The organism is Kaistella palustris DSM 21579, assembly GCF_000422265.1.
Taxonomy (GTDB): Bacteria; Bacteroidota; Bacteroidia; order Flavobacteriales; family Weeksellaceae; genus Kaistella; species Kaistella palustris.
In genome coordinates this window covers 1-57,671 of sequence record NZ_AULL01000016.1, presented here as the reverse complement: position 1 = coordinate 57,671, position 57,671 = coordinate 1, and the positions used below count along the sequence as shown (strand labels likewise).

Here is a 57,671-nt window from a genome sequence, read left to right as displayed (position 1 = left end):
CGCTTATCTCCTTGCTGCGTATCTGGTATTTTTTAAACTTTTTAGTCTGGGTGTGGTCCTCAACTCGCTCGACTCATGGTCTGTGACGGCGATTCTGATCCTGCTCAGCTTACCGGTCCACATTTACACCCTGTTTTGCGAAAGTGTAATGGAAGGCCAGACTTTTGGAAAAAGAATGTTGAAAATTAAAGTGGTAAAGATTGACGGTTTCCAGGCTAATTTTGGCGACTATCTGATGCGTTGGTTCTTTCGCCTCGTTGATATTTTTTCGAACTCCGGTATCGTTGGTTTGCTCAGTATGATCATTTCGAAGAACAACCAGCGTTTGGGCGGCATTGCATCGGGAACCGCAGTGATATCGCTTAAGAATGACATTTCACTTTCTCATACAATACTTGAAAATTTAAAAGTGGATTATATGCCGGCTTTTCCACAGGTCATTGCTCTTTCCGACGATGATGTGCGGATCATTAAAGAAAATTATCGGAAAGCCCTGAAAAGTGACGACCGGCTGATAATCTCGAAATTATCTGATAAAATAAAGGAAATCCTGAAACTGGAGATCGACCCAAGATCCTACACAGAACGGCAGTTCATCAATGTTATTCTGAAAGATTATAATTTTTACACAGGATCCGAAAACTAGTATATTTCCTTTCTACGGACTTTGTTCTTTTTTTCCTATATTTAATAATCAAAAAAAAGTAGAATATGAAGTACGAAAATAACAGATCCGGCAATGGCGGCGTTCTTACGCTCAGCAATGAAGATGAGGAAATTGGGCGCCTGACTTACACGATCTTTCCCGAAGATCATAAACTGATTATTTCATTTGTTCTGGTGCATTCGAAATTTGAAGGACGGGGCATGGGAAAATACCTTGTCGACGAGGCGATTCGCTTTGCACGCGACAATAACTGGAAAATCTACCCGCACTGTTCTTATGCACGCTCGGTTATGAACAGAATGAATGATGTAGAGGACATTTTACTGCAACGCTAAAAAACAAAACTCAAAGAATTTCTTTGAGTTTTGTTTGTTTAAATTGTTGACAGCAGGTCTTCGGTAATTTCCATATTGTGGTACACGTTCTGCACATCGTCATCTTCCTCAAATCGGTCCAGCATTTTCATATTTATCTTGAACTGGTCTTCTGAAACTTCTTTTGTCGTGTTTGGAATTCTTTCCAGTTCAGCGCTTTTCGGTTCAATGTTCAGTTCGTGAAGCTTATGCGAAAGTGTACCGAAATCTTCGAAAGCTGTGGTGATGAAAACCTCTTCATCGTCACTTTCAATATCCTGTGCGCCACCGTCGATCATCTCCATTTCAAAATCGTCCCACTCCATTTTTATTGATGCTTTATCTACTGAGAAAATACCTTTTCGGTCGAAGATAAAGGCGAGTTCACCATTTTTCCCAAGATTGCCATCAAATTTATTGAAAACAGCGCGTACGTTTGCTACAGTGCGTGTGGGATTATTTGTGGTACACTCTACAAAAAAAGCAACACCACCCTGGCCATAACCTTCATAAGTGATTTCCTCATAATTTTCAGCATCTGCGCCACTGGCTTTTTTAATTGCCCGTTCCACATTATCCTTGGGCATATTGGCTCCCTTGGCATTCTGAATACATCGGCGCAGCGCCGGGTTGGCATCGGGATCGGGTCCACCCGCTTTCACCGCCAGGGCAATATCTTTACCGATTTTAGAGAAGGTTTTTGCCATCTTGTCCCAACGGGCCATTTTTGATGCTTTTCTGTATTCGAACGCGCGTCCCATATTGTTTAATTTTAAAGTGCAAAAATACAATTTTGTTTACAAAAAAACACCTCCGTTGCGGGAGGTGCTTATTATTTAGAAAAATAATTTAATTATTTTCTCTTTTTTGCCGGAGCTTTTTTAGGAGCAACTACATCATTCTTTTTGTAAGTAGCCCATTCAGTAGCATCTTCGATTGCTCTAACAACAACTTTTCTGTCTTGTTGTCTTTCTTCGTTAGAAGCTGTTTCCGGAACTACTGCTTTTTCTTCACCTACACCAATTGATTTAAGTGAGTTTACATCTACACCTCTTGCATCAAGAGCAGAAACTACAGCTGCAGCTCTTCTTCTTGAAAGGTCAAGGTTGTAAGCGGCAGCACCTTTTTTATCAGTTTGTCCTTCCAGTAGATAGTTACCACCGTCAGTTTTGATAAGTGTAGCAGCAGCATCTAATCTTGGTCCTGATTCAGCTTTGATAGTCGCTTTATCGAAATCGAAATAAATATTTTTCAATTCACCTTCTACTTCTGAAGCAGTAACAGATTTAGGTTTTGGACAACCGTTGTATTGTGCCAAACCGAATACTGTAGGACAAGCGTCGTCTTTATCTAAAACACCGTCACCATCTGTATCTGGCCAAGGACAACCGTTGTTTTCAGCTGGACCTGCAACATCCGGACAAGCATCGTCTTTATCAACAACACCATCACCGTCTGTATCTGGCCAAGGACAACCGTTATTTTCTACTGGTCCTGCAACATCTGGACATTGATCATCAATATCTGGAACTCCGTCGCCATCAGTATCAGGACATCCCTGGAACTCAGCTAAACCTGGAGTGTCAGGACATCTGTCATCTTTATCTAAGATACCATCTTTATCTCTATCCATGTTTCCGAATCTGAACAACAGGGAAGCAGATGCTTGCCAGAAATTCGCGATATCAGATTTATCTGTAGGAGTAGATACATAATCACCCTGGATACCAAGACCGAAGTTTTTGGTTACCCAGAAATTAGATCCAATACCTGTAGCTACAGTGAAGTGATCTTTTCTTCTTTGAGTGAAAGGCTCACCAGAGAAACCTGAGTAATAAGTACCGTTGGTATCTGTTAATGGGAAAGCTACACCTGAATAATCATGTCTCAAGTAGTTAGCACCAACTCTTAAATACGGATCGAACCAAGAATCTTCATTCCAAAGTCCGTTGAATTTAAACTGAAGACCTAAACCAGTCATCAGGAAAAATTCTTTTCCCATTCCAATTCTGTCGTTCGGTACGTTTCCTACAGAAGTCTGCCAGTCAAGAACCAAATACTTATTTAAGTTTCTGGCAACTGTTAACTTCGAAAGTGGTGGTGTGATAGTAAAATTGTTGATATTATACAATTCACCTCCGTCTCCGCCACCGAATGCTGTAGAGAATACATTCCCTACATTTCCGCCAGCAGCAGCATGGTTTACTCCGTGAGCACCAACACCGATAAGCCACGGATTGCTGGTAGTCTGAGCGAAAACAGTAGAGGCAACAGTAAGTGCCAATGCTGAAATTCCTAATTTTAGATTTTTCATAGAATTAAATGATTAAATAATTGATAATGCAAAATAAATATAAATTTTCTTTAAAAGCAAAGTTTTAAGATCTTATTTTAACTTTTCTTTAATATTCTGTCAAGATTTCTCTTGTTTTCTCTTTCTTTTATTCCTTCTCTTTTGTCGTACAGTTTTTTACCGCGGCCGAGTGCTATAAGAATTTTAGCTTTTCCCCTATCATTAATATACAATTTTAAAGGGATTATCGTATTTCCAACGTCTTTCAGTTTTTTTTCAAACTTTTGCAATTCTCTTTTGTGCAACAGCAACTTCCGTTCCCTTTTTATTTTGTGATTGTAAAACGTACCGAGTTTATACTCATCAATTGTCATGTTAATGATATAAAGTTCACCATCGATTATCTGGCAAAAAGCCTCCGTAATACTTGCTTTGGAGGAGCGCAAAGCTTTGATCTCAGTCCCTGTCAGCACCATCCCAGCCTCGGTTTCCTCGGAAAGCTCATACTCATACCGGGCGCGTTTATTAAAAATATTGACGGATTTTTCGATCTTCATTTTTTATGTTTTTTACCAACTGATAACGACTGTTAAAATTTTCGCGTTTTAACTAAATTTTATCTTAATTTTTTTTCAGAAACTCAGGTCTGTTTCGGGTTTCACTTTAAATGAAAAATTAATGCCGAAATCTTTTCGTAATTTTGCGGCAAATTTACAAAACTATATGTTAACAGTATCTAATTTATCCCTCCAGTTCGGGAAACGAGTACTTTTCGATGACGTAAATATCATGTTTACAAAGGGAAACTGCTACGGTATCATCGGCGCCAATGGGGCCGGGAAATCCACTTTCCTAAAAATTCTTACGGGCGAGCAGGATCCTACCACCGGTAGCGTCTCTTTGGAACCCGGCAAAAGAATGTCGGTTCTGGAGCAGGACCACTTTAAATATGACAATTTTACAGTCCTGGAAACTGTATTGAGAGGAAATAAAAAACTTTTCGAGATAAAAGAAGAAATGGATGCGCTGTACGCTAAGGAAGATTTTTCCGATGCTGACGGAATTAAAGCAGGTGAACTGGGCGTGATCTACGATGAAATGGGCGGCTGGAATTCTGAGTCCGACGCCATGACCATGTTATCTAACGTGGGAATTTCCGATGACAAGCATTACCAAATGATGAGTGAACTTGAAAACCAGAACAAAGTAAAGGTTCTTCTGGCGCAGGCGCTGTTCGGTAATCCTGATGTGCTGATCCTCGATGAGCCTACCAATGACCTGGACATTGAAACGATCGCCTGGCTCGAAGATTTTCTGTCAACTTATGAAAACACCGTTATTGTGGTCTCGCACGACCGTCACTTCCTGGACACCGTGTGTACCAATATTGCCGATCTGGATTATTCCAAATTAAACCTGTATACCGGAAATTATTCATTCTGGTATCAGGCTTCACAGCTGGCTACAAGACAGCGGCAGCAGGCTAACAAAAAAGCAGAAGAAAAGAAAAAGGAACTTCAGGACTTTATCGCAAGATTCTCATCCAACGTAGCAAAAGCAAAACAGGCTACAGCACGGAAGAAAATGATCGATAAACTGAACATTGAAGACATAAAACCAACATCCAGAAGATATCCCGCTATTATTTTCGATACCGAAAGGGAAGCCGGGGACCAGATCCTGGAAATTAAAGGTCTTGAAAAATCCAAGGACGGCGAACTGTTGTTTTCCAACATCGACCTTAATCTAAAGAAAGGTGATAAAGTAGCTGTACTCTCAAAAAACACTCTTGCGATCACCGAGTTTTTCGAAATTTTAGGCGGTAATTCTAAGGCTGACAAAGGAACGTACAATTGGGGAATTACCACCACGCAATCTTATATGCCACTGGACAACACTCCTTTCTTTCAGGAAGATATCAACTTGGTCGACTGGTTGCGCCAGTTTACAAAAAATGATGATGAACGCCATGAAGAATATATGCGTGGTTTCCTCGGGAAAATGCTTTTCTCGGGTGACGAAGCTTTAAAATCCTGCAAGGTACTTTCCGGAGGAGAGAAAATGCGCTGCATGTTTTCACGTATGATGCTTCAGCGCGCCAACGTTTTACTTTTAGATGAGCCGACCAATCACCTGGATCTGGAAAGTATTACGACCTTGAATAACTCCCTGGTAAATTTTAAAGGTACACTTCTACTCGCTTCCCATGACCACGAAATGCTCGAAACTGTATGTAACAGAGTAATTGAATTGACACCATCTGGTATTATCGACAGACAGATGACTTACGATGAGTATTTGGCCGATAAGAAAGTGAAAGAGCTGCAGCTTCAGATGTACTCTTAAATCACTTCCTCTCATATATAAAAAAAACCGTTCTTCAATGAGCGGTTTTTTTTGTGAAATAAAAGTTGGAGATCCCGAAAGAAACTGACCACCATTAATAGCAATCAGGCAATGAAAAGGCTTGCAATAGCCGTGGCCTGATCACCGGTAAGAATTTCGTCGAAAGAAGCTGATCCCGCGGCTGCTCCAAATAAAGTTGAGGTATTATAACCTGCCTGTGTCACATTCTGTTCACCTGCATAAACCGGGTCAGTTGCAGGCGGCATATTCCCGCCATTGGCAAGCTCGATCCAACCTTTATTTGCGCGCATTCTCCTCACTTTTGAAGCATGCCTGGCTTCCACCGAGTGAATCTGCAGTGCAGCCTGTAAAACTCCTTTATCCGAGGCCACATTTCCTGCCTGCCCTTTATATGCACGAACCCCGGTATCTTCAAAAGCCTGGGCCAAAGTCATAAACTGCTGATAATCGCTGAAAGGCTGAAAATTTCCGCCGGCGGTAAAATCAAAATTCGGCTGTGCACCCGGCATTTCACCCAGCGATGTAAGCGCAGCTTTCAAAAACGCGACATGCGCGGTTTCGTGTTTGCTGATCTGTTGAAAAACTACCCGGTCGGCACCTGGGATTAAACCGGACTGCGCCAGCCCTCTTCTGTAATATTCATCTTCCAGATATTCTAATGTTAATGCGAGCTTTAACGCCTCAACCAATGCAGATGCCGCGGCAAAACCGGATACAGCAGTGGTTTCTGCTTTTGCTGATGTAGCCATAAAGGAACCAAGGCCTACAGGAATCGCAGCAAGCGCTGCTTTTTTCCCAAAGTTTGTAAGTTGCGACAGACTCCCTGCGCGAGACGTTTCGGTGGTGAAAAATTTATCATCCGAAAGCTGATCTAATATTTTTAGTAAGTTCATAATATCTATTTTAAAATTAGTAATTAACCGATCCCCTGTTCTTTCCAGGTAAATGGAGTTTTGAAGAAGGAGCCGGCAGCTGCAACAATATCTTTCGGATCTTTGACCACATCGAGTCCATTGGAATTTACCACGTCGTCGCCCGAGAAATCTCCCGACCCTGGATTGATGATATCACGGATCGCTGAAGCATGTCGCGCTTCCACACTTACAATCTTACCGGCAATTACCAGATAATCCAGATTCGTAATGAATTTACCCGCTCCGTTGTACGCGGCGACACCGGTATCCTCCAGCGCTTTTGCAGTTGCAAGTATGGAATCACGGCTTTTGAAGTCGATATTGTCATATTTAAATTCCAGAGTAGGCAAAACATGCGGTGTGGCAGCAGTTAAGGCAGCTTTGAAAAAATCGCGGTGAATTACTTCATGATTATAGATATCCGTAAACAGCTGCTTTTCCACACTTGAAATACCCGAGTAAAAGCTGTTGACCACCTTAGTGTAAAAATCGGCTTCCAATTGTTCCAGCGCGTACGCATAATTTAAAATACCTACATCGCCCATCCCCAGATCAAAAACCGGATCTTCAATATACTGGTAATCGTCTTCTCTACAGCCGGCCAGAGTAAGACCTGCTACCACAAGTCCTACGCCGCCCAGTTTCAAAAAATTTCTTCTGCTGGTATCCAGGGTTGCTCCTCTGTTCGATACCTGAATCTGTTTTTCCATAATAATTTTATTTATTGGTTGATAATTATAATTACGACAGAAGATTTTGTTTGGATTTATTTTTTTATTAAAAATTTATACTTTACTATAAAACTTTGTTTTTGTGAACTGAAAATCAGTTTATATTTATTAAAAGTTAAACCAAGTTCATCCTTAATTTTATAAATGACATTCAGCATTTCAAATGGATTGAAAGAATTAAGAAAGTGCTCTATTTTGCCACTTTCCGACCGTTCAAAAAAAAACTCATTAAAAATTTCTATTTTTGTGAGATTATGAACCAAAAATGGATTTACAGCCCGGAGCCTGATGAAGAAACTGTAGACGCGCTGAGTACCTCACTTGGTTTTGGCACCTTCGAATCCAAGATCCTGGTTCTGCGTGGCATCGACAATTATCAGAAAGCACGCGAATTCTTTAAACCCAACCTCAACGATATTCACAATCCGTTCTTAATGAAGGATATGCAGCTTGCTGTAGACCGGATTGCCACCGCGATTGAGAATGGTGAGAAAATTCTGGTTTATGGCGATTACGATGTGGATGGTACCACCGCCGTAGCATTAATGTATCTCTACCTCAGCAAGATTGTTGATAAAAAATACCTCGATTATTATATTCCCGACCGAAATATCGAAGGTTACGGAATTTCTGTAGAAGGAATTAATTTCGCCAAAGAAAACGGATTTTCGGTCATTATAGCGCTGGATTGCGGCATTAAAGCCATCGACAAAGTTGAGTATGCCACGGCTTTAGGAATAGATTTTATTATCTGCGACCATCACCTTCCGGGTGAGGAAATTCCTGCTGCCGTTGCAGTTCTGGATCCAAAACGCAAGGACTGCAGATATCCTTTCAAGGAACTTTCAGGTTGCGGCGTGGGTTTTAAACTGTGTCAGGGCTTAAACACGATCTATAAAATTCCTGAAGCCGAACTTTTTGAACTTACAGACCTGCTGGCCATTTCTATTGCGGCGGATATTGTTTCTATGACAGGTGAAAACCGTGTGTTGGCAAAACAGGGTTTAAAGATTCTGCGCAAATCCCGCAACTTAGGCCTTCGGCTGCTGATCCCTGCCGACAAACTTGCCACCTTCGAAATTTCCAATATTGTTTTCGAGATCGCACCCAAAATAAATGCTGCCGGCCGGATTTCCCACGGCAAAGCGGCTGTTGAACTCATGGTTTCCGACAATCTGAAACAGGCGCACCAGATCGTAAACGACATCATCAGTCTTAATGATTCCCGCCGGGAAATGGATATGAGCAGCACTACCGAAGCTTTGCTACAGGTTGAGGAAAGCGGCCAGCTCCAAAATTTCTCAACCATTGTATATGGCGCAAACTGGAACAAGGGAGTAATTGGGATCGTGGCGTCCAGACTGATAGAAACCTATTATAAGCCTACCCTGGTTTTTACCGATGGAAACAATGGTGAATTGGTGGCTTCTGCCCGGTCGGTTGCCGATTTCGATGTGCATCACGCTTTAGAGATCTGCTCAGACTGTTTTCTGAAATTTGGTGGTCACCCCGCAGCGGCAGGACTTTCTATGGAAAGGCACATGTTCGAAACCTTCCGCGAGAAATTTGAGAAAACTGTGGCTGAAAAAATCCAGGAACACCAGAAACAGCCAAGTATAAAAATCGATTCAGATGTAGATATTGATGTTCTTAATAAAGATTTCTTCAATTTCCACCGCAAACTGGCGCCATTTGGCCCGCACAATATGAAACCTGTTTTTGTCCTTAAAAACCAAAAGGTTGCAGGTTATGTGAAAACGATGGGCAAAGATGAGGCGCATCTTAAATTTTACATACGGCAGGAATCGACAGGTAAAAACCTGGAATGCGTAGGTTTTAAACTCGGAAAATATGCCGATGATTTCCGCCACAGATCTTTTGATATGGCTTTTACCGTAGAGGAAAATCACTGGAAGGGCAACGTAACTTACAACCTGAATATTCGCGACGTGAGATTTCACGACTGATCTGTTCCTTTTATTAAAGGCTTCGGTGTCGCTTAAATTCTTTGGTACGGTCAAAAAGGTAGCGGTAAGTTGCTAATTTTCTCGTGATCTCCGTATTTAAATTTTCCGCTATATTGATCATCTTGGGATTAAAGTCGCCAATCCACTGCATTTCATAATCTTCAAAATCCGTTTTTTCGCGGAAGTGTTTTGTCCCTTCCCAAATCATGAATCCATCAATGCCTTTCCGCTGCCATTCCGGCACAATGCCAAAAACCAAACCGACCATTTTTTTATTCTTTTTAAAATATTTCAGCAGTAAAAACCTGAGTTTTTCCAAAATACCAAACTTTCCGTTCAGATATTTAAACCATTGATTCAGGTCCGGGATATTCATCCAGACTGCGATCGGCGTTTCTTTTTCATACACAAACCAGGAAATATGGTCGTTGATCACCGGCTTCAGCGTGCTGAAAAGCCTCAGTGTCTGCGCTTCCGAAAGTTGCTTACCTTCCGCATGCGACGCCCAGGCTTTGTTATAAACGGCAGTAAAGTCTTTGGCAAACTTTTCAATTTGGCCGGCTTTCATTCTTTTCGCTGAAATATCGCTGTTGCGGGAAATCCGTGCATGCATTTCCATAAAACTCTCCGGTACGGCATCGTGGATTTTTCTGCCAAAACACAACTGATTAAAGTAAACTTGAAAACCATAATTCTGAAAAAGATCACGATAATAAGGTGGATTATAATTCATACCAAACAGCGGCTCGAAAAAACCATCCGTTAGCAAACCCCAGAATTTATCGCGCTCACCAAAATTTATCGGCCCATCCATCGCTTCCATTCCCTTTTTCTGAAGATAATCCTTAGCAAAATCAAAAATAAAATCTGCAGTCTGCTGATCATTAACACAGTCGAAAAAACCAAAGCCACCTGTCGGCTGCTGCTGTTTATATTTTTTATTGATGAAAACCGCGATCTTTCCTACAGTTTCGTTTTTCTCATTTTTAAAGAGGAACCTTTCGCATTCGCCAAAGCGGAAAAACTTATTTTTTTGGGGATCAAATACTTCTTCAATATCTTTATCGAGCGGACGGATATAATTTTTGTCCTTGCGAAAGAGGCGTACGGGGAACTCCAGAAATTCATTTTTATCCGCAGGGGAATCGACTTTTATTACCTTCATATTTCAAAAATACCGATTTAATTTTTTTTCTGATTACAGGAAGAATTTAATTTTTTTCATTATTTTTATGGAAACTTCAAAATCTTGAAAAAAACCCTCGTTCTTTTTGCCCATCCTTATTATGAATATTCAACCGCCAATATCGAATTGATAAAGGTTTACGGAGACATGGCCGAGCTGGATTTCAAGGATTTATATGAGGAATTTCCGGATTTTCATATACCCACGTTTCGCGAGCGCAAGCGGATCCGGCAGTACGAACGGTTGATTTTTCATTTTCCGCTGATCTGGTTTTCATTGCCGCCGCTTTTAAAACTTTGGATCGACGAAGTTTTTGATATGACCTGGAATGCAGAAGTAAATCATCCGCTACAGAACAAAGACGCCTTTATCGTAGTAACGGTCGGCGGCAAAGAGGAAAACTATCTGGAAGGCGGCATGTACGGAACTACGGTTTCCGATCTGCTGAAATCACTGACACTCTCACTAAAAGTAAATAATATCGAAGTAAAAAATATTATAGAAGTATATAAAGCAGATGATCTTGATAAGACCGAACTGCTGGAATTTTCCGAAAAAATCAAGAAAAACCTGAAAGATTCATGATGGAGAATTCACTTGCAATGACCGCACTTATTTTTCTGGGTGCTGCGATTATTATGGTTCCGCTCGTTCGCCAACTTGGTTTAAGCTCGGTGATCGGTTTTATTTTGGGTGGAATCATCATTGGTCCTTTTGTTTTAAAACTTACCGGCAATGATTCCAATGACATCATGCACACCACCGAATTTGGAGTGATCATGCTGCTTTTTCTGATCGGTCTGGAGATTGAACCCCAAAAATTCTGGAAGATCCGGAAGAAGATCCTTGGCATGGGTCTCAGCCAGATGCTGCTTACGGTTGGCATACTTTTCCTCATCTTCTACATTGCTAAATGGCGGTCCGATCAGGCGCTGGTTGCTGCGCTGTGTTTCGCACTTTCCTCCACAGCGATCGTTCTGCAGACACTGAAGGAAAAGAATATTTTCCGCACGCAGGCTGGTGAAGCTTCGTTTTCAATTTTACTCTTCCAGGATATTTCGGTGATCCCGATTTTAGCCTTATTACCTGTCTTGGCCCGCAGACCGGATGATAAAGAACAGCAGATCCTGTTACAATATTTGCCCGACTGGCTGCAACCGTTCTCGATCTTTCTGGGTGTTTTTCTGCTGATTATTCTGGGGCGGTACGTATTTGTTCCGTTTCTGAGGTATGTGTCCCGCTCAGGCATGAATGAACTTCTGACTGCTTCATCGCTCTTTCTGGTTATCGGAGTATCGGAACTTATGGATGCTGTGGGACTCAGCCCCGCGCTTGGCGCCTTCATCGCAGGGGTAATGTTGGCCACCAGCGAATTCCGCCACGAACTCGAAAGTCAGATCGACCCATTCAAAGGTTTGCTGCTGGCGGTTTTCTTCGTGAGCGTGGGCGCCACGATCAATTTCTTCATCATCATGGAGGATCCCATGTTTATCTTCACCACTACAGTAGTGGTTCTGACGGTGAAGTTTGCGGTGCTTTTCGGTATATCCAAGTTTTTTAAACTTAAAATAGATCAGGCCTTCCTTACTGCCTTTGCGCTTTCGCAGATCGGGGAATTTGCCTTTGTGCTGATTAATTACTCAACTAATCTGTATCTGCTTGATCCAAAAATGAATGCGCAGCTACTCGCCATCACCGCGATCACTATGTGCATAACGCCTATCCTTTTAATTATAAACGAAAAATTTATAGCGCCGCGCTGGCCGCAACCAAATATTCATGATGACGAAATTAATGAACCTGTGAAACAGAAAAGCATCATCATCGTTGGATTCGGGCATTTTGGAAGCACCGTAGGACGGCTCCTGCGCGTAAACGGCATTAAAGCAACTGTTTTGGATATTGATCCGGACCGCGTAAATCTCTTGAGATCAAACGGCTTTAAAGTATATTTTGGCGATGCTTCCAAACCGGGAATTCTACGGTCGGCCGGCGCAGAAAATGCAGATCTCCTCATACTCTGTCTGGACAGCCCTGAGAAGAACAAGTTTGTGCTGGAATACGCGCGGCAAAAATTTCCGCAGCTCAAAATATTTGTAAGGGCAAAAAACCGGCTCGATGCCTACGATTTTTACAACAGCGGTGTAGAAAACATCTACCGTGAAACATTCGGGACCGCTGTAAATATGGCAGTTGACATTCTGAAAGCTACCGGTATGCGGGCGTATGCCGCGCGCCGCCTCGGGAAGAGATTTACACTTATCGACAAAGCAATGACACGCAAACTTGCAAAAGAACTGACCACAGACAGCGTCACCTTTTCAATGAAAGAGTATCTTGAAAGAGAGGCTGAACTTTTAGCCGAAGACAGTCATTCCTTCGATGAATCGCAGTGGAACGAAAATGAAGAGTTTTAAATACTTTTTAAATATAAAAAGGATGAATTTCGACAAACGGTATTAAAAACTTTTAATTGAAGGAATTACCAAAAACTTACTGCTTTACCAAAACCAAATAGTCCCACGGAGCCAGCGTAAAGGTTGTTTTCTCCTTAATATCAAAAATTTTGTCCGTAAAAAGCTCCCTATATTTGCCCTGAAAGTATTTAGTATTCAGATTCACCACCACGGCTTTATCTGAAAAATTAAAAACCGGAAAAACCGCATCGCTGTTTTGCTCGCGGTAAAAAGAAATGATCTTATCCTGCCGGTCATTAACCACACGGATCATTTCACCGCCGTATTTCCCATTCCAAAGCGCCTGGTTTTCATGTTTCAGATGAAACAGTTTCGAGAAGATCTGTTCGTTTTCGTGCTGTTTCCACTCGATCGGGTCCTTATCAAAAAATTTCAGGCTGCGGTCTAAACCCGCTTCCTGCCCGCTGTAGCAAAGCGGCATTCCATTTACAACACCGGTAAATACCATCGCGGTTTTTAAGCCCGGGCCGAAATTTTTCTGTGGCGTTCCATTCCAGGAATTCATATCATGGTTATCGGTAAATGTCATCCTGTAAGCATTCCGCGGAAAAGTGTTTACATCGTGTGCCATATATTCGGTCAGGCCGCCCAGACCTTTCTTTCTTGTAGTAGCGTCCATCATTTTTTCAAATAAAGTCCAGGAGTATTCCATATCGAAAGCGTTTTTCAATAAGTCCCGTGATTCCCATTCGGCAAGCATAAAAACAGGTTTTATTTCATCGAGCTGTCTACGGGCTTCATTCCAGAAATCCATTGGAATAAATCCGGCCGTATCCGCACGGTAACCGTCGATATTGCTTTCTTTAACCCAAAACTTAAGAGCGCCGGTCATATATTCCCGGAAATCCGGCCGGTCATAATCAAAGTCAATTATATCATCCCAGTCATACCACGGTGTAGGCTGAAAATTACCTTCACGCGTTTTTGTGTACCATTCGGGATGATCTTTTGTCAAAGGATTGTCCCAGGCGGAGTGATTCCCCACCCAATCAATGATGACGTACATTCCCATGGAATGAATCTTATCGACAAGATTTTTAAAATCAGCCATCGTTCCGAATTCCGGATTCACCGCTTTGAAATCTTTTACTGCATAATAACTTCCGAGCGTACCTTTTCGGATTTTCTCACCGATCGGATGAATCGGCATTAACCAGATGATATCCACACCCATTTTTTTCAGGCGGGGCAAATGTTTTTCAAATGCTTTAAAAGTTCCTTCCGGCGTATACTGGCGAAGGTTCACTTCGTAAATCGTCGCATTTTTGCTCCATTCCGGATGCGTCAGTTCCACGTATTCCTGCGGTTGGTAACGTGCATCAGTAGTTTGTGCGAAAACGGCACATACATTTATTAGTATAAAAAGGGCAAAGAAAAATTTTTTCATGAGGCAGATTTTTAAATTATTTCAAAAGACTGAGGATTGCAAGGCGGTAACCCTGCAGGCCAAAACCGCTTAAAACACCGTAGGTGTGCGCGGCGGTCACCGATTTTTGCCGGAATTCTTCGCGCTTATAAATATTGCTGATATGAACTTCAATTTTTGGAAGATTTATATTCTTCAGGCAGTCTGCAATTGCATAAGAATAATGGGTAAAAGCGCCGGGATTGATGATCACCGCATCATAATCGGTTTGCTGCAGTCTGTTGATGATTTCACCTTCGATATTGGATTGAAAATACAGAATACTGTGTTCCGTAAATTCGTCTTTTAAGCTGCCGAGAAAATCATCCATGGAAACATTTCCGTAGATATCGGGTTCGCGCGTGCCGAGAAGATTCAAATTAGGGCCGTTTAAAAGTAAAATTGTCATCGCTAAGTTTTTACAAATATAAGTGGTTTCGCACAACTCTTAGCTTAATAAGAAAATTAAGAAAGTTGAATTATGAGCGGTTAAAAAGCTCGGGAATTGAAGACCGCTATCAAAAATAATTATTTTTGATACAGGTTTTGGTGGAAAAATGCATTTTTTTAATACCTTCGGAATTGGTAATTTCGTGCGATGAAAATTTTCAAAAAAATTTTAAAATATACGGGCATCGTCCTCGCCTCGCTGATTCTTTTGCTTGCCATTTTGGTACTGAGTCTTCGGTTGCCGGCGGTGCAGAATTTTGCAAAGGGCAAACTCGTGAATTATCTGCAGGAAAAGATTCATACCGAAGTGCGGCTGGAACGTGTTTATGTAGATTTTCCCAACAGCCTGGTGATGGAAAATCTTTACTTAAAAGGCCAGCGCGTGGACACTTTGCTTTTCGCCCGGAAACTAGATGTCGGTCTAAATATTCCTAAACTTTTAAAAAACACCGCCGATCTTACATCGATCGACTTGCAGGGCGTGACGGCAAATGTAGTCCGCAAAGAAGACGGCACCTTTAATTTCGATTACATTACCAATGCTTTTGCCACTAAGGATTCGGAAGAAAGCAGTTCAAAACCTTTTATTATTTCTCTGGATAAGATTAAACTCAGAGATATCCGCGTGTCTTTTATCGATAAACAGTCCCGAAATGATATTGCGCTGTATTTTAAATCTTTCGATACGCGCGTAAAGACTTTCGATCTGCAGCAGAATTCGTATGCTGCGAACGACATTAATATGGACGGGCTAAAACTGAAACTCAAACAGGATTTCCTGGAAGAGGTTACCGACAAAGTTGCCGAAAAAGTGGATTCCCTGAACCAGCAGAAACCGATGAAGCTGGGGCTGAATAAAATAAAACTCACCAACTTCAACATTGATTACGGTGATGATAACACCAAAACATTCGCAAAGGTTATTTTTAAAGAACTCAGCACCAAAATCACTCAGCTCGATCTGCAGAAAAGTAATTATGGCATCGACAATCTTTATTTAAAGGGTGCCAACATCAACGCAAAACTATTTATGCCTGCTGCTAACGCTTCGTCAAAGAAAAAATCCGATACCAATAACAGTTCTTCCACCCAGAACTCCCTGGCTCTCGTACTGAAAAAACTTATTTTAGATGATGTAAAAGTTGCTTACGACAATACAGCGGTCGCACCTACAAGAAGCGGCATGGATTTCAACCACCTCAATTTCTCAAAAATGAATGTAGAGGTAAGGGATTTCAAAATGCAAAACGGCACTTTTGCCGGAACGGTAAACTCAGCAGAAATCCGGGAAGGTCGCGGACTGAATATTCAAAAACTGAAAACCGATTTTGTATACACCGATACGCAGGCTTACCTGAAAGACCTTTATCTTCAAACTCCAAAAACGACACTGCGCGACGAGCTCGTTCTGAATTACAATTCCTTTCAGCAACTCAGTGCAAATCCAGGTGCCGTGAAAATCCTGGCAAATATCCGTGATTCACGCGTGGGATTTTCAGATATTTTAATGCTCGTGCCATCATTGCGCAATACTGTTCCTTTTAACAAATATCCGAACGCGATTTTAAATGTAAATACAAGACTTCGCGGTACACTCAACGATCTACTTATTCAAAATCTGGAACTGTCCGGTTTGGATCAGTTAAGGGTAAGTGCTGCAGGAACCGTGAAAAATGCGATGGATCCGAACAACCTGTATTACGATCTGAATGTGCGTGAATTTTCGTCTTCTGCAAAAACAATTTACAACCTCGTTCCAAAAAATACGATTCCGCAAAACATCACGCTGCCTTCTTACTTCAAGATTGCCGGCACAGCGAAAGGCAGCACACAGATCGTGAATGCCAATTTACGGGTCTCATCAACTTTGGGAAATGCGGCGATCCGCGCGTCTGTGAATATGAAACAGAAAAATGCGGAAAAATATAATGTCCTTGCCAACCTTCAGAATTTACAACTCGGAAAAATCATTCAGAATAAAGATCTGGGTGCCATTACCGGACAGATTAAGGTAAACGGTCAAAGTTTCGATTATAAAAAAGCGGTAGCGGATCTTGCCGGTGATATTTCCTCGGTCTATTACAATGGTTACACCTACCGAAACATGAACCTGAATGGTAAAGTTAACCGTGGTGCGTACGTGATCAACCTGGATTCGAAAGACCCGAACGCCAACCTGAAACTGCTCGCCTCCGGAGTTTTTACCGATAAAAGTCCTTCTATAAAAGTTAACGGAACCATCCGCAGACTCGACCTTCACAAACTCGGTTTTTACAGCGACGAAATGATACTTGCCGGCGATCTCGACGGGAATTTCACGAGTTTGGATCCCGACGCACCCAACGGTTTTCTTCATTTGGAAAACTTTGCGGTCTCTGATACCAAAGATGTTTTCCCATTGCAGGAAGTTTCACTAACGGCGAAATCTACCGCAGACAGCAACCGGATCGTGCTGAAATCACAGATCGCCGATGTAGACCTTTCCGGCAAATATAAACTCACGCAGATCTTTGGATCGCTGCAGCAAACAGTAAATCAGTATTATCAATTTGAAAAGCCCGGAACCAAAACGGGAAAAGTGGATCCGAACCAGTTTTTCACTTTTAATGCAAAAATTAAAGACGATAATCTGCTGCGGAGATTTGTGCCCGAACTCACGGAATTTGAACCTGTCACCCTGACAGGAAATTACGACGCCGATTCCCGGAAACTCGAAGTGAATGGCCAGATCCCGCATATAACTTACGGTAAAAATAATATTGATGGCGGTGTATTGACCCTTAATAATTTTAATGATGCTTTGGTTTATGATATCAGCCTGGCTGAATTTAAAAATGAAAGTATCGCGCTGAATAAAGTGAATTTAAACGGCGACGTACAGAATAATCTCATCACGTACAATGCCACGACGAAGGACCAAAAAGATGTGACCAAATTTTTGATTGCAGGAAACGTGCAGAAGATGGGCGACCTAACCAAAATTAGTTTAAATCCCGAAGGTTTGAAACTGAATTATACAGACTGGCAGGTTGCGCCCGATAATTATCTGGAGCTGAGCAGTCGCGGAATTGTGGCTAATAATTTCGCGATCTCCAACGCCGGAAGCGAGATCCGCCTTCAGTCGGAAACACAGGTGCCCAACTCGCCACTCAATGTTTTTATTAAAGATTTCCAGATTGAAACACTTACGGAAATGGTAAAAAAAGACTCGCTCCTGGCTAAAGGTACCATCAACGGAACCGCACAGTTGCGCGATCTGAAGAATAATATGACTTTCACCTCTAATCTGGATGTTACCGATCTTTACGTGTACGGTAGCCCGGTTGGAAAATTAGACATCAAAGCAAATACGCAGAGTGCAGACGTTATCTTGGCAGATATTGCGCTATCCGGCTTTAACAATGATGTAAAACTCGGCGGAACTTACAATATGAAATCAAGTGCGCTGGATATGAATCTGAATATGAACCAGCTGCAGATGAAAACAGTTCAGGGCTTTTCCTTAAATGCCATCGAAGATACCAAAGGTTACCTTTCCGGAAATCTGAGGATCGGCGGGAATACAGGCGCTCCCACCGTTTTAGGCGCAGTGAAGTTTAATGATGTAGGTCTCGGAATTACGCAGCTTGGCAGTAAATTTAAAAATATTGATGACGAGATAAAATTCACGTCCCGCGGAATCGAGTTTAATGACTTTAAAATTAAAGACGAAACCGGAAACGCGGTAGCGATCGATGGCGCGGTGCTTACCACCACTTACAAGGATTTTGCTTTCAATTTAAATGTTGATGCAAAAGGTTTCAAAGTCGTGGATTCTGAAAAGGACAGTGATAAGATCATGTACGGAATTCTGGCGATCGATGCGGAACTGAAGATCCGCGGAAACCTTGACCTGCCCAAGGTCGACGGAAATTTAGCCGTTACCGACAAGACCGATTTTACCTTTGTTCTGCCCGATTCCTCGCCGGCACTTAAAGACCGTGAAGGAATTGTGGAATTCATCGATCAGGATCAGATCGCGCTGAAGGAAACCATCAAATCAGATTCGCTCACCAACCAAAGCGACATCAAAGGTATGGACGTGAATGTGAATATTGAGGTGAATAAAGAAGCGAAGATCTCTTTAATAATAGACAAGGCCAACGGCGATTTTGTAAAACTGCAGGGTCAGGCTCAGCTCACAGGTGGCATCGATCCTTCCGGAAAAACTACGCTGGTTGGTATTTATGAAGTAGAAAAAGGCGCTTACGAAATGTCGGTAAGTTTACTTAAAAGAAAATTCGAGATCGAAAAAGGCAGCACCATCACCTGGACCGGCGAACCTACGGCCGCGATCCTGGATATTACCGCCAATTATAAAACCGATGCGGCACCGCTCGACCTTTTGCAGCAACAGCTTACAGGCGTTTCGGGCAGTGAACTGAACCAATACAAGCAGCGAATCCCATTCAACACATTATTGATTATGAAGGGCGAGCTGATGAAACCGGTGATCACTTTTGATATCACCACATCGGAAACCAACAGCTCGGTTTCATCTGTTGTCCTGGATAATACGAGGGCAAAACTCGATCAGCTTCGCCGCGAAGAATCCGAGATGAACAAGCAGGTGTTTGCACTTCTACTTTTGAACCGGTTTGTAGGCGAAAACCCTTTCCAGAGCGATACAGGATTATCTGCTTCCACGTTGGCGAAACAAAGTGTCAGCCGCATCTTATCGGAGCAGCTCAATAATCTAGCAAAAGATCTTATTGGTGGTGTAGAGCTGAATTTCGATCTGGAATCTACGGAGGATTATTCCTCAGGTACCAAAAATGAGCGCACCGACCTGAATGTGGATCTGAGCAAAAGACTCTTTGACGACCGCCTGAAAGTTACGGTTGGCAACAACTTCGGTCTGGAAGGTGACACCAGAAAGAACGAACAGACGACCAATATTGCGGGCGACGTGACGCTGGAATACAGCCTCTCAAAAGACGGAAGATATATGCTGCGTGCTTACCGTAAAAATGATTACCAGGTTGCGCTGCAGGGACAGATCATAGAAACCGGTATTGGATTTATCATTACGCTGGACTACGATAAATTCCGCGAAATCTTCGAGCGGGCGCAAAAAAATAAACAACAGCAAAAACTTAACAGGAACTCCAAATAATGCAGAAATCACCTTTAACATATTTCAGAACGGCCGGATTTTTTGCTTTAATGCTTTTGATCTCCTCGTGCAGCAATACCAAGTTTCTGCAGGAAGGTCAAATGCTTTATACCGGCGCCAGGATCAACATTAAGAACGATACGCTTTCAAAAAAAGATAAAAATAATCTAAAAGAAGTGCTCACCGACCAGCTTCGTCCAAAACCGAATTCTTCATTTCTTGGTTTGCGGCCGCGACTTTACATCTATAACATAACTAAAGAGCCGAAAAAGGAAAAAGGACTGGGTTACTGGCTGAAATACAAGATTGGTGAAAAACCTGTTCTGCTGCAGGATGTGGACCGGGAGTTCAACAAGAAAATTATAGTAAACTATTCGGAAAACAAAGGTTTTTTCAATGCCAAAGCAACTTCCGATACGATCTCGAAAAACAGAAAAGCCAAAGTTATTTATACGCTTACGCCGGGCGCGCGCTACCTTATCAGCGGCGTGCATTTCCCGGAAGACTCCACGGTGATCAATTCCGAAATTCAGTCGATCTCCGATAAAACTTTTCTGAAAGCGGGCAATCCCTTCGATCTGGATGTCATTAAAGCGGAGCGTGAAAGAATAGACGAACACCTGAAGAACCGCGGTTTCTATTATTTCAGTCCCGATAATATCATCATTCAGGCAGACAGCACGGTGTTGAAAGAACCACGCGTCGAGTTATTTGTAAAGTTAAAGAACAATACACCTGAACTGGCAAAAGACCAGTTCACCATCGACAAAACCATCGTGTTCGCCGATTATAATATCGCCGATGTGAAACTGGGGAAATACGGCATTCCGTATAACACGGATTCGGTAGAAGTTTATAAGGACATTTACATCATTGATCCTGAGAAAAAATTCAAACCAAAAATCTTTGACCGTACGCTTTATTTTCAGAAGGGCGACCTTTATAACCGGACAGATCATAACTTATCGCTCAACCGCCTCATCAGTCTTGGTGTTTTTAAATTTGTGAAAAATGAATTTGTGGTTTCGGACTCGCTGGCCCATAAGTTCGATGCCTATTATCTTTTAACTCCGCGACCGTTTCAGTCGCTGCGCGTGGAAACTTTAGGCAAAACAAATTCCGCAAATTACACAGGTGGCGAGGTGAATCTCAACTGGACGCACCGAAATTTCTTCCGTGGTGCAGAGCAGCTGAAGGCCGCAGTTTACGGCGCTTTTGATGTGCAGGTTGGCGGACCGAAAGATGCCAACAATATCATACGTGTCGGTGGCAACGCAGAACTTTCGATTCCGAGAATTGTTGCGCCGTTTAGGTTTCATTCCTCCAGTGCCTATGTCCCGCGCACCAATATCAAGCTCGGCTACGAATATCTGAGCCGCACCAAACTCTATACGCTGCATAATTTTAATACCTCTTTTGGTTATCTCTGGAAGGAAAACGAAAGAAAAGAACATGAACTGAAAGTGCTGGATGTGACCTTGGTTGCTCCGCAAAACGTCAGCGAAGAATATCAGCAACAAATCGACGGCGATCCTGCAGCCGGCATCCTCCCCAACCCTTCTCTGGCGCGGGTTGTGGCCAAGCAACTTATTTTTGGACCGACTTACAGTTTTACCTACACCAACACCATGTTGCCAAAAAAGAACACTTTTTATTACAAGGGAACTGTGGATCTCGCGGGAACAATTGCCGGACTGGTGAGCGGCGCCGATGCGAAAGCTGGAAAAGAGAAAGAACTCTTCAATATTCCATTCAGCCAGTACGCCAAAATGGAACATGATTTCCGCTATTACCGAAAAGTGAACGACAAAAGTTCCATCGCTTCGCGGTTTATTGCAGGAATTGGTTATCCGTACGGGAATTCTACGGTGATGCCTTACGTAAAACAGTTTTTTGTGGGCGGCAGCAACAGTATACGTGCTTTCCGAGCCAGAACGCTCGGGCCGGGAAGTTACGATCCGCGCGGTCAGCAGGCGACTTTCTTTTTCGACCAGTCAGGCGACATCAAATTGGAAATGAATGCCGAATACCGCGCCAACATTTATAAATTTTTGAATGCGGCTGTTTTTGCAGATGCCGGAAATGTTTGGCTAATTAATGAAGATCCACTGAAACCGGGCGGCAAATTTTCAAAGGATTTCTTGAAGGAAATTGCCGTAGGTGCAGGTGTCGGTTTAAGACTGGATTTTTCTATTCTGATCCTGAGGTTGGATCTGGCTATGCCGCTGCGGGTTCCATATTATCAGGAAGGTGACCGCTGGACCTTCAACAGGATCGATTTCAGCAGCGGCGCCTGGAGGAGGGATAATCTCATATTGAATATTGCCATCGGCTATCCGTTCTAACCCAAAACTCCGCATGATGAAAAAATTCAAATTTTACTGGGAAACACTGAAAGAAACTTTTACGGAGTGGAACAACTCTCCGGCCGGCAAAGATTCTGCCAGTCTTGCTTATTACGCGATTTTTTCAATTCCCGGTCTGCTGATCATCATCATCTGGATCGCAGGCTATTTTTTTGGGCGTGAGGCGATTCAGGGAGAAATAAGCGCACAGATCAACACAATGATGGGCGAAGATGTCGCCAAAAGCATTGAGGAAATGATTGCTAGCGCACTTATTGACCGGCAGAATATCTTCATGAAGGTCGTTGGTATTTTTTCGCTTGTTTTCGGTGCCACCACCATATTTTTCCACCTTCAAAAATCACTGAATCAGCTCTGGGATGTGGAAGCTGCACCAAAAAAAGCGATCCTAAAATTCCTGCTGGACCGTGCAAATTCCCTGGGAATGATCTTGGTGATCGGTTTTCTGCTGATGACCACCATGCTGTTATCATCGCTGATCAGTTTATTTAATAATTTCCTTACGCAACAGTTTGGGTTTGAAACCTACCTGCTGATGGAGATCGTGAACTTTGCGGCAGGTTTTATTTTAATCGTGCTGGTATTTGCTTTTATGTTCAAAGTTTTGCCCGATGTGGAAATCTCCTGGCGTTCCGTTTGGGCGGGTGCTTTCCTTACCGCGCTGCTTTTCACCGTGGGCAAGTTTTTGCTGAGTCTTTATTTTGCCGAATTCAAACCTACCTCTGCATTTGGGAAAGCGGGAACTGTGATCCTTATTATGCTTTGGATCAACTATTCGTGTATGCTTATATTTTTCGGCGCCGAATTTACGAAGGTCTATTCGCAAAAAAAAGGCTTAAATATCGAACCCTCCAAACACGCCAAATGGAGCGCGGCCAAACTATATGACGCTGAAAGGAAATCACAGAAAACCGCTATCAACACCTTACAGGAAACCGAAAATATAACGGCTTAAATATGTGGGAACCGAATTTAATACTTCAGGTTAAAAAAATAATTTGTGTCATGATATTTTTTGCGGGATTTTCCTTAATTTTGCCGCACGCAAGACACATCCAAAGCCCGGATGGTGAAATTGGTAGACACGCTCGTTTCAGGTGCGAGTGCCCACAAGCTTGCAGGTTCGAGTCCTGTTCCGGGCACCAAAACACACTTTCCAGTGTGTTTTTTTTGCTTTAAGCTCAAAGTATAATTACGGTGAACCTCATAAAACGCAGAACATCTCTAAGCCCTGCTGATACATTCAGTTGTACTTAAAGTCCTGATTTCCATTCCATTCTCTTTCCTTTCACCGGTTAGATCTGACTTCATGATCTTGTGTCATTCAATTCCCACGATTTTTTTTTTAAAAATACCCACTGTAGGGTATATACTTTTTTGTGTGCTCCAATATCTTTGGTCTGCAGCAGGATATAAAATATTTTCAGCGATCCGGCGAAGAAGTATTTTTTCCATCTGCCGCAAAACATTTAACCTCAAAAATTTTTTACAATGAACACAAAAAATTACTTTCAAAAGATTGCATTTGTGGCACTCACCTTTTTCGGCCTCTCTGTGCAGGCGAACAACGTACAGATCAGCGGCACCTCGGTAGACACCGCAACAGGCCAAATTACATTTAGTCTGAAATGGGACAACAGCTGGCGTACCAATATAGCGCCTGCAAACCATGATGCAGTCTGGTTATTCATAAAATACCAGGACTGTGCAGACAAACTGTGGAAACATGCGAACCTTAGTGTAACTTCTGCAGACCATTCTGCCGGTGGCGCTCTGAAAGTGGATGCGGTATCCGACGGGAAAGGTGTTTTCATCTACCGCAGCTCAAACGGTGGCGGAAACATCAGCTCAACTTCCGTTACTTTAAAGATGAACGTTGCAGCGGCTAATTATGAAAACTATAATTTTAAAGTTTTCGGGGTGGAGATGGTGAATATTCCACAGATCTCATCCTATTGGGTTGGTGACGGAGTTGCCGCCTCGGCCTTTACAAAATATGAAATTACAGGCAATGGCTCGATCAGTTCTTCCGCCATTGGCTCAGGTAACAGCGCGCCTGCCGCCTTCCCAAAAGGATGGGCAAATTTCTATGCCATGAAGTATGAGATCTCCCAGGAACAGTACGTTAACTTTCTAAATACCCTGACTTATGGACAGCAGGCCCACAGGTCAGCAGCTGCACCGGATTCCCCACAGGGAACACAGGCGTTTGGCACCGCAAGCCGCAACGGTATAAAAATAAAAGTGCCCGGGAGCAACGCGGCAATTCCCGCAGTTTACGGTAATGATCTCACAGATGGCGACTTCGATGACTTAAATGATGGACAAAATATTGCCATGAGCACACTGGGCTATGCAGACGTCCTCGCCTACTTAGATTGGGCAGCACTGCGACCAATGAGCGAAATAGAGTTTGAAAAGATCTGCCGTGGTCCCTTGGCACCGGTAGCCGGCGAATATGCGTGGGGAACTACTGAAGCAACCGGCATTACACCAGGAGGCGTGGTGAATGGTGGGCAAGCTAATGAAGGATACAATACAGTGACTAACGGCCTGGCAAATTACGGTGCTTTAAGCGGATATGTTCCTGTAAATTTGGACGGACCTGTAAAGGTTGGTTTCAGCGCGACCAATTCCTCAGGGCGCCTTTCTGCATCTGCAGCATATTATGGTGCGATGGAGATGAGCGGAAATGTAGGAGAAATTACGGTGGCAGCGAAAACCGCAGGCGGCAGCACTTACACCGGAACACTCGGAGACGGACTGCTTTCCACCACCGCAGCAACCGACGGCGATGCCGATCAGGCAACCTGGCCCGACAATACAGGTCTTATACTGCGCGGAGGCCACTTTAATGCAAGCGGTTATGGCTACAGCGGAAATAACTCCGCACGTATGATGATCTCCGACCGGGCGGATACAGTAGGCGCTACCCGTATGTCCCAATACGGAGGAAGAGGTGTACGTTAATTTTCTGATTTGAAAAAAAGGAAACTAAAAAAAATCCCATTAACATTAAAATCAAATTAGAAAATGAAGACTATACTCACAAAACTACAGGTGTTGTCGCTCATTTTCCTGTTCCAAAACTTATTTTATGCGCAAAATGAAGAGCTGTATGCGTACCGCGGCGGTGCAGCAGATGGTTTTGCAACTGAAAGCGTAGAAACACAGAATTGCCAGACACCAAACAATCTTGTCGCCTACTTCGGAGGGGCGGGAGACGGCGAAGGCATGGACACATTAGCTGACAATGCAAGTTGCAGTACGCCATTTAACCAGTTCGCTTACTTTGGTGGCTCGGGTGATGGCGCTGCGACTGATGACCCTGCCCTCTTAAACTGCAGCACACCTTATCACTTCTTTGCTTATTTCGGTGGTGATGGTGACGGCGCATCTGAAGGCAAAACAACGGACGTTTGTCCTATCGATCCACCGGTAGCAGATTTTACGGCAGACGAAACTACAACATGTGTAGGTCATATTATAACATTTACAGATACCTCGACAAACAAACCGACGGGCTGGACCTGGACATTCGAAGGTGGAACACCGGCAACTGCATCGACAAAAACAGTGGGTGTAACGTACGGTTCACCCGGCGTTTACAAAGTAACACTCACCGCTGCAAACAATATTGGCTCAAATACAGTTACGAAGCCAGGCTATATTACCGTACTGGCCGATTGCACCACACTTGGAACCGCTCCCGAAGCGCAAAAGGTGAAAATGCAGGTATATCCGAATCCGACGAAAAATATCCTGTATATAAAATCGGATGAGATCATACTTAATGTTGAACTCTTTGACCTGGCCGGTAAAAAGATACTGGAGGCAAACCCCAAGCATATGCAAACCCAGCTGAATATTCAGCAAATACCGGCAGGTATGTACCTGCTTAGAATGCAAACGGCAGCGGGAATGACAGTTTCGAAAGTAATAAAGAGCGACTGATGAAAAATTAAATTTACACAGATAATGCTCAGCCGAAATGGATTTTTCCGTTTCGGCTTTTTTCGTTAAAAAAAAGCATAAAAAAACTTCCGAAAAATTAATTTCGGAAGTTAAGTAGCCCGTAGGGGAGTCGAACCCCTCTTACCAGGATGAAAACCTGAGGTCCTAACCGATAGACGAACGGGCCAGTGCGTCTTGTATATTGTGTTACGCTAAGTTATTAACGTGCTTGGTCAATTTACTTTTAAGATTAGCTGCTTTGTTTTTGTGGATGATGTTTTTCTTCACCAACTTATCCAACAAAGAGATTACTGAAGGCAATTGCTCTGTAGCAGCAGCTTTGTTCTCTTCATTTCGCAGAACTTTCAAAGCTGTTCTTGCAGTCTTGTGATAGTATCTGTTTCTTAATCTTTTCTTTTCGCTTTGTCTGATTCTTTTCAGAGCTGATTTATGATTTGCCATATCTTTCTAAAAACTTGGGTGCAAAGATAATAATCTTTTTCTTATTACAAAATAAATTTAAAAAAACTTTTTCAAGATTTTCATTAGTAGCCTATAAGGGAATCGAACCCCTGTTGCAAGACTGAAAATCTTGAGTCCTTACCACTAGACGAATAGGCCTTTGCTTTGAGGACTGCAAAAATATCACTAATGTTTTGATCCTGCAAACATCTCATAGTTTATTTGAAAACTTTTTCAATAACTGTGTTTTTAATGCCTTTCTCTTCGAGCTCTTTTTGCGTATTTACCGCCTCTTCGAGCGTGGTGAACCGGCCGTAAGTGTAATAGAATTTACCGTTTATCTTATCGCGTTTTACATCCTTCAGCGTGTTCAGCATATAAGAATTGGAACTCAGTTTTTGATCAGACACTGCAATTTCCAGGGTGTAATAGCCAATTCCCAGTTTTTGATTCGGAATAAATGAGATTGAGGTGGCGTTTTTGAAACCCGCATCTTTGGCATTCTTCAGGTTATTATCCCGAACCGAAGCCAGATTTGTGGTGCTGTAATAATATTTGTACATGCCGTTCTCCTTCATTGTAAGAATGTAATTCAAACCTTTCAAAGCAGGATCCGAGCCGGCATATTTCATTGGTGAGGACATCAGCAGAATGCGGAAATCGTTCTTCAAAGGTTTTTCCTCGGGCTTGTTGTCGGCGATTTTGGGTTGGCTGATATCGCCACCATTTCTTTCGAGCGCTTTTTTATATTTTTGAACCGCATCATAAATGCTTTCTGCAATTTCCCGCTGACCTTTGTCGGAAGAAAGGTAGCTCGCATCGTCATAGTTATTTACAAAACCGGTTTCAATAAGTATCGAGGGCATGGCATTCATCCGGAGAACATGGAGATCTGCCTGCTTGATGCCGCGCGAATACCTTTTGTCCCGGTTCGAAAAATTTTCTTCGACCAGACTTCCGATGAGCAGGCTGCTTTCCAGATATTTACTTTGCTGGATTTTCAATGCTATCAAAGATTCGGGAGATTTTGGATCATAAGACGCAAACATCTGCCTGTCCTTCTCATCGAGGTAAATCACGTCGTTTTCGGCCTTTGCCACTTCCAGATTGGTGCGGTTCTGATTTGGCCCCTGAATATAAGTTTCTGTACCGTTTGTTCCGGTGGAACTTGCAGGTGAAGCATTGACATGTACGGACAGGAAGAGGTCGGCCTTGCTGCGGTTTGCAAGTGTCGTACGCTCGCTCAGCGAGGGATATTCATCGTACTTTCGTGTATAGATCACTTTATAATCTTTATTCTTTTCGAGCAAGTTCCCAAGCTTCAGTATAATAGAAAGCGTAATGTCCTTTTCGCGCACCGTACCTAAGTCGCTGTATCTTCGGTTAGTACCTATGTCGTTGCCACCATGTCCGGCGTCGAGCACAATGGTAAATTTTTTCTGGGCACCACCGATAGCAAACAAAAGAAGGAAAAAGAAAAAGAAATATTTTTTAAACGAAAAACTGTAGGTAATCATCCTTAGATTTTAAAAATTGTATTAATTTTGACCACAAATTACAGAAAAAAGCGCTTTGGTCAAAACCGGCTTCAAAAATATACCACTAATTCTAATTATCCTAATTTTTAACAATTTTTTAGCACACCTCGGGGCTCAAAATTTGTCTGAAAATAAGGTAGTTAATGATACCATCCGGCAGGCGGATACTGTTGTGCTGAAGAAGGAACAGCTTGAGGCTGTGGTGAAAACCAAAGCCGACAACATTCGGAACGACATTCCGAAAAAGATGACCTTTCTCAATAAAAATGCGCAGGTCAACTATCAGGATATGACGATCGATGCTGATTATATTTCCATCGACTGGAACAAGTCTCTCATCTTCGCGCGTGGCGAACTCGATTCACTGGGACGGATTAAAACTCCCGCGGCAGCAACCCAAGGCGGCAAGAAATATGAGTATGACGAGTTTACCTATAATATAAAGACACGCCAGGCCATCGCCTTCAACGCGAGAACTGAAGAGAGCGAAGGCGTGATCGTGGCCGAAAAAACGAAGAAATACAACGATTCCGTATTCTTTATGCGGCGCGGGAAGTATACTACCGACGAATATTTCATTCAGAAAAAAGATACGATCGCTGACTACTATTTGCTTGCACCCAACATCAAACTTATTAAAGGAAAAGAAAAATCGCAGGTCATCACCGGACCGATACAGTTGTATATTGAGCAGGTTCCTACGCCGCTGGTAATGCCGTTTGCAATTCTGCCGTTTTCAGATAAAAGGAGCGCCGGGATTCTGATCCCAAGTTTTGGAGAAAGAGAAGATGTGGGTTTTTTCCTGAACTCGCTGGGTTACTACCAGCCGATAGGTGAACATTTCGATTTGAAAATCCTTACGGATATTTATACGAAAGGCAGCTGGAACCTGCGGCCTGAGATGAATTACAAAAAGAATTACCGCTATTCCGGTAATTTTTCCGCTGACATTGGAACCACGATCCGAGGGATCAAAGGTCTTTCTGATTATTCGAAAACGGGAACATACCGCATCGCGTGGCGCCATCAGCAGGATTCAAAGAGTAATCCTTTCCTCACTTTTTCGGCTTCAGTTGATGTAGTGAGCAATAAATTCTACAACAATACCGTCAATAATAATTACGCCTTTAACCAAAACAACCTGAATGCCCAGCAGAACTCCAGCATCAGTGTGGTGAAAAGGTTTTTGACTTTGCCGGTCACCATCACCGGAACATCATCTTATTCGCAGAATTTCTCCACAGGTCTTGCAGATCTTAAACTGCCGGTGCTGAATGTAGCTGTAAACCAGTTCTATCTTTTCAAACCAAAAACCGGAATCCGCCAGGGACTTTTAGAGAATATTACGGTAAATACAGGTTTAAATCTTAACAATTATGTGCAGACCAATGAAGGCGAACTCTTCACCAAAGCCATGTTCGATAAGATGCAGACCGGCCTGAAGAACAACATTGGTCTCGGAACAAATACGACACTTGCCAAATATTTTACATTTTCGCTGTCGGCAAATATTGATAATGCTTTGACCACCAAAACGCTGACGCGAAGCTACAATCCTGTAACCAACACGCTGGATGATGTACTGAATAAAAAGATCGCGGGCTATTCGTCTTTTTCCACAAGTGCGAGTTTGCAGACGGTACTTTACGGCATGCTGAACTTCAGGAAAAACTCTTCAATACAGGCAATCCGCCACATGATGACTCCGCAGATCGGCTTTAATTATTCACCCGATTTTTCTGCACCTTCATTTGGATACTACAGGAATTACTACAATGACCGCGGCGAGATTACACCCTATTCAATATTCGACAGAGGAATCATCGGCTCACCAAACTCCGGACTGGTAGAGGCGGTAAGTTTTGCCATTAACAACAACCTGGAAATGAAAGTGCGGTCCAAAAAAGACTCAACCGGCATTAAAAAAATAAAGATCTTCGAAAGTCTGAACTTCAATACCAACTATAATTTTGCAGCACCTACGCACAAGTGGTCACTTTTCTCCTTTAATGGCCAGACTACTTTGTTTGAAAAACTCAACCTGAATACAAGCCTCACGCTTGAGCCCTACCAAATCTATTTTGCGCCGGGCGAAGAAATTGGCGTGCGAACCGAAAACTTCGGGCATTTCAGCGTGCAGGGATTCAATGCGCAGCTTTCTTATCCGCTCAGCAGCGAAATTTTTGGCGGAAAAGAAAAAGTGGAACTTGCCAAGAAATACAGTAAAAAAGGAGAGATCAGAAATGAAAACTATTATTTCGATGATGATGATTACGCGCGGTTTAACCAACCCTGGACTTTAAACATCAACGCACAGTATGGTTACTCCAGAAGCTTAACACGTTTCGGAACACAAATGGCTTCGGTAGGTTTGGATGCAAGTTTGAAACTTTCACCGTACTGGAACCTCAATGGAAATCTTTATTACGACGTCATCACCAAAGAGATCGCAAACACAAGACTCGGATTCTCGCGTGACCAGCGGAGTTTTACGATCAACTTCAACTGGATCCCATACGGACAGTATAAAGTGTACGATTTCTTTATCGGCATCAAAGCCAACATTCTGCGCGATGCGCTGAAATATAAAGACCGAAGTTTTACCCAGCCAAACGCTCCGTTTTAAAATCATTTTAAATAACAAAACATAAGTTTTATATTTGCCAATAATGCTATTATGAAAAAACTCGTTTCTACTACCAAAGCTCCGGCCGCGATCGGGCCTTATGCACAGGCAAATTTTGCAAACGGAATCCTGTATATTTCAGGTCAGATTCCTTTGAATTCCGACACCGGAAAACTCGCCGAAGGTATAGAAGAGGCTACACACCAGGTAATGAAAAATCTGCAGGCGATCCTAACCGAAGCCGGCATGACTTTTAAAAACGTGATGAAGGCCACAATCTTTTTAAAGGAAATGGATGATTTTGCCGTGATGAATGAGATTTACGCCTCGTACCTGGATCCCGAAAATTACCCGGCGCGAGAAACAGTGCAGGTATCCTGTCTGCCAAAAAATGTAGATATTGAAATTTCAGTGATTGCACATCAGTTTTAAATGAACTTTCTTCGAAATACTTTTGCGGTAATTGTGGGCCTTGGTATGGCAGCACTCCTAATTTCTCTGGGCGTACGTCTGAACTCAGACTGGATCACCTACGAGGATTACGCACCGTTTAAACACTGGGAAACGCTGTTGCAGTCTATGGAACACAAACCCTACTTTTTTGTAGCATTACTTATTTCTTCGGGGATTGCAGCTACTGTCGGCGGCGTGGTGACAGCCGTGATCGTGAAGTATGCCAAAGTTGCATACGCGATTCTTATCGGCTTTATCCTGCTTTTCATCGCGATGCTCGACATCATTATTTTCCCTTACCACCCCACTTTTTACAAGATCCTGATCTTCCTCACCTTTTTCCCGTTTGCGTGGATGGGTGGTAAGATTACAGAAGTGATCTATGAGCGCAAAAAGAAAAAAAACCGCAGACTGCAGAAGTAGCGGTTTAATTTTCGTGTGTTTCCTCTTAAATCTGGGACTTATTCTGCAGCGCCTCAAACTTTGCACTCATGGTAGGATTCCCTTTGGTCAGTTTTTTAATAGTCAGATCTTCAGCTTTGTTGTTGGCTAACCTCAGATTATTTTCAGAAGAAAGTAAGGCTTCTTTGGTTTTCTGAAGATGGTCGATGGTTTTATCGATCTCATCGATGGCGGTTTTAAACTTACGGCTGGCGAGATCGTAATTGCGTGCAAAACCTTCTTTAAAGGCATTGATGTTATCTTCAAAATTGGTAATGTCCACGTTTTGATTCCGGATGTGCGACAATTCAGCTTTATACTGCATCGAATTCATTGCAGCATTTCTGAGCAGTGTGATAATCGGAATAAAAAACTGCGGACGAATGATGTACATTTTGGGATACCTGTGCGACACATCCACAATTCCGCAATTGTAAAGCTCACTTTCCGCTTCCAGAAGTGAAACCATTACGGCATATTCGCATTTCTTTTCGTTCCGGTCTTTGTCGAGTTCGCGGAAAAAATCTTCGTTTCTTTTTTTGGTCGCAGTTTCGTCGCCTTCGTTTTTCATTTCAAACATGATCGAAATGATTTCGTTCCCGAATTCATCTTCTTCGCGGTAAATGAAATCACCTTTACTGCCGGAGCGCGCATCATTGTCTTTTTCGAAATGTGCACGCTGAAAAGCTGTGGCGCGCAGTCTGTTGAATTCCGTTTCGCAGTGCTGCTCCAAGGTTTCACCGATCATCTTGGTGGAGAGTTTTAGCTTCATATCCTTGCGGAGCGCAATCTCTTCATCTTTCATTTTTATGATGTCCTCTTTGGTTTTCAGTGCAGCTGTAAATCTTTCTTTCAGGGATTTCTCCAGGAGTTCCATTTCTGTTTCCTTGCTTTTCAGCTCATTGCTCAGGCCGTCGCGTTCTTTTTCTATGGTACGCACGGCTTCGGTGACGCTTAAATTTTTATCGAGTTCCGCTTTTTCAATTTTTGATTTCAGTTCCGCGATGTCGGCTTCTTTCTCGGCCAGTTTTTCCGCGAGCTCAAGTTCACTTCTTCCGATGAGTTTGCTGATCTCGAGTTCTTTACGGGCAAGCGTTTCCTGAAAACTACTTTTGACTTCGGCTTCTGCAAGTTTTATGGCGTTCTTCTTTTCCTGTTCTGCCAGCTCAAGCCTTGACTGGATTTCCTCTTCAAACTGATGGTCGCGAACCTGTTTCAAAATAGCCGCAAAACCTGCTTCATCTACTTTAAAAGCTTTTTTGCAATTAGGGCAAATAATATCATTCATAAATAGTATTAAAATTAAATGTGTTTCTTTAAAGTTAAATTTACGGAAACTTTACAATGGCCGCTCTATTTTTCGATGAAGAAGAAATTTATTTCCCGTACGTTTTTGAATTTCCTTTGATGTACGTAATCAAAGCGTTGAATAAGGGATTAAAAGTATTCTGGTCATTCACGCCCACCCAAAAATCATCGTACAAAGTATCACCTATGAATATCTCATCGAAATTTTCGGGATTTATCAGTTTCAGCTGGATCCGCTTACTTTTCTCTTTGTTATCATCAAATTTCAGATAAAGGAATTTCCTGTATTTTCTGTAGGCATTATTAATTCCAATTTTGCCCGTCAGCGGGCCCACCTCATCCTGTTTGTTATCCCTGATTATATCTTTTTCCAGGTCATCGAAGGTAATTACCTGATCGAAGTAACCGATCTTTTCAGCCATTCCCTTCATAAAACTGTTGTTGGGAACCACAAGTAAACTTTTATTTGCATCCAGATCAAATGGTTTATTTACAAGAATATCTGCTTTTTTAGAAGCCTGAAAAAGCCCGTCTTCTGTTTTTTCGGATACTTTCATAACGGTGCAACTGTTGATTGCCAAAGCGGTTAAAAGCAAAACGGGTAAAAATATTTTTCGCATATTTATTTTTTATTGATTATTAATGGTTTTTGCAGAAGTATTCTGCAAGATGCTAAAAATACAAAAATTCCCGGCGGCAGGAATTTAATTTTTTTCAGGAAACTCAGTCACCGAAAATGTATAAAAAAAAAACCAACATTTTAATACGCTTGAAGCACTGCAAACCCAAGTTGATATTTAATGGCTTCAATCAGATGCTAGAAATTGGTTTTAATTCAAATATGAGCTTGACAAAACTAGCAGCTATATTTCCTTATTTCCCCACCATTTCCAACGGCCTCAACCGCAACGCACTCCATATCTCGTTAACTGAAACTGCAGTAACTGTTGCAAGTCCGAAGCTTTCTGCCGTTTCGCGAATGACATCGCGGCCGATATCGGTTTTTATTTTTGATGTTCCTTTGGGAAAGGCCAGCCATAAAACACTGTCACGCTCAATATTTTTTAAATCTGCGGTCAGAAAATCTGCAAGCTCCTTTTTGTCATTCAGGAAAACCAATGTGTTGGCGCTTTTATTTTTGGCAAACTCCGTTTTGAAACCGAGGGCCACAAATTCTTTTTTCAGTTGCGGCGGACAGTTCAGGACAGTTGCGGCGTCTCTGAACTTAAATTTTTTAATGATTTCCTGCATTGGCTTGTTTTAATATTCCTGAATAAAATGACGAAAATTCATTTTACTTTGCCGTTTTGAAATCCCCGAAAAACACCGCCAAAATCAGAATACCTATACCAATCCCGCTAAGCGCACCTTTGGCAAAGTCCGGAAATTCGGGAGAGTAATGAACTGCAACTTGCGAAACTGCAATAATCAGCGTTCCTGCGGCAAGAAGGAGGAGCGCATTTTTGCGCGAAAACTTTTTCATTATTTTTCTTACTAAAATAAATAATTCCGAGAACTGCCGCCAGTTTTTTTTGAGTTTTTTGGGACGCGACCTCTCCATCGCGATATAATTTTTAGTGAATTGTATTTTGGCACATCAAGATGTCACTAATAAAAAACGCAGCCTGAAAAAGCTGCGCTGATTTAATGAATATAATATTAAAACTACGGCATTTTGAAACCGCGGGTTGTAATTCTACCGTATTCGTCTACATATTTAACCTGTACATTTCCGGTGTATCCCTGCAGGATTTTATCCACATCTTTCTGGGAGTTTACAGGTTTGCCATTGATCTCGATCACGATATAGTTATCGACCACACCAATCTTAGACATTTCCAGACCATCGACCACATTTCGGGCGATCACGCCGCTGGTCAAACCATAATCGGTTTTAAATTTCTCGCTCAGCGGTTCAAACTCTGCACCTATTTTCTCGGAAACAGTAAGGTCGGCTTTGCTGCGGAACGAGGTTCCACCTTTCTCATCTTTGAGTGTTACACTTGCCGTATTTGATTTTCCGTTTCGCAGGTAGGTCACCATCACTTTGTCGCCCGGCCGCTTGGATCCTACTGCAAAAGAAAGATCGTAATAGCTGGATACAGTGATGTTGTCGACTTTGGTAATGATATCGCCTGTTCTTAAACCTGCATCTTCGGCACCACCGTTTTTGGAAACTTCGACCAAGTAAACACCGTCGCCTGATTTGATGTTGGTTTTCATCTGCTGGTTGTACTGTGAAACCTGACGCTGATCAGAAAGGTCCAAAGGTTTTACGCCAAGGAAGCCGCGCTGAACCAAACCAAACTGCTTAATGTCTTCCACCACTTTTCTTGCAAGGTTCGAAGGAACTGCGAAACCATAACCCTCATAATAACCGGTTTTCGAAGAGATCGCAGCATTGATGCCGATAAGTTCCCCATTTGGATTTACCAGCGCACCACCGGAATTTCCGGGATTAATGGCGGCATCGGTTTGAATGAAACTTTCAATCGGTGTTCTGGACTGCTGGCTCAAAAGATCAATACTTCGGCCTTTTGCAGAGACAATACCTGCCGTTACGGTAGAATTAAGTCCCATCGGATTGCCGACAGCCAAAACCCACTGCCCGACTTCTACATTATCTGAGTTTGCAAAATTGAGGTAGGGCAAACCTTTTTCTTCAATTTTTAAAAGTGCGATATCTGTGGTCGGATCGGTACCTACAAGGTTGGCAACGTAAGATTTTTTGTTGGAGAGTACAACCTCAAGTTTACTGGCACCGGCGATTACGTGGTTGTTTGAAATGATATATCCGTCCGGGGAAATAATAACTCCCGAGCCCATTCCTGTTGGCATGTTCGGTGGTGGCGTCTGCTGCTGTCTTTGGTTCTGCCCAAAGGGATTTCCGAAAAACAGATCGAACATATCCTGTTCACTTCTGTTTGAAGTTCGGTTCGAGAAATTCTTAATACTTACAACTGCCGGAACCGTCATTTTGGAGGCCTTCACGAAATCATCGCCTACACCGGCCATATTAAATGAAGCATACTTGGCATCGGTATTTTTTGGCGCGAAATACGAAAACTCCGAGTCTCCGCTTTTCACATTATAATAATTAATCGCCCCGAAGGTGGTAGCTCCAGAAATTACACCTACTACTGCGTAGGGAATTAATTTTTTTAAGGTATTTTTCATCGTCAAAATATATCTTAGAAACGTTTTTTATTTTAGCAAAACAAATTTAATGTTTAATAGGTATTGTGTAAAAGTGCTTTGTTCCAACTTTAACGTAAAATTAACAAGAATTATATGTTTTTTACATATACGAAGGCGTCTGCTAAGTTACACGCGAAAAGCGTTCCTACTTCATATTCAGGAAAATAAGTCAGGTTAAGGTTTGCGCGAACTGCCATAATTTCCTCACTTCAAATGGTTTCGCTATTTTTGCAGCAAGCCTTTATGTATGAATTTGAATATTACAAACGAAACCGCTCCGCTGAAATCTGTTGTTCTTGGACTGCCCAATTCCCCTGGCGCGATTCCCGCTCTGGAAGAAAGCTATGACGCAAAATCTTACCATTCACTGGTCAACGGAATTTATCCGTCGGAAGAAGGTATCATCAGCGAAATGGACGCTTTCGAAAAAGTGCTGAAAAAATATGATGTAGAGGTTTACCGTCCGCATCTGATCAAAGAATATAATCAGGTTTTTGCCCGCGATGTCGCCTTTGTGATCGATGATAAAATGATCATTTCAAATATCATTCAGGACCGGTACAATGAGCAGGACGCTTACCGGAAGATATTTGCCCGTGTAGGCTGGAAGAACATCATCAACCTGCCGGACACCGCTCACATCGAAGGTGGCGACGTGATCGTGTGGAATGACTTTCTGTTTATTGGCACTTGTTTCTCCGAGGATTACCGCAATTTTAAAACCGCCAGAACCAATGAATACGCCATTGAAGTTTTAAAGGAATACTTCCCGAAGAAAAGAATCATCGATCTGGAACTGCATAAAAATGATATGGATCCCATGAAAGGAATTCTCCATCTAGACTGCACTTTTAATCCTGTTGGAACGGACAAATGCATCATATATAAGGACGGTTTTGTAGATGAAAGTGATTACAGACTTTTGCTCGATATCTTCGGTGAGGAAAACTGTTTCAGCGTTACACAGCAGGAAATGTTCGAGATGTGTCCCAATATATTTTCGATTTCGCCGGAAGTTGTAGTTTCTGACTCATCTTTTACGCGGCTGAACAATCATCTCCGGAACGAATGGGGAATGACCGTGGAAGAAATCCCGTACCGCGAAATCTCTAAAATGGGTGGCTTGCTCAGGTGTTCTACTCTGCCACTGGCGAGGAAATAATTTCCACAATCAGATATTTAGCGATAACATCTGTCCGCAAAAACTCAACTGGTTTTCTGTTTAAATTTTTGTGAAAGTCGTTGAAAATTTTCACGAATTATGAGGCTCAACTCACCTAATTTTGTTTTTAAGAATTAGTAGAAATTAGTATTTAAATCGCAATAAAAGAGGTTGTTAGGAGCTCAGCTGTTTCAGTTTCTTTATTTCGTCAGTAGTGACAAAAGTATCGTATTTCAGGATCGCTGAAGAATGAAAACTGGTGCCTCCGGTAAAACGTTTTAAGGCGGCCACATTATCGGACCGCACGCCGCCACCTACTATGATCTCGATCTGTTCCCCGTATGTTTGAATTAGCGTTTTCAGCTTTTCTTTTCCTTCCACCGCAGTTTTTTCTCCACCCGAAGTAAGCACCGAAGTGAAACCCAATTTGATCAGCGTTGCAATGGATTTCCCGAGATCAGAAGTCCGGTCAAAAGCACGGTGAAAGGTACACGGCACGTTACCCGCAAGTTCCAGCAGTTCGGCATTCCGCGATTCGTCAATTTCATTATGAACATCCAGGATCCCGAAGACAAAACCATCAGCACCGGCTTCTTTAAAGGTAATGAGACTGGTTTTCATATCGCGGAATTCAGCTGCAGTATAAAAGAATGAACCACCTTTGGGCCGGATCATCACATAAACCGGTGTGGTATAGTTTCTTTTCAGATGCAGGAACTCATAAAAGTCCGGCGTAACACCACCGCGGGCCATATCGGCGCAGAACTCAATCCTGTCTGCCATTGATTTTAGAGCAGTTTCGGCAGAGGTGATCTCAAAGCAGGCAATTTCTAACATACGATTTTTATTGTCTATAAATTTAAGTATTTTTGCGCGATAAAGGCTGACTTCTGCCTTTCATAACTTAAATTACCATTAATGCAAACAGCCAGTACCGTTCTGATGATCGAACCCGTGAAATTTGGTTTTAATTCTCAGACTGCAGAAAACAATTACTTCCAGACCGAACAGAAAGACAGCGATATACAGCAGAAAGCGCTGGGCGAGTTCAACAGTTTTGTAGCTAAGCTTCGCAGCAAAGGTATCAACGTTATTACTATTAAAGATACTATGGATCCGCATTCGCCGGATTCTATTTTCCCAAATAACTGGGTGAGTTTTCATAAAGACGGCCGTGTGGCACTTTATCCCATGTTTGCACTGAACCGGCGTGTCGAGCGACGTGCGGACATTCTGGAAACCATTGAAAAAGAAGGCTTTCATATCTCCAAAGTAGAAGATTTTTCCACTTTCGAAAACGAAGAAAAATATCTGGAAGGAACCGGCAGCATGATTTTCGACCACGATTACAGAATTGCGTACGGTTCGGTTTCTTTACGTCTGGATGAAGAACTCTTCCGGAAATTCTGTGCGGAATTTGATTTTACACCCGTAGTTTTTCATTCCTTTCAAAATGTAGAAAATCAGCGCCTGCCGATCTATCATACCAATGTGATGATGTGTGTGGCTGAGAAGTTCGTGGTGATCTGCCTGGACTGTATCGATGATGAAATGGAAAGGGAAAAAGTGCAGGAAGTCATTAAATCAACCGAAAAAGAAGTCATAGAAATTTCCGAAGACCAAATGCATCAGTTTGCAGGAAATATGCTGCAGGTTCAGAACGAAGAAGGAACCAAATTCCTTGTGATGAGCGAAACCGCTTACAGATCTTTAACACCAAACCAGATCCAAAGAATTGAAAACCACTGCGAAATCATCTATGCCGACCTGAACACAATTGAAGTAAACGGTGGCGGCAGTGCAAGATGTATGTTGGCGGAAGTTTTCTTACCGAAAAACTAAGTTGAACGTTTCAGAAGACTTTAAAGAAATCCTTCACCGTTCTTCACAAATTAAAAAAGCCACTGTCTGAGTGGCTTTTTAGGTTTATGTTTTTTAATCTCTATTTGATTTTTTCAATGGTTCTGCGCACAAAAACCTGGTCGTAGAAATCATTTTTACAGTTTAAAATATCGTGCGGAGCTTTATCTCTGATAAAGTCGTTATAATCTGCGCAATTTTTAAAGATATTGAATTCATCATTTTTTACGTCCCACACAACGCCTTTACTCTGATTAAGGGTTGAAGCCATTGCCCCACCTGCCGGGCCCATATTGTAGGCAAGACCTTTGGCCCAGATATTTGCAAGAACGACTTCGGTATAAAAATAATTTTCGCCCTGAATGGTGACTTTGGTAAAACTGTTGGGGAAATCTGAGCCCTGTGCGCGGTCAGTTTTGTTTCTGTTGTTCAGAATACTTTGCACATTAAAGTAGAGATCACCGTTGTACACAACCGCAAAAACATTTTTCAGTTTGCGGTCGGTGGTTTGATCGTAGAAAAAACAATCCAGTGCGTCGTCGTTTACGACAGTTTTCTCAAAACCGATGAGTCCTTTTTTCGTAAGTTTTTGAATCTTCGACGGCTGTTTTGCAGCAAAGTCCGCTTTCGTAGCGTAAATACCTTCCGGCAAGCTGGTTTTTTTAAGACTGGCAATTTCCGCTGCTGAAAAAGACGTATTTCCACTGCTTTCAGGATTCGGAAACTGATCCGTGATTTCCTTGATAGACGGTTCAAAAAGTTCTTCCTGCAACTTATTGGAGGCATTGATATAATAGGCTTTGCCATTTTTCCAGGTCAGATCTTTGAAGGGGATTTTCTCACCGGTTACCGTTGTCAGTGTGCCTTCTTTCATCGGTTTCCGCTCCTGTGCAAAAACAAGCGAGCCGGCAAAAAACAAAACGAAAAGATATTTGTACTTCATCAAAAAATTTTCGTAAAAATAAATGAAATTATCGGATGTTTTGAGATGTTTCGCGAATTCTTCCATCTGTTAACAGGACTACCAGACCGATGTCTCCACAAAGGTTCAGTTACCGGAAAACAAAAAAGCCCTTAAAAAAAATTCTAAGGGCTTTCGCGAAAAAAAAATAACTGTTATGAAAATTGAAATTATCGGGTGCGGTTTTTAATGTCTTTATCTGCGCTGTCGATATCGCGTACTTTTTTCACCTTTTGATTTCCGAAGTTGTACACAATCGTCAGTTCTACGTTTCTGTTGTAGCCGTTTTGGTTTACGTAATTGAAGTTTCCGTTTTTCTGGTAATCTGAAATAATATTTTTATTAGTACCCAAAACATCTTCTACAGCCACTGCAAATGTCCAGTTATTCCACAGCTTTTTTACAGTAAGATCAAGGCTCATCAACTCATCAAGCAGGCCCAGTTCAATCTGCTGTTTATCGACATACCAATAATTTACACCCAGAAACCACGTTTTCTTTTTGTCGAGCTGCAGGTTATTATTTGTCTGAATGAGCAAACTGTTGGAGGCCGTATGGTTTTCGTAAAGCGGAAAAATATCTCCGCTGATCGGATCCTGACTTAAACTTCCATCATTAATGTTGCGCTGCATACCGATATTGAAATTAGAACTCAGCCAACCTTTAAAGTAAGATTTCTGCATTCCCACTGTGGCGCTCATTTCCTGCTTATCGCCAAAATTTGTGCGGATATAGCGGAGCTGATTTTGACCGTTTATCATTCCTTGAAGCGGCACCTGTGTGATGGCATCTTTTTTCAGACTGTGATTCACCACAAAGAAATAGGTGTTTTTGTACATGTACGTAAACTCATGAGAATAGGATGTCGAAGCTTTCACAAAAGGGTTATTCTGAATGTAATTGAATTCCGTCAGCACATGCTTTACCGGATTCAGTTCCCAGAAGCTCGGTCTGCGCATACGGCTCGAGAAAGCGTAAGAAATATTATTTTTTTCGTTGATGGCATAATTGAAACTGAAATACGGCAACACTTTATCATAATCTCTTTCGATATTGCGGAGGTTTGCATCCTGAGCATTGTCGGAATTCCCCACACTTTGCGTCAGTTCGTAACGTGCGCCGGCCTTAGCTGAAAACTTTGGCGAAAATATTTTTTCTACAGTCAGGTAACCGCCGAAGATATTCTCATCATACCGGAAATAATTCGGCAGTTGTTCTGAGATTTGAGTCAGGTAATTGAATTCCTCGTATTGCGTATCGTTATCGGTTTTTGTTTTATTGTAATTCCCACCGACGGAAACCGTATAATCATTTTTAAATTTCTGCACATAATCTGCAGTGGCAGAAAAATTGTGAATGATCTGCGGTTGCGACTGATCGATCCGCACTACCGTTCCGTTGTCATTTCCCTGTATATCTGAGGCCAAGGTTAAATGGGTAGATGTTTCAAACCGCTTGTATATAAGGCCTGCAGCATTTAAATTCAGTTTACTGCCGAGCGAGTCTGTCTTCAGTTCATAATTCAGATTCAGTGAGTTATTATACGACCGCGCGTCTTCCTTATTCTTGGTCCAGGTATAATCCGTTGTATTATTAGTGAGATCTGTAGTGGTGTTAAAAAGACTGCCGAGGGAATTGTAACTTTTGTTTGCGCGGGAATTGTAAGTCAGCGCCAGATTACTCATGTCTGTAAGCTGATAATCAATGTTTAAATAACCGCCCAGATTTTTGTTGGGATCAGTCATATGTCCTTCAGTCTGGTTAAAGGCGGCGCTGTTCCCGTTCCGGAGAATGTAATACTGTTCCTGAATATTCTCACTGGTATTGATATTGGCATTTATTCCCAGTTTATCTTTTCTGTAATTTACAGATGCTCCTGCGCCGGCCGCATTGTGATAACTTTGGTTGTTGAATAAGCGCAGGTTTCCATTGAGGCCGTTGCTGCTTTTCTTTTTCAGCACGATATTGATGATTCCTTCGCTGGATTCCACCCTGTATTCACTGCCCGGCGTGGTGATCACCTCAATTTTTTGAATATTTTCTGCCGGTGTATTTTTCAGGAACTGCTCCAGACCGTCGGCGTCCATTTGGGTTGGTCTACCATTCAGATAAATTACGGTGCTGGATTTTCCTGCTATTTTTAAAGTTTTTCCGTCGGTGGAAGAAACCAGCGGCGTTTCCTTTAACAGTCCGAACGCTGTATTACCTTTTGCAACCGGCGAGGCAGCTACATCGTAGACAAAACGGTCGCTTTCTTTCTTGAAAACTTTTTTAGTCAGTGTAACTTCTTTGATCTCCTGTGTTTTCACAGAATCAGTTTTGGGATTTCCCTGGGCAAATGCCACAAATCCGGAAAGAAGCGAAAGAGTGATGAGGAATTTTTTCATGGTTTAATTTTTAAAAAGAAAAAGAAGGAAGGTTAGTTATTAGTTTAGGTCTGGTTATTCGTTTTTGCCTTCCTTCTTTTCTTCAGCTATTAGTTTCTTTAGTAGTATAACAATGCAAAGATATATCAATGTTATAGTATTATGCAATACAAAGTAGTAAATAACTTCATATTCGACAATTAAGACATTGATTATCAGGGTTAAAAAATTAAGTTAAAATAAATGTCGTCATTATGTAGACAACCGGAAAGCCGAAAACATTACATTCAAACACAAAAAAAGAGCGGAAAAACTTCCACTCTCTTGTTTCTGCAAACTATTTTGCGGTGCTACTCGCGATTAATTTTGGCAAGCTTTTTTTCTACCCAAATGGTTGCAAACGGAAAAAAGGCGGCGATCAAGGCAAAAACTGTATCTTCATCGTCCCACCGGAAAATTTTTCGGGCCGGGATCAAAAGCAGTAAATACAGCGTAAAAAATAAGCCGTGTATATTCCCGATAATGATGATGTAGATCGTAGGCAAAAGTCCGTCGCGGTCGTACCGGATCCAGACCATCGCGCTGGAAAGCAGACACCAGGAAATTGCTTCGGCGACAGAAATCTGCTTGAACCAATGTGCAATTTTTTCCTCAGAATATTTATCGAAAAATTTTGTAATAAAATCCATGTTTCAAATTTTTGTTGCGCCTTACTATTTTGAAAATGCAACGCCGCAAAAATAGGCAAATTTAAACTGTGCGCTGAGCCGTTCTACTTATAAAAGCTGCTGCCGTCGAGATAGTCGAAAACCTCCGGCGGTAACATGGGGCGTACATTTTTTCCCTCCTTGATCATTGTTCTGATCTCTGTAGCAGAAAGCTCAACGATTGGCGCATTGATGAGTGAAATATGCTCATGTTCCGGATATTTTGATGATGATTTAATTTCCGAAGTTTGCAAACGTGGATACACAATGATCTGGTGATTCTTGATTAAGTTCGCGGCATTTTTCCATTTTGCAAGTCCTGCCAGATTATCTTCGCCCATGATCAGTGCAAAAGAATAGTCCGGGAATTTCTCATGAAGATAAGTCAGAGTATCAACCGTGTAACTGGGTTGCGGCAGCGAAAACTCTACATTTGAAGCGCGCATTTTGGGATAATTCTTCAGGGCGAGCTGCACCATATCGAGCCTGTGATGATCCTTTAACAAAGATTTTTTTTCTTTAAAGGGATTTTGCGGACTTACCACGAACCACAGTTCATCCATATCCGAATTCTCCAGAATATAATTGGCCAGGATCAAGTGTCCAATGTGTATCGGATTAAAACTCCCAAAAAACAATCCTACTTTTTTCATACTTTATTGATGTCGCTTTAAAATTAAAAATTTCCCTAAACTTTATTAATGTTCGACACACTTCGTAAAGCGCCATTAAAGAAAGAAAAAGCAAGTGAAAATTTAGTGTTCAATATAATAAACTTAACGTAAATTGAGTTCCAATTGATAAAACCTTTTTATTGAAATTTCTTTACAGCATATTCCTGCTACTCCTATGTGTTTTTGTGAAAGCGCAGCATGACCGATATGAACTGATTGATCTGCAGGATCAAAATAAAACCCAGGTGAAGGATTCTCTTTCTGCAGTGAAATTTCTGGATTCGCTGTCGCAGCATAATTTTTATCTCACAGAAGTAAAAGAAGTCATTAAAAAAGATTCGCTCACAAAAATATATTACGACAAAGGCAAAAACTTCAACGAAGCCCAAGTCACTTTAACTCCGGAGATCAGCGAAATTACAAAACTGACCGCGACACTTTTCACAAAAAACCTGGACTCTTTAAAAAAGGAGATCAGCGAAAAATACAGAGACAGGGGTTATGCTTTCAACCGCGTAAAATCTAAATTCACCGGCTTGAAAAACGGGATTCCGCAGGTGGAAATTTCCGTTATTAAAGGAGAAAAACGAAATATCGACAGTTTTGTTTTTAAAGGTTATGAGAAACTTCCGAAAAGATTTGTTAAAAACCTGGAAAAAGAATTCAAAGGTAGAACTTACGACGACAGAAATCTCGTGGCGCTGAACCAATCCTTACAAAATCATCCGTTCGTGTTGCTCGAAAAACCACCGCAAACACTTTTTACTAAAGATTCTACGCAGGTATTTCTATTTCTGCAAAAGAAGAAAGCCAACAGTTTCGACGGTATTATCGGTTTTGGGAACGATAAGTCGGAAAAATTCACCTTTAACGGAAGCCTGAATGTGAACTTCCGGAATATGTTCAACAGTTTCGAAACGGTGAATATTTTCTGGCAGCGAAACCCGGATAAGGACCAGACTTTCGACCTCCAGGCAGACGTTCCTTATCTTTTTGGCTCAAATATCGGAACGAACATCAACGTAAATATTTACCGGCAGGATTCAACTTTCGCCACTGTAAAACTGCTGCCGAGCGTTTACCTTCATTTAAATAACCGGCAGAAACTCGGACTTCGTGGGAGACTCGAAACTTCAACTGTTACAGATTCACTTTTTGTGCAGGCCAAGGATTTTACAAAGAAAGGCGTTGGTCTTTGGTATGAATTTACAGAACCTTCGGAGGTGGCGCTTTTTCAGTATAAAACAAGATTACGCGCCGAAGCTGATTATATTTCAACGAATTATGATAAAGAAGATCTTTCGGTACAACAAAATAATTTTCTGTTTTCAGGTGAGCGAAATTTTTATATTTCAGGAAATAACTATCTGAACATTCGTGGCGAAACCGCGCTGCTGAATTCGAAAAACGATTTTGCAACAAATGAACTCCTCCGTTTTGGCGGTTGGAATTCCTTTCGCGGTTTTAATGAAAATTCACTGCTGGCTGATTTCTATTATTTCGGAACGGCGGAGTACCGCTATCTTGTCGGGAATCAAGCATTCTTCGATGTTTTTGGACAGTACGGACAATTGAATAATAAAAATCTTGGTCTGAAACCGAAAATCTACAGTTTCGGCCTGGGTTTCAATTTCTTTTTACCGATTGGCCTGATGAGTTTTCAGCTTTCTAATGGAAATGAATTTGGGAATCCCATCAAATTTGGAGATACTAAAATTCACTGGGGAATACTGAGCCGGTTTTAGCTGATATAATTTTTTAGCTAAATTAATTATCTGCACCTTTCAAATTACTTTTTTTATTTTCATACCTTTTCGGCAGGAAATAAAAATTATATCTATATTTATTGCAATGTAAATGATCTTCATTAAATATTTTACAGGTAATATTTAATTATTTATAATTTCAAAATTCTCTATTAAAATCCTTTTGATGAAGAAAGTTGCAACAGTCCTTCTGCTTATTTGTTTTATTTCCGGCATCTCACAAACCTACTCAGTGAAAGAAAACCGCGCAGACGAAAATTCCACTGTCGCCGCCGCGAAAGATTTCATCATCAGTTATTACACGGATTTCACCACTGAATATTTGCAAGACGGAAAGGAAAAAACACTTTCCAAAAATTATAAAGCCAGTTTCTCCGGCGCATTTTTTAAATTAACCTTCGACACTTTTGATGAAGAGGATCATCAATCACATCACCAAATAGAATTCGATTTTAAAAATGTGAGCGAAATAAAACCTTATGGCGGCGAGACAGTTACGATTCACGGAACAGAAACAGAGCAGATTCCGGTCGCGCTGCATATTGGTTTCACCATTAAAGATAAAACGGAAACCGTAAACATCTACGTGAACGATGAAGACGACATTACGCGAACTCCTATTTACAAGGCTTTTGAAACGATTTGGAAATATTATTATAGTGATAAAATGGCGCAACGAAAACAGGATGAAGCAGCAGAACGATTCAAAAGGAAAAAAAATACAGAATGGCCCAAACCCAATCAACAACGGGTTGAAGCTGAAAAAAAAGCGCAGGAAGATTTTAAAAACAGAAAAAATTAGATCAAATTCCGAATCCGCGTTCTATTTTGTTTACCAGCTCAATTAAAACTTTAAAAATGAAAAGAATTTTATCAATTACAGTATTCTTATTTGGGACCGCGCTGTTTTTCTGCCAAAAACATCCTTCCAACCTGCGCGACCTGCAGTATTTCATCGGAGAAAGCCTCACGGAAATTCCACGAATGATGAAATCTCAAGGCTACCCGGTTTACGATAAAAATGATGATGAAACAGTTGGCGGCTACCTATTGCAGTATTTTGAAGGCGTGACGGAAGAACCACTGCAGGTTTACTCAAAAAACAATACCATTTATGCGGTGAAATTTGAAGATTTCAGCGATTCTGAAGCCGCAAAAATTATCGCCTTTATCAAAGAAAACGATTTCCGGCAAATTTGCGGCAAACCGAATATTAGTGCTGAACCGCTCAATGCAGACGGTGTCTGGACAGGTGTTGATGGTAATTATAAAGTCGAAATTAAAACGATTAATTTTTTTGGAGTGACTGGAGTGACTGTCACTGTTGCGGCAGAATCCTACAAATTTGAGTGTGAAAATAACAGTGAAGGAAAAAGCTCGAAAACGGTTGCTGATAAAACAGATATTTCAACCATTAACGGCAATGACCTTGCTTATGTAAAAAGCTTTTTTGCAGAGCATTTCGTAAAATCCAAAGTAACTTCGCAGGGTGATGAACAGACTTTCAACTATAAAATCAATAACGACGGTATCGTCATTTATGTGCATAATATTTCTGCCCCAAAAAATATCTATCGCACTGTTGACGAATGGTTCTTCCTACCGTTTGATAATATAAAGTTAATCCATTATTCTACAAATAAGACAAATTTCGACAACAGTAATGCCCTTAGATTCGGTCTTATAGATGGCTATATTCAGCACGGTCCGGGAAGCGATCATACCAAAGTGGAATTGATGACACGTGGATCGGGTTGGCTACATATTCCCTTTAGATATAAAGATTACGCAGAACTTGACGAATTTGAAGAGATTCTGGCAAATACTGCAAAGAATAAGAATTAAAGAGACTGATATTTCTTAATAAAAAGGAGACGATGCAATTTTCGAAAAAGGAAAAACAATTTTGGCAAAAGCATTATCATTTGGATAAGCCTTCACAACTGCATGAAAACTGGGATCAGATCTGGTCAATTGACGGGAACGAAGACGATGACTTTTTTTATTTTTTTACTTTAAGGGTAACTTCAATTGTTGATGTCCATTTAAAAGGCAGTGAAATTACAGACAAAGCCGTGGAATATATGCTGAAATTTGAACAGCTAAAAAATTTGTTTTTACGGCGACATCAGAATATAACCAAGGCAAGTATTCCTTTTTTTAATGAAATGAAAAATCTGGAAACTCTGGATATTAGCAAAACTCAGATAACTTTAACGGATTTATGCGAGGATCTAAATAACCAGTCATTAAAACAAGTTTGTTTGAATGAAGATGAAGATGAAGAAAATGTGGAAGGAAAGTTAGCTGTTATGCGGGAGCGAATGCCGAATTGCGAAATTATTTTGTACTGAATAGTTCCCGTTCGTTCAATTATGTCCTTGGAAATCGGGTCAGGTGCAGTGAAACCTACGTCGGCTGCTGAATCCTGGGTCGTTTTTAAAAAGGGTGATTTTCACGTATTTTCATCTATAATATCATTTCTTAAATCTTATCCGCCAAAAACTTTTACCTTTGTTAAGCATTTAGGTAACATTCTCTGTGCCAATGCATTATATGGCAACTCACACCGGTCTGTTGCAACGCATGTCTGCAGCAATGCATTACTTCTGAAAATGAAGTTCGTAATAACCTGAAAAAACGATCCATCTCAAAATTAGACAAAATGCCACTCACCAACCCAGCACTCGATCTGTTGCAGGATTTGGATTTAGAGGCTGCGGAAAAAAACCAACCCCAACATTTCGATGATCTGATCTCCGCGCTTCACAAATCCAGTATTTCATCCAGTCCACTGTACACAGTTGCCACGTCTAAGATTCCCACCGCAAAAGGAGGACTTGACGCCCTTTTAAAGAAAAGGAAAATTCCCAGTCCAACACGACCGGAAACACTCCCGGAATTTGAGGTTGAAAAAACTCCGGATCTCTTCCTGCAAACCGCTCAGAACGGCAATATCAACATCAACCAAATGTTTACGGTGCCCGCGAAAACGCTGGGTCCTTTCCGCACGGTTGACGGCACGAATATCTACTACAATTTTTACACTTATATCAACGACTTTAAAATATTTTTCGGTACTGAAACACGGGCAGCCTTCATTATTCCGGTAAGACTCTCGCGTATTTTAGCACTTAACACAAAGGTTAAAATACTGACGCTCATTAAAGGAAATGTCTGGATCCGTGCTGACTTGCTGGATCCTTCGGCACCAAGTGACACTTACGTCGGTCTGCGCGTTTTATCGGGAAGTTTTGATTTGGGAGGTTCTTATCAGCTGGAGTCCAATTCTGTTCACATTCCAAAAAATTCGCCCTTAACGGCAGACCTTACGCTCGATAATTCCTTTACTGCTGAAAACACAGTAGATATTGGTATGGACGGCAAGCAATCGGCGTTTAAACCCACTGATCATCTAAAATTGAAAAGTGGCTTCGGACGACTCCTGGCCAGCGAAGTAAGCGGATTTTCTGCCGGCACGCTTGGCGCGAACTACAGTTTCAGTTGCACAGATTCGACCTTTAGCTGGGATGCGGAAAACAAATATATGTGCCTTTCCCTCAGCTCCCGAGGTAATCAGTTTGAGGTGGTGAAATGTGATTCCAGCATTTACAGTATCAGTGGCAGTGCCAAAATTTTGCAGTCGCTCTGGATGCTTCAAAGTCGGGTTCTACAATTAAATCAGTCTGTTGAAGTGAAATTTAATGGCGTACTCGGGCTGGATGTAGATAAAGGTCTGCAAACGACTTGGGACGGCCTGCGTGCGCAGGACACGCTCATCGGCGTAAATGCCGCAAGAGTCATGCTATTCAACGGCTTTTTCTCGGTTTATGCTGAAAGTGCGGATTACGAATTTTTGCAGGATCATCTCACCCTCTGGCAGAAATCCGCAGAAAATCCCGCGAGAATGGAACTCGAAGTCCGTTTTATGAATTACGGTATGGTGCAGCTTCTCTCCCAAAGTGACCTCGCTGAGGGCGTAAGCGGCTATGCGGATACGGGTTTTCTAATCGATAAACCGCTTCGTGCGGAAAACCTGCCCGTTCATCCGAAATCCAAAAAAAGTCTGTACGCTAAGATCCTGACCACCCAGGGTAAAAGCCTTCTGATTTTAGACAGCGATATGCTAACCGAAGACCTGAAGCAGACGGAGGTTTATACTTCCCAGGTGAACGCGGTTTACAAAAAATATCAGTTCGCGCTGGAAAACGCCTACTTCACTACCACCAAAGAAAGCGGACTATTCCTGAACGGGAAATACAACGAGACTAATCAGGTGTATGACGGCTCGCTTCTCCTGAACTTTTATATTTTAGATCTGCTGCCCACGCTTCCGCATCCCTATACCTCGAACCGCCTGCCAATAGTCCGACCGCGGGAAATCATCAGCGGAACGCTGAAGGCACTGACAAAATGGGAGACTACCAATGATACTGCATTAGCAGAAGTAATCTTTTCAATGGACCACAAATTTGAAGAAGGCGACAGTCAAAACCAGACGGTTTTCAGCACGTATTCTTCAACGCGCCAAAACCCTGTACTCCAGAACAGTTTTATGTTATTCGATGTGAGCACCGAATCTGACCACTGGGGAATTGCCTTATCCTACGACAGCCGCCAGCAGATGCAGGAAAGATATGCCAATGAGGTGACGGTGACAGGAGAAAATACTGTAACAATTAACAGAAACTTTTTGCAGGCGCCAATGGGTTTTCTGCGCGGTCTTACATTACCGCAGGTGAGTTGGGAACCGGTCAATAATTTAACACCGAAGCAAAAACCAATTCATCCGGGAGATCCCGAGGTTCCGGATCCGGATATTGGTATTCTTTACCAGACTCCCAATACAATCCCAACCATTTTTAGTCAAGACAGCAATGTTCCGGTGAGGATTCATCCGCGGGATTATATGAAACAATTTACTTTAAGTTTAAAAAACGGAAAAGAGGCGAACTTAACAGGAAAAATTCTTTTTACCCTGCCCAACGGAAAATATTCGATCACTACGCTTTACCCCTACAAAAACGAGGTAATGTACAGTAGAGATCACCTCAATTTTATCCGTCCAGCATTTAAATATAATAATGAGGATTATCGGGGCGGCCTGCAGTTTAGAATTGCGGCGAAAAAATCACCTAATCCCAGTGTTCCGCCGGAAATGTATGGAACCACGGTACAACTCGAGACTTTGCAGGATCAACCCGGCATCAGTATTCTTGGGAAAACGGTGACCGGTATTTTCAATAATGTTTTCACTCCCGAAAAAAGTCGCGGCGTGCCTTTAACCCATATCGATTTTTCCGGCTATGGCGCAAGCACTTTCAGCAATTGGAAAAATCCTGCCGTAAAGTTTGCCTCAATTTCGCAAACTAAATTCGATTTAATAAAAGGCAGAACAGCCCATGAAATCGTACAGGCAGTAAGCGTCATCTATCCCTGGGGAATTTGCGTAACGCGAACGGTCACTTTTCTTCGGAACAACAATGCAGTTATTTTCCGGGAAGACAGCGGCTGGGTTGCACAGAGCGAAGGCCTTTTTGATTTTAGTTTTACTTGGCCTCAGGGTGGTGGTAATCTGCCATTTCCCAATCCGTATGACATTTATCCGGGAATGGTTCAGGGTTTACTCAATGTTAAAAACATTCGCGAGGATTATACCGATACGGTAACCGGAGATTACACAACGGTTGCTGGCGATTATTATTTAGATGAAGTTTCGCAGACAGTTACCAATACTGCGCCAGGACATAAAGTGAATTATGAATTTGTAGCCGTTTATTTTGACTGTGACGTAGATTTGGATGCGACCGATGCAAATATTACCGGCAAAGAATTTAAAGGTTATCTGCAGATCAAACCTCAGGGTGTCCCTATACCAGCACGGATATTAAAAGATATTCTTAAAAAAAGCCAGAATCCTGTCAGTGGTCATATAGAAGCTCTGATCGCCGTGGAAAAAACCCTGCAGAAATTTAAAACAAATGCAGCGGAAATGTCCGCCTCGTACCAGAGCGACAACCAAAGTTCCACTATTTTCGTCGCCTCTGTTAAAGGATCTCCTATTCTGCCGCCGGATGGAAGTTGGAGCGTGGTGGAAGTTGAAAAAAATTCAGGTAGTGTGCAAAATCTGAAAACAGGAACTTCCGTAGGTTTGGTAAAAGACGGTCTGCGTCCGAAAAATAACGGCAGCCCATTTACGCTAAGTTCTACAAAAACCCTCCTGACTTACGCAGATGCGCTGAAAAACACGCCTGCAACTTTTGATAAAACGTATGGCTTTCTTCAGAATACCGATACACAGAAATTACTTTTAAAAACCATTGAATTCAATAAAGGTGAAGTCGGGAAGTATATGTCGGATCCGGCACTGCTGGCCGACTGTTTCCGCCTGATGAATTCTAAAGGTCCTTTCCCGAACCTTGCAGATGCAGTGCAGATCGACGACGTGGCAAAAACGGCGATGAACCTGCTGCCGGAAGGTGTGAAAAAAGTTTTCAACTATAAGGTTCCCGACAACTTCCAGTTTAACATTGTAGGTAAAGAGGGCGATTCCTTCCGGATCTATCTTAAATATGTGGCGATTGATACAGATGGCAACAACACCAATAATTCGGTAATTGATTATGTAACAGATTCCGGCTCTGTGGAAAAATGGGCCAATCAGATGCACAACATAACCGTAGCCGTAGACCTGGCGGGATTTAAACCGCTGATGTACATTTCGGGCAATTTCGGCAATGCGAAAAATAAAGATGCCGGTGTAGATATGGGCAGCGGTCCGCAACTGAAGCTGGATAAAACCCTGCAGAAGATCTATGACATTTTGGTATTTCTAAACAGTCTGGATCCTACACAGCCTTCGGAAGCCATTAAAAAAGGTTTAAAGGTTGCCATGAGCAATTCCGCTGACAGCTGGGAATATAAATTTAAAGCAGACCAGGAAATTCCGCTGGTCAAATTCCCTTTCGATCCCATTAATTACAATTCACCTACGACGCCCCTGAAACTGGACGCTTTTTTCAAGTTGGGTGTTTATTTTAATCAACCGATCAAAATACCGAATACGATTGATCAGATCAAACCGTCTGTCGGCGCCTATTTAGAACTGGGTGCTGATCTTCGTGTCATGTGTGTAAGTCTGGCTGCAGCAACTGTGTATGCAATTGGCCGTGCAGAAGTAGGTGTTTCCGCAGATCTTTCCACGCCGCCTACGCTTTACTTTAAGTTTGGCTTTGGGATCGAACTGGCAGTTGGCTTGCCGGTCGTTGGCTCTGTGGCAGTCACTTATATGGTGGGAATTGATATGAAAATCAATACTACCGAACTAATCGTAGGCGCATTTATATACTTCCGCGGCCGCGTAGAACTTTTTGGCGGAATTGTAACAGTTACTATTTCTATAGAAGCAGCGGGACAGGTGCAGAAAAAAATAGGCAATGGACCTACAAACTGTATTGCCAGATGTACGTTTGCGCTGGATATTTCGATTGCGTTTGTCATTAATATCAACTTCACGGAGACGTGGGAAGAAACTAGACAGATCAGTTAATGTTTAAATTTCAAAACTAGATTATCATGGAACCCTTATATAGTCTTTTAACTTTCCCACAGAGTTATACCGCGGGTCAGCTTTTTTTCAATATTGTACTGCTGCCGAGAAACATCGATCTCCGAAAACCGATCGGTGCGAATATACCTTCTTTTCTGGACGGTGATTTCCAGTTTGAGACAAAAATCATCAATGAACTTGACGGTTTGCCTCTTTTTTCGGCAGTTACAGACAGTTTTTCTCCCAACATTCCTTTTCTGCCAGCCAATAAGAAGGCGGTAATCGAAGAAATCATCGTGCAGATGGAGGAACACGACGGACTGAAAATAAGCGATGACCCCAATGTTAATTTGGACAAAGGTGCAAAAACTCAGATGGAAGCCTTTGCTTTAAAGAACGTAGCCATTAAAAAATATCTTCCGCATACCTACCGGGAATCCTTTAATTTTACAACTGCGAGAACACGTTTCGCAGTAACTGATGACGAATACGAGTGTATCATTAAAAATAAAGATAAAAAACTCACCGATTCTCTGACAGACCGAAAATTTATTTCGTGGGGCAAACTCATTGCTTTTATACTTCGGAATCCGCTTCTGGCGGAGAAAGCCGGCTTCATTTATAAGGCCAGTATACCGGTTGAAGGTGAACTTCTGAAAAAAGGAGGATGGATATTTACGAAATTTGCGGCCGGATCTGCCTTTGGAAGTGTGCTTTCTGCCGTTTATGCAGCACGCCTCCCTTCACTTACAAAGGACCGGATTCTTTTTGCACCCGTACTTTTTCCCGTACAGGAAAGTGCTGCCAACAATGCCACTTACGATGCTGTAATGCAGGAATCTATTCTTTATAATGATGGTTTTGCAAAAATTGTACATGCCCAACAACCTGTAAATCAGGACTTGTTACAGGAGAAAGATACCAGTAATCCACCGGTAAAAGATGTGGGACTGCGTTTGGGTTGGGACGATGAACAGCTTACAATTTGGGGAAACCGCCAACTCCGGCAAAAAGATGAAATAACGGAATTGCCCATTGATGCTCCCCTCGGGGTTTTCGGCTACAAGGTAGACGTGAGAAAACTTGGCGGTGCGCAATGGCTTTCCCAAAATATGGTGCGTGCTACTCAGGATATTCTAATGCAGAACGGAGAATTACTTGCTGGCCTTGATCAAGCCTTCGAACTGCCGACAGAAGTTCATCCTTCCTCACACGGCAATACGATGGAGGAAGGTTTTTGGCTGCCGATGTATTTCGCGTCCTGGAACGGTCATGCTATGGTCATTCCCGATAAAGAAGCTGAAGAAATCCATTTGCTCGCCAGTGAACATATACCTGTACCCGGACTTGATCCGACAAACGCGGTAAACCTCAGTCCCAAGAAGACCTTTCATCCCTATTCCCAGGATGAAAGTCAGAAACTTCCACTGCGTTATGGCGAAGACTATCAGTTTCGCATTCGGCTTATGGATATTTCCGGCGGCTCACCGGCACCGGAAACCGAACCACTGAATGGCGGGCAGAAACCCATTGCTGACGTTCATTTCCGCAGAAATATCAAAGCTGGCGCCTTAAATGTTTTAAACATTGATGAATTTTACGAAAATCAGACTTCAGAATTAGTGAAAGACGCAAGTGTTCTTGAAAATATCCTCGGTGAGGGAAATATGCTGCGTATTAAAAGACCTGATCTCGGCTATCCCGGCGTAGTCTACACCGGGAAATATTCGAATGCGGCGCAACTGCTGAAGGATAAGATCAATGCTATCGTGCCTCCAGGTGATCCTACTGAAAGAAAACAACACAGCATCGGCCTGCCAGATCCCGACGTCAACAGTTTTGAGATCATTGTGGAAGTAAAATCGCTCGAAATGGATAATGTGCTGTCCGAGACAGGGCGTGATCCTTATGTTATTTGGCAGAAAAAAAGATTTAAGTTACCGGCTAATATACCCGAGGAAAACTACGATATGGAATGTTCGGTAAATATTGTCTACCGTGATTTTAAAGTAATTGATTTCGATAATAATTTCACTGAAGATCCAGACAGTAACGATCTTGTTCTCCCCACCTCCCGACAGCTTAGGCTGACCTTTGTGCCCATTGTCGATTTTGCTGATGATGATTACGCGGCAGAATTTGTGGCTAAAGGAAACACTTTGCTTCTGACATCCTTTAAGACAGCTCAAAACGAACTTGACCTACTGTCACCAATTAAAGGTGGGCTTCGTGCATTTTATCTGCAGCCCGAAACAAAACCGGAACTCGCTTCCCTGTCCAAAACCAAACTTGATGCGGTTAAAATTTCTCCAAGCAGAACTTCTCCGGAACTGTTGCGTTTGACAGAAGCGCTGGACTTAAATGCTCATGAACTTACACTGGAAGGAAAGAAAGGGCAGCGAGTACAGTTTGGCGTGAGTAATGAACTGCGTCATTCCCTGGCTCCGGAAAGTGGCTCTGTCGCTTTCTCATCCGTTAAAGAATTATTTAACCGCTGGCTCGTGTCAGTGGACTTCAGCCTACTGCGTGACTGGGCATGGCAAGGCGTAAAAATTGACAGTTTTACCGTTAAGAGAAGCGTGCAGGGATTTGAAGATGAATTGAGGGAGATTGGAAGCATTCAATTGAAAGATGTGGCCAACATGAGCATGCTCAGCGAGCCGGCCCGCCAGGAAAGCCGAATTATTTTCCTCGACAGCATCGACCCAAAAAAATTTCAGAAAGAATTCCCACGGGAGTTGAAAGTAACTTATACGCTTACACCCAACTTTAAAAATAACCTGGCAGAGGCAAATGACGTCACTACTCTCACCATTGATCTGCCCGTTACAGTGATTCCACATCAGATTCCGAAACTGATATCAGCGGGTTTGGCATTGAGTCCGTACCAGTACGACAAAGACAATTACCAGTTTTCAGAAGAACGCCGCAAATACATCTGGCTGGAATTCGACAGCCCGCCAGTGGATCCAGAAGACACTTATTTTTGCCGCGTTTTGGCTTCTGCGCCAGATCCTTATCTGTGCCGCATGAATATGGATTTGGTTTCAGAACTTCAGGCCGATTTACCATTTATCCTAAATCCCGAAGAGATCAGGGAGATCATTCCAAATATGACCAATGACTTCGCGGGACTTGGCATAATGCAGGAAATGATCCCGGAAAAAGATGCCGCTTCAAAAACATTTCTTCTTCCGCTACCGGAAGGATTGCATGCAGAAAGTGAGGAGCTTTTTGGATTTTTCACGTATGAAATTCGGGTGGGGCACAAAAAAGAAGTGTGGAGCACGGCGCAGGGCCGATATGGCCGACCACTCAAGGTCAACGGGATTCAGCATCCGGCACCGGAACTTGTTTGCACAGCAATCCGATCAGAAATAAAAAGCCCGTTTTTTCTTATGAGGAAATCAGTTGAAATTTCAGCACCACATTCCAATGCTGTTCTTAATGGAAAGACTATCACTGCATTTCCGCCAAACACCTCGCTCTGGTATTGCCTGTACACGCAGGTCATCCAGGCCGACGGCCAATCTTTCAGAAATATTTTAATAGATTCCGGACCTATGTATTATCAGCCGAAAAGGAGCAGCACAAATCCGGATATCTACATGAAGGAGGGCGGAAATAAACTTGGAACCGCCCGTTTGGACCTGCAGGATATCGGAAAAAAACTGGAGGCACTGGGATTGCCTAAGAGCAATAACTTAAGTGCGATCGCCGTGGAAGTCTTTCCGATGGATAACAAGTGGCAATTTGACTGGCAAAAACGTGGAACCCCTGAATCGTCTTATGTAACAAGCTATCTGCAAAACCGGTCACAAAAGAATCCCCTTACAGAATTACTTGGTCAGCACAGAATCTACCGCAGTTCAAAACTGACAAGGATCCAGGAAGTTTGCTGTGAGGACTGCTAAAAAAAATTTAACAAGCGTTTATTCATGGACACATTTTTCAGAAAAATTCTAACTAAATCTACGATGCTGTGAGCAGGGATTTCTCTTTTTTATCTGTTAAAATTAAAATGCAGGGAGAAGACCTTTTAGTAAAACTGCTTAGAAGAGCTATATACAAAAATTTATGGGCTTTTTGAATTTATTGGCATGCGAAGGAGTATTACACAGTGGTGGCTGTCTTACATTTAAAAATTATGGGATCGAAAGCTGCTGCGCTATAATCAAATGTAGTGTTTGCTCCATAGAATTCCGGGCATAAAAAAAGCTCATCAAAATAAATTGATGAGCTTTAAAAAAAACTGGCGGCGACCTACTCTTCCGCTTTCGCAGTACCATCGGCGCTAGAGGGCTTAACTTCTGTG

The 57,671-nt window shown here is 42.2% G+C and carries 42 protein-coding genes and 3 tRNA genes (1 of these 45 running past the window's edge); 23 read left to right on the top strand and 22 right to left on the bottom strand.

Features of this window, described 5'->3' with window-relative positions:
* Positions 1-646, top strand: the 3' portion of a protein-coding gene (locus H562_RS0105430) for an RDD family protein (RefSeq protein ID WP_027376569.1). Its footprint begins 107 nt before the window's first position; the window shows 646 of its 753 coding nt (coding positions 108-753); its start codon lies beyond the left edge, outside the window; the stop codon is at positions 644-646.
* A 65-nt stretch (positions 647-711) separates the two neighbouring features.
* The gene (locus H562_RS0105425) at positions 712-1,002 is read left to right on the top strand and encodes a GNAT family N-acetyltransferase (protein ID WP_027376568.1); all 291 of its coding nucleotides are present in this window, start codon (positions 712-714) and stop codon (positions 1,000-1,002) included.
* Positions 1,003-1,040: 38 nt separating this feature from the next.
* Here H562_RS0105425 and H562_RS0105420 read toward each other — a convergent pair whose 3' ends face one another.
* From H562_RS0105420 to smpB, 3 genes are all read right to left on the bottom strand, one after another.
* Positions 1,041-1,781 carry a YebC/PmpR family DNA-binding transcriptional regulator gene (locus tag H562_RS0105420; RefSeq protein ID WP_027376567.1) on the bottom strand — a complete coding sequence of 247 codons (741 nt, stop codon included), beginning with the start codon at positions 1,779-1,781 and terminating at the stop codon, positions 1,041-1,043.
* A 92-nt stretch (positions 1,782-1,873) separates the two neighbouring features.
* On the bottom strand, positions 1,874-3,334 hold the full coding sequence (locus H562_RS0105415; RefSeq protein WP_027376566.1) for an OmpA family protein: 1,461 nt from the start codon (positions 3,332-3,334) through the stop codon (positions 1,874-1,876).
* Between the two features lie 77 nt (positions 3,335-3,411).
* On the bottom strand, positions 3,412-3,870 hold the full coding sequence (smpB, locus tag H562_RS0105410; RefSeq protein WP_027376565.1) for an SsrA-binding protein SmpB: 459 nt from the start codon (positions 3,868-3,870) through the stop codon (positions 3,412-3,414).
* Between the two features lie 166 nt (positions 3,871-4,036).
* Between smpB and H562_RS0105405 the strand changes: the two genes are divergently transcribed.
* Positions 4,037-5,659, top strand: a complete 1,623-nt coding sequence (locus H562_RS0105405; RefSeq protein WP_027376564.1) for an ABC-F family ATP-binding cassette domain-containing protein — start codon at positions 4,037-4,039, stop codon at positions 5,657-5,659.
* Positions 5,660-5,763: 104 nt separating this feature from the next.
* On the opposite strand, the gene H562_RS0105400 is transcribed toward H562_RS0105405, so the two are convergent.
* Positions 5,764-6,573 (bottom strand): ferritin-like domain-containing protein, encoded by an 810-nt coding sequence (locus tag H562_RS0105400; protein ID WP_027376563.1) that lies wholly within the window; start codon positions 6,571-6,573, stop codon positions 5,764-5,766.
* A 23-nt stretch (positions 6,574-6,596) separates the two neighbouring features.
* On the bottom strand, positions 6,597-7,304 hold the full coding sequence (locus tag H562_RS0105395; protein WP_027376562.1) for a ferritin-like domain-containing protein: 708 nt from the start codon (positions 7,302-7,304) through the stop codon (positions 6,597-6,599).
* 275 nt (positions 7,305-7,579) lie between these two features.
* Between H562_RS0105395 and recJ the strand changes: the two genes are divergently transcribed.
* Positions 7,580-9,292: a single-stranded-DNA-specific exonuclease RecJ gene (recJ, locus tag H562_RS0105385; protein WP_027376561.1), complete on the top strand. Its 1,713-nt coding sequence runs from the start codon at positions 7,580-7,582 to the stop codon at positions 9,290-9,292.
* Between the two features lie 13 nt (positions 9,293-9,305).
* On the opposite strand, the gene H562_RS0105380 is transcribed toward recJ, so the two are convergent.
* Positions 9,306-10,457 (bottom strand): hypothetical protein, encoded by a 1,152-nt coding sequence (locus H562_RS0105380; protein WP_027376560.1) that lies wholly within the window; start codon positions 10,455-10,457, stop codon positions 9,306-9,308.
* 84 nt (positions 10,458-10,541) lie between these two features.
* On the opposite strand from H562_RS0105380, the gene H562_RS0105375 reads away from it, so the two are divergent.
* Positions 10,542-11,063, top strand: a complete 522-nt coding sequence (locus H562_RS0105375; RefSeq protein WP_027376559.1) for an NAD(P)H-dependent oxidoreductase — start codon at positions 10,542-10,544, stop codon at positions 11,061-11,063.
* Positions 11,063-12,895, top strand: coding sequence for a monovalent cation:proton antiporter-2 (CPA2) family protein (locus H562_RS0105370; protein ID WP_027376558.1), 1,833 nt, complete (start codon positions 11,063-11,065; stop codon positions 12,893-12,895). The genes H562_RS0105375 and H562_RS0105370 overlap by 1 nt, the downstream gene beginning before the upstream one ends.
* Before the next feature lie 76 nt (positions 12,896-12,971).
* Here H562_RS0105370 and H562_RS0105365 read toward each other — a convergent pair whose 3' ends face one another.
* Both H562_RS0105365 and aroQ read right to left on the bottom strand, forming a co-directional pair.
* A complete protein-coding gene (locus H562_RS0105365; RefSeq protein WP_027376557.1) occupies positions 12,972-14,342 on the bottom strand; it encodes an alpha-amylase family glycosyl hydrolase in 1,371 nt (456 codons plus the stop codon).
* A 16-nt stretch (positions 14,343-14,358) separates the two neighbouring features.
* Complete coding sequence (gene aroQ / locus H562_RS0105360; protein ID WP_027376556.1) at positions 14,359-14,769, bottom strand: type II 3-dehydroquinate dehydratase; 411 nt, start codon at positions 14,767-14,769, stop codon at positions 14,359-14,361.
* 189 nt (positions 14,770-14,958) lie between these two features.
* Between aroQ and H562_RS0105355 the strand changes: the two genes are divergently transcribed.
* From H562_RS0105355 to H562_RS0105325, 6 genes are all read left to right on the top strand, one after another.
* A complete protein-coding gene (locus H562_RS0105355; RefSeq protein ID WP_027376555.1) occupies positions 14,959-19,965 on the top strand; it encodes a translocation/assembly module TamB domain-containing protein in 5,007 nt (1,668 codons plus the stop codon).
* Entirely contained in the window at positions 19,965-22,310 is a 2,346-nt protein-coding gene (gene tamL / locus H562_RS0105350; protein WP_027376554.1) for a translocation and assembly module lipoprotein TamL, read from the top strand. The genes H562_RS0105355 and tamL overlap by 1 nt, the downstream gene beginning before the upstream one ends.
* 13 nt (positions 22,311-22,323) lie before the next feature.
* Positions 22,324-23,286, top strand: coding sequence for a YihY/virulence factor BrkB family protein (locus H562_RS14715; RefSeq protein ID WP_051190408.1), 963 nt, complete (start codon positions 22,324-22,326; stop codon positions 23,284-23,286).
* 105 nt (positions 23,287-23,391) lie between these two features.
* Positions 23,392-23,476, top strand: a tRNA-Leu gene (locus H562_RS0105340).
* Between the two features lie 346 nt (positions 23,477-23,822).
* On the top strand, positions 23,823-25,301 hold the full coding sequence (locus H562_RS14710) for an SUMF1/EgtB/PvdO family nonheme iron enzyme (RefSeq protein WP_051190407.1): 1,479 nt from the start codon (positions 23,823-23,825) through the stop codon (positions 25,299-25,301).
* Between the two features lie 63 nt (positions 25,302-25,364).
* Complete coding sequence (locus tag H562_RS0105325) at positions 25,365-26,285, top strand: T9SS type A sorting domain-containing protein (protein WP_084466331.1); 921 nt, start codon at positions 25,365-25,367, stop codon at positions 26,283-26,285.
* A gap of 115 nt (positions 26,286-26,400) precedes the next feature.
* Here the strand turns inward: H562_RS0105325 and H562_RS0105315 are convergent.
* From H562_RS0105315 to H562_RS0105300, 4 genes are all read right to left on the bottom strand, one after another.
* Positions 26,401-26,472 (bottom strand) — tRNA-Glu (locus tag H562_RS0105315).
* 20 nt (positions 26,473-26,492) lie between these two features.
* Positions 26,493-26,747 (bottom strand): 30S ribosomal protein S20, encoded by a 255-nt coding sequence (gene rpsT / locus H562_RS0105310; RefSeq protein WP_027376552.1) that lies wholly within the window; start codon positions 26,745-26,747, stop codon positions 26,493-26,495.
* Positions 26,748-26,834: 87 nt separating this feature from the next.
* Positions 26,835-26,906 (bottom strand) — tRNA-Glu (locus H562_RS0105305).
* A 59-nt stretch (positions 26,907-26,965) separates the two neighbouring features.
* A complete protein-coding gene (locus H562_RS0105300; RefSeq protein WP_027376551.1) occupies positions 26,966-28,264 on the bottom strand; it encodes an N-acetylmuramoyl-L-alanine amidase family protein in 1,299 nt (432 codons plus the stop codon).
* Between the two features lie 55 nt (positions 28,265-28,319).
* Here H562_RS0105300 and H562_RS0105295 point away from each other — a divergent pair, with 55 nt between their 5' ends.
* Genes H562_RS0105295 through H562_RS0105285 form a run of 3 tightly spaced genes read left to right on the top strand, consistent with a single transcriptional unit; the run spans position 28,320 to position 31,787 of the window.
* Positions 28,320-30,911, top strand: coding sequence for a putative LPS assembly protein LptD (locus H562_RS0105295; protein ID WP_027376550.1), 2,592 nt, complete (start codon positions 28,320-28,322; stop codon positions 30,909-30,911).
* A gap of 51 nt (positions 30,912-30,962) precedes the next feature.
* Positions 30,963-31,343, top strand: a complete 381-nt coding sequence (locus H562_RS0105290) for a RidA family protein (protein WP_027376549.1) — start codon at positions 30,963-30,965, stop codon at positions 31,341-31,343.
* The gene (locus H562_RS0105285) at positions 31,344-31,787 is read left to right on the top strand and encodes a hypothetical protein (protein ID WP_027376548.1); all 444 of its coding nucleotides are present in this window, start codon (positions 31,344-31,346) and stop codon (positions 31,785-31,787) included. It abuts the gene before it with no gap.
* A 25-nt stretch (positions 31,788-31,812) separates the two neighbouring features.
* On the opposite strand, the gene H562_RS0105280 is transcribed toward H562_RS0105285, so the two are convergent.
* The 5 genes from H562_RS0105280 to H562_RS0105255 form a co-directional block, all read right to left on the bottom strand.
* Positions 31,813-33,093 (bottom strand): DUF2130 domain-containing protein, encoded by a 1,281-nt coding sequence (locus H562_RS0105280; protein ID WP_027376547.1) that lies wholly within the window; start codon positions 33,091-33,093, stop codon positions 31,813-31,815.
* An 88-nt stretch (positions 33,094-33,181) separates the two neighbouring features.
* The gene (locus tag H562_RS0105275; RefSeq protein WP_027376546.1) at positions 33,182-33,733 is read right to left on the bottom strand and encodes a hypothetical protein; all 552 of its coding nucleotides are present in this window, start codon (positions 33,731-33,733) and stop codon (positions 33,182-33,184) included.
* 253 nt (positions 33,734-33,986) lie between these two features.
* Positions 33,987-34,364, bottom strand: a complete 378-nt coding sequence (locus H562_RS15355) for a DUF3052 family protein (RefSeq protein WP_051190406.1) — start codon at positions 34,362-34,364, stop codon at positions 33,987-33,989.
* 43 nt (positions 34,365-34,407) lie between these two features.
* Positions 34,408-34,596 carry a hypothetical protein gene (locus H562_RS0105260; RefSeq protein WP_156831967.1) on the bottom strand — a complete coding sequence of 63 codons (189 nt, stop codon included), beginning with the start codon at positions 34,594-34,596 and terminating at the stop codon, positions 34,408-34,410.
* Between the two features lie 182 nt (positions 34,597-34,778).
* The gene (locus tag H562_RS0105255; RefSeq protein ID WP_027376544.1) at positions 34,779-36,290 is read right to left on the bottom strand and encodes a trypsin-like peptidase domain-containing protein; all 1,512 of its coding nucleotides are present in this window, start codon (positions 36,288-36,290) and stop codon (positions 34,779-34,781) included.
* Positions 36,291-36,558: 268 nt separating this feature from the next.
* On the opposite strand from H562_RS0105255, the gene H562_RS0105250 reads away from it, so the two are divergent.
* Positions 36,559-37,473, top strand: coding sequence for a dimethylarginine dimethylaminohydrolase family protein (locus tag H562_RS0105250; RefSeq protein ID WP_027376543.1), 915 nt, complete (start codon positions 36,559-36,561; stop codon positions 37,471-37,473).
* A gap of 174 nt (positions 37,474-37,647) precedes the next feature.
* On the opposite strand, the gene H562_RS0105245 is transcribed toward H562_RS0105250, so the two are convergent.
* A complete protein-coding gene (locus H562_RS0105245; protein ID WP_034690782.1) occupies positions 37,648-38,310 on the bottom strand; it encodes a copper homeostasis protein CutC in 663 nt (220 codons plus the stop codon).
* An 81-nt stretch (positions 38,311-38,391) separates the two neighbouring features.
* On the opposite strand from H562_RS0105245, the gene ctlX reads away from it, so the two are divergent.
* Positions 38,392-39,315, top strand: a complete 924-nt coding sequence (gene ctlX / locus H562_RS0105240; protein WP_027376541.1) for a citrulline utilization hydrolase CtlX — start codon at positions 38,392-38,394, stop codon at positions 39,313-39,315.
* Positions 39,316-39,415: 100 nt separating this feature from the next.
* Here ctlX and H562_RS0105235 read toward each other — a convergent pair whose 3' ends face one another.
* The 4 genes from H562_RS0105235 to nadD all read right to left on the bottom strand — a co-directional run bounded on the left by H562_RS0105235 (position 39,416) and on the right by nadD (position 44,020).
* Positions 39,416-40,276 carry a hypothetical protein gene (locus H562_RS0105235; RefSeq protein ID WP_156831966.1) on the bottom strand — a complete coding sequence of 287 codons (861 nt, stop codon included), beginning with the start codon at positions 40,274-40,276 and terminating at the stop codon, positions 39,416-39,418.
* Between the two features lie 188 nt (positions 40,277-40,464).
* Positions 40,465-42,681 carry an outer membrane beta-barrel family protein gene (locus H562_RS0105230; protein WP_027376539.1) on the bottom strand — a complete coding sequence of 739 codons (2,217 nt, stop codon included), beginning with the start codon at positions 42,679-42,681 and terminating at the stop codon, positions 40,465-40,467.
* 329 nt (positions 42,682-43,010) lie between these two features.
* On the bottom strand, positions 43,011-43,349 hold the full coding sequence (locus H562_RS0105225; RefSeq protein ID WP_027376538.1) for a DUF3817 domain-containing protein: 339 nt from the start codon (positions 43,347-43,349) through the stop codon (positions 43,011-43,013).
* Positions 43,350-43,432: 83 nt separating this feature from the next.
* Positions 43,433-44,020: a nicotinate (nicotinamide) nucleotide adenylyltransferase gene (gene nadD / locus H562_RS0105220; protein WP_027376537.1), complete on the bottom strand. Its 588-nt coding sequence runs from the start codon at positions 44,018-44,020 to the stop codon at positions 43,433-43,435.
* 161 nt (positions 44,021-44,181) lie between these two features.
* Between nadD and H562_RS0105215 the strand changes: the two genes are divergently transcribed.
* The 6 genes from H562_RS0105215 (at position 44,182) to H562_RS0105185 (ending at position 57,270) form a co-directional block, all read left to right on the top strand.
* Entirely contained in the window at positions 44,182-45,786 is a 1,605-nt protein-coding gene (locus tag H562_RS0105215) for a BamA/TamA family outer membrane protein (RefSeq protein WP_027376536.1), read from the top strand.
* A 187-nt stretch (positions 45,787-45,973) separates the two neighbouring features.
* The gene (locus tag H562_RS0105210) at positions 45,974-46,609 is read left to right on the top strand and encodes a hypothetical protein (protein ID WP_027376535.1); all 636 of its coding nucleotides are present in this window, start codon (positions 45,974-45,976) and stop codon (positions 46,607-46,609) included.
* A 56-nt stretch (positions 46,610-46,665) separates the two neighbouring features.
* Positions 46,666-47,652, top strand: a complete 987-nt coding sequence (locus H562_RS0105205) for a hypothetical protein (protein ID WP_027376534.1) — start codon at positions 46,666-46,668, stop codon at positions 47,650-47,652.
* A gap of 32 nt (positions 47,653-47,684) precedes the next feature.
* The gene (locus H562_RS0105200) at positions 47,685-48,161 is read left to right on the top strand and encodes a hypothetical protein (protein WP_027376533.1); all 477 of its coding nucleotides are present in this window, start codon (positions 47,685-47,687) and stop codon (positions 48,159-48,161) included.
* A 311-nt stretch (positions 48,162-48,472) separates the two neighbouring features.
* A complete protein-coding gene (locus H562_RS0105190) occupies positions 48,473-53,356 on the top strand; it encodes a hypothetical protein (protein WP_027376531.1) in 4,884 nt (1,627 codons plus the stop codon).
* 26 nt (positions 53,357-53,382) lie between these two features.
* Positions 53,383-57,270, top strand: a complete 3,888-nt coding sequence (locus H562_RS0105185) for a hypothetical protein (RefSeq protein WP_027376530.1) — start codon at positions 53,383-53,385, stop codon at positions 57,268-57,270.
* Positions 57,271-57,671 lie beyond the last annotated feature (401 nt).

Excerpts from the sequence above, each read along its gene's own strand:
- H562_RS0105200 (WP_027376533.1), top strand. The coding sequence starts at position 47,685 with ATGCAATTTTCGAAAAAGGAAAAACAATTTTGGCAAAAGCATTATCAT.
- H562_RS15355 (WP_051190406.1), bottom strand. The coding sequence starts at position 34,364 with ATGCAGGAAATCATTAAAAAATTTAAGTTCAGAGACGCCGCAACTGTC.
- H562_RS0105275 (WP_027376546.1), bottom strand. The coding sequence starts at position 33,733 with ATGCGAAAAATATTTTTACCCGTTTTGCTTTTAACCGCTTTGGCAATC.
- H562_RS0105300 (WP_027376551.1), bottom strand. The coding sequence starts at position 28,264 with ATGATTACCTACAGTTTTTCGTTTAAAAAATATTTCTTTTTCTTTTTC.
- H562_RS0105210 (WP_027376535.1), top strand. The coding sequence starts at position 45,974 with ATGAAGAAAGTTGCAACAGTCCTTCTGCTTATTTGTTTTATTTCCGGC.
- H562_RS14715 (WP_051190408.1), top strand. The coding sequence starts at position 22,324 with ATGATGAAAAAATTCAAATTTTACTGGGAAACACTGAAAGAAACTTTT.
- H562_RS0105285 (WP_027376548.1), top strand. The coding sequence starts at position 31,344 with ATGAACTTTCTTCGAAATACTTTTGCGGTAATTGTGGGCCTTGGTATG.
- H562_RS0105260 (WP_156831967.1), bottom strand. The coding sequence starts at position 34,596 with ATGAAAAAGTTTTCGCGCAAAAATGCGCTCCTCCTTCTTGCCGCAGGA.
- H562_RS0105250 (WP_027376543.1), top strand. The coding sequence starts at position 36,559 with ATGAATTTGAATATTACAAACGAAACCGCTCCGCTGAAATCTGTTGTT.
- H562_RS0105235 (WP_156831966.1), bottom strand. The coding sequence starts at position 40,276 with ATGAAGTACAAATATCTTTTCGTTTTGTTTTTTGCCGGCTCGCTTGTT.
- H562_RS0105370 (WP_027376558.1), top strand. The coding sequence starts at position 11,063 with ATGGAGAATTCACTTGCAATGACCGCACTTATTTTTCTGGGTGCTGCG.
- H562_RS0105205 (WP_027376534.1), top strand. The coding sequence starts at position 46,666 with ATGAAAAGAATTTTATCAATTACAGTATTCTTATTTGGGACCGCGCTG.
- H562_RS0105245 (WP_034690782.1), bottom strand. The coding sequence starts at position 38,310 with ATGTTAGAAATTGCCTGCTTTGAGATCACCTCTGCCGAAACTGCTCTA.
- H562_RS0105255 (WP_027376544.1), bottom strand. The coding sequence starts at position 36,290 with ATGAAAAATACCTTAAAAAAATTAATTCCCTACGCAGTAGTAGGTGTA.
- ctlX (WP_027376541.1), top strand. The coding sequence starts at position 38,392 with ATGCAAACAGCCAGTACCGTTCTGATGATCGAACCCGTGAAATTTGGT.
- H562_RS0105280 (WP_027376547.1), bottom strand. The coding sequence starts at position 33,093 with ATGAATGATATTATTTGCCCTAATTGCAAAAAAGCTTTTAAAGTAGAT.
- H562_RS0105405 (WP_027376564.1), top strand. The coding sequence starts at position 4,037 with ATGTTAACAGTATCTAATTTATCCCTCCAGTTCGGGAAACGAGTACTT.
- H562_RS0105420 (WP_027376567.1), bottom strand. The coding sequence starts at position 1,781 with ATGGGACGCGCGTTCGAATACAGAAAAGCATCAAAAATGGCCCGTTGG.
- H562_RS0105425 (WP_027376568.1), top strand. The coding sequence starts at position 712 with ATGAAGTACGAAAATAACAGATCCGGCAATGGCGGCGTTCTTACGCTC.
- H562_RS0105190 (WP_027376531.1), top strand. The coding sequence starts at position 48,473 with ATGCCACTCACCAACCCAGCACTCGATCTGTTGCAGGATTTGGATTTA.
- H562_RS0105415 (WP_027376566.1), bottom strand. The coding sequence starts at position 3,334 with ATGAAAAATCTAAAATTAGGAATTTCAGCATTGGCACTTACTGTTGCC.
- recJ (WP_027376561.1), top strand. The coding sequence starts at position 7,580 with ATGAACCAAAAATGGATTTACAGCCCGGAGCCTGATGAAGAAACTGTA.
- H562_RS0105380 (WP_027376560.1), bottom strand. The coding sequence starts at position 10,457 with ATGAAGGTAATAAAAGTCGATTCCCCTGCGGATAAAAATGAATTTCTG.
- H562_RS0105225 (WP_027376538.1), bottom strand. The coding sequence starts at position 43,349 with ATGGATTTTATTACAAAATTTTTCGATAAATATTCTGAGGAAAAAATT.
- H562_RS0105230 (WP_027376539.1), bottom strand. The coding sequence starts at position 42,681 with ATGAAAAAATTCCTCATCACTCTTTCGCTTCTTTCCGGATTTGTGGCA.
- H562_RS14710 (WP_051190407.1), top strand. The coding sequence starts at position 23,823 with ATGAACACAAAAAATTACTTTCAAAAGATTGCATTTGTGGCACTCACC.
- H562_RS0105185 (WP_027376530.1), top strand. The coding sequence starts at position 53,383 with ATGGAACCCTTATATAGTCTTTTAACTTTCCCACAGAGTTATACCGCG.
- H562_RS0105325 (WP_084466331.1), top strand. The coding sequence starts at position 25,365 with ATGAAGACTATACTCACAAAACTACAGGTGTTGTCGCTCATTTTCCTG.
- smpB (WP_027376565.1), bottom strand. The coding sequence starts at position 3,870 with ATGAAGATCGAAAAATCCGTCAATATTTTTAATAAACGCGCCCGGTAT.
- H562_RS0105290 (WP_027376549.1), top strand. The coding sequence starts at position 30,963 with ATGAAAAAACTCGTTTCTACTACCAAAGCTCCGGCCGCGATCGGGCCT.
- rpsT (WP_027376552.1), bottom strand. The coding sequence starts at position 26,747 with ATGGCAAATCATAAATCAGCTCTGAAAAGAATCAGACAAAGCGAAAAG.
- H562_RS0105400 (WP_027376563.1), bottom strand. The coding sequence starts at position 6,573 with ATGAACTTACTAAAAATATTAGATCAGCTTTCGGATGATAAATTTTTC.
- nadD (WP_027376537.1), bottom strand. The coding sequence starts at position 44,020 with ATGAAAAAAGTAGGATTGTTTTTTGGGAGTTTTAATCCGATACACATT.
- aroQ (WP_027376556.1), bottom strand. The coding sequence starts at position 14,769 with ATGACAATTTTACTTTTAAACGGCCCTAATTTGAATCTTCTCGGCACG.
- tamL (WP_027376554.1), top strand. The coding sequence starts at position 19,965 with ATGCAGAAATCACCTTTAACATATTTCAGAACGGCCGGATTTTTTGCT.
- H562_RS0105395 (WP_027376562.1), bottom strand. The coding sequence starts at position 7,304 with ATGGAAAAACAGATTCAGGTATCGAACAGAGGAGCAACCCTGGATACC.
- H562_RS0105365 (WP_027376557.1), bottom strand. The coding sequence starts at position 14,342 with ATGAAAAAATTTTTCTTTGCCCTTTTTATACTAATAAATGTATGTGCC.
- H562_RS0105355 (WP_027376555.1), top strand. The coding sequence starts at position 14,959 with ATGAAAATTTTCAAAAAAATTTTAAAATATACGGGCATCGTCCTCGCC.